Here is a 48,829-nt window from a genome sequence, read left to right on the forward strand (position 1 = left end):
CAGCGACAGGCTGTTGGACTGCACTGCGGAACGGGAGGGGCTGCCGCCTCGGCACGTCCACCGAGCAACTGACGCATCGCCGCCTCCGCCGCACCGGCCTCGCCCGAGCCGAGTGCCTCGACGACCCGCTGGTGGTGACCGATTGAAGCCTCGGTCGCACGTTCGCATCCGATGGAAGGGCCACCGGAGACCTGGAGTGCGGCGGAGACGATGCCCGAGAGATGTTCGAGCATGCGGTTCCCGGCTGCCTGCAGCAGCAGACCGTGGAACTCGGCGTCGGCCCTGGAGAAGGTGAGCGTGTCGCCCTGAGCGAGGGCGTGCGTCATGATCTCGACCATGTCCGCCAGGCGCTGCTGCACCTCGTCCCGTACGTGACCCGCGGCGAGGCGAGCGGCCAACGGCTCGATGGTGCTGCGCAGTTCACGCAACTCCCGGCGCTGGTCCTCGCGCTGCGGACCGAAGGCACGCCACTCGATGATGTCGGGGTCGAGCAGATTCCAGTCACTGACGGGACGCACCCTGGTACCGACGTTGGGCCTCGCACTGACGAGGCCCTTGGCCTCCAGGACGCGGAGGGATTCGCGGACGACGGTGCGGGAGACCTCGAACCGGTGGCCGATCTCCTCCGGCACCAGCGGACGGTCGGCTCCGAGGTCACCGGAAACGATCATCTGGCCGAGCTGCTGGACGAGTTGGCCGTGCAGACCGCGTCCGCGATTGCCGGCCGTGCGCCGGCCGACGCGGTTGATGTCGGCCTCCGAGCCCTGCCAGGCGGGGACGTTGCTGGTCGTGCGTGCCGTTCCTGAGGACTCGGCGTACGTGTAACGGTCGAGTTCGCCCGGGCCGGCGAGGCCGGAGTCGGCTGAGCGGGCCGCGGTCATCATGGTGTGCGCAAGGGTAGTCACGCATCCTTTGTCGGCGGCGCTCCGCACGGCCTTGAGGGCTTTGGTGAAAAGCACACGAAAGGGTGATCGCTGACTTCCGGATAATTGACGCCTTATCGGAAGGAATGCGACACCCGGGGATCATCTCCCTGTCATATGCGGTGCGTTGACGGCCCGCGACCGCTCACGAAGTGACCTGCGTCTTGATCACCGGGTCCTGCTGCGCACCGCGATGACGAGGTACGCGAACAGCAGGGCGGTCAGCGACAACACCAGTGCGGGGCCCACCGGTTGGGAAGCGAGCTGGAAGGCGGCCGAGAACCAGCGCTGTGCGCCGGAAGGCCACGGCACGAGCAGCAAGGACTCCAGCCGGTCCGGCATTCCGTCGAGGGACCGGCCCGAGGAACCGCCGAGCAACATCCGTACCGCCGGGGCGATCAGCACCGGCACCGCGACGACCATCGCCGTGCCGAGGGCCGCCGACCTGACGATTCCGGCGGCCAGGAGACCGGTCCAGGCGCAGCCGACGGAAAGGGCGAGCCCCGCCACGAAGTGGAGTTGCCAGGGATCCGCTCCCCCGAGGGAGCCCGAGACCGGGGAGGCCCAGGAACTCGAAGCGGAGGTCTCGGACGGCAGTGCGAGCACATCGCCGCCGAAGAGGAGGGTCAGTCCCGCCGCGTTGACGGCGGCGACCACGAGAGTGAGCACGACAGCGACGCCAGCCGACACCGCCAGCTTGGCCGCGAGATGGCTGATTCTGCGCGGCACGGGCGAACGGGCGGGCGTGAGCGCCGGGTAGCGGAACTCCTCGTCGAATGCCAGTGCTCCCAGCAGTCCGACGGCGACGGCAACGGGAGGAAGCAGGAAGACACTTCCCGACGGCCACCCCGTGAGCAGGCGAACCGCAGGCGCGACCGAACTGCCGGTGCTGGGCAGACCGATGCCGGTGCGGGCGAGCACGAGCGCGATGCCCAGTGCCGACACGACCGCGGCGGCCATGGTGATCCAGGTGATTCTCAGGCTCATCAGACGGCACAGCTCGTAGCGCAACGGTGCGGCCGGTCCGGGACGCGGGACTGCGTGCAGTCGTGGGGGGAGCTCGGCGACGGCGCGTGCGGGAATGCGCGTCGGACTCCAGGCAAGCGGCGACTTCCGTGAGACAGCGTCCCTGGGCGGGGGTTGAGAAGTCGTGACTCGGGTGGCGGAGGAGTCCACGAGGGGGCGGTCGCTGATCTTGAGAGTCGTGGCTTCCGGGGGCGTGCCGGTGGCGGAAGCAGTTGCAGAGTCGTGGTCGGGGGCGCTCGAGAACGTCGTGTGCGCGGGTGCAGAACCGGTCCCGGCAGCGGAAGCCGGGGCGTCTTCGGTGGCGGGCGTGGCCGTGGATGAAGACGCGGAGGCGGATTCGGGTGTGTGCGCAGTCGACGTGGCGGCGGCTACGGAGGCGTTGACAAGGGCCGGAACAGGCTCGGTGTCGGGGTCAGTTGCGGCGGTCGCCGATTCCTCGGCCGGAATCGCCGGCTCCTCGTGGAGCTCCTGTGCAGCCGACGCTGAGCTCTCTTCGACCTGCAGCGCCTCGGTTGCCGGATCCGTCGCAGACGTCGCGGGAGCACACACGGCCGGCTCTGAAGTCCCTGACTCCGGTGGGAGATCGGGCGCCGTCGCAGCGTCGCCGGTCTCCGAAGCGGCGGGTTCGGCGACCCCGCGTCCGAGCAGGTCCTCCGGCTTCTGCTCTGTCGGCAGAGGCATCGTTTCCTGTGTCGCGGAGTCGGCCGGGGTGGGGTCCGGTGAAGGCTCCGACGAAGGATGCGTGGAGGGACGTCCGTCAGCACGGTCGAGTGGCGCAGGTGTCTCCAGGTCCCCTGCATCCCCTCTCTCGTCAGTGAGTTGGTGAACGAGGATGCCGTGCCGGTGGGCGTACTCACCGACTTCGGCGCAACTGCTTCCGTACACCGAGACTCGGCTGCCGCCTTCGCGGACGACCTTGAGCGGTCCGGCGTCACGTCCCGCGTGACCGGCCTTGCGGGCTTCCTGAGTGAGCACCGCCGTGAGGCGCTGGGCGTGCGGAGTGCGAACTGCCACTCGTGGCCGGAGCCGGGTGCGTACGTAGTCGGTCACGTCCTGATCAGCCATGAGGCGTCCGGAGGCGATGCTCACCACGCGGTCGGCGAGTTCGGCTGCTTCTTCGGCCAGGTGCGAGGTGACCAGCACGGTGCCGCCCTGCTTCGCGTATCCACGAAGCAGCGAGAAGAGCCACTTCGTCTCGCGGGGGGAGAGACCCAGGGCGGGTTCGTCCATGACCAACGTGTGCGGGTCTCCCAGCAGTGCGCAGGCGACGCCGAGACGGCGGTCCATTCCGCGCGAGAGGGTGCCCAATCGCTGGTCGGCGAGGCCGCTGAGGCCGACGACGTCGAGCACGTCGTCCGCTCGGTCGGCGGGAACTCCGGCAACCGCAGCGAGCATACGCAGATGGCCACGTGCGGTACGCCCTGGATGCCCCGGGACCTCGCCCAGCAACACGCCCACCTCACGGGCGAGGTGGGCGACCCGTTGCACAGGGCGGCCACGGAACAGGGCGATACCGCGCCCAGGCTGGAGCTGGAGCATGAGACGCAGGGCGCTTGTCTTGCCCGAACCCTCAGACCCCAGAAGCACGGTGACACGGCCGGGACGAGCCTCGAAGGTGAGGTCGTCGACGGTCGGCTTCAGTTGGTGACGGCGGGGCAAGGTGGTGAGGCCGATGGCCTGGATCATCGCTTCTCCCGCGGAAAGCGTGGGGGACGCATCCACGCAAGATAACGCGACATGTCGGGCTTTCCGGGCAATATGCCCTGCCCGGCCAAGTCCCCTTCCGGGGCAGCTCCCGGCCCCTCAGGCCTCGGGACGCAACATCGGGGGGTTCAGCAGCGTGGCGCCGCCGGCGCGGAACAGCTGCGCCGGGCGGCCTCCCTGACGCGTGGTCGTCCCGCCGCTGGGGACCAGGAAGCCAGGGGTGCCCGTCACTTTGCGGTGGAAGTTGCGCGGGTCGAGAGCCACGCCCCACACCGCCTCATAGACCCTGCGCAGTTCCCCCACGGTGAATTCCGGCGGGCAGAAGGCGGTGGCGAGCGAGGAGTATTCGATCTTTGAACGGGCCCGCTCAACACCTGCGGCCAGGATCTCGTCGTGGTCGAAAGCCAGCGGCGTCTTTGATTCCCCGTCCGAGTCTCCGAAACCGAGCAGGGCGTCCGCCTGCGCCCACCGGGCACTGCGAGCGTCCCCACCTGGGGTGGGGGAAGGCAGGTCGGGTGCGAGCGCCAGGTGGGCCACGCTGACGACCCGCATCCGCGGGTCCCGGTCGGGATCGCCATAGGTGGCGAGTTGTTCGAGGTGGGCTCCCGGTGTCCTGTTGTCCTGCTCGTGGGCCCGCAGTCCTGTTTCCTCCGTGAGTTCCCGCGCGGCAGCGGATGCGAGATCCTCGTCCGCGCGGACGAAGCCCCCCGGCAACGCCCACATTCCCTGGTACGGGGCTTCGCCTCGACGTACGACAAGTGCGCAGAGCGCATGTCTGCGCACTGTGAGCACCACGAGGTCGACGGTGACGGCAAAGGGAGGGAAGGCCGACGGATCGTAGGGCATGACGTGATCTTAGTCGTCTCCCTGACGATAAACACGCTGTTCTCAGGCACCTCGCCGACCACAACTCCCGTTCGTCAGAGCGTTTCCGGAGTGGTCAGCCGACGGGTCGCAAAGCCCTGGCAGCTCCCCCGACGCTTCCAGTGCCGTCACTGCTCACCCGGACGGAGAACGGCCCTCCGGCAATCCGTAGCCCGGTGAACTCGACGGCGCCCAGGGGCGCAGGCGCCAAGGGGCGCACGCAGACCGCACCTCCTGGAACATCGGGGCGTACCCCGGCGAGCGTGATGAGCAACTGGATGACGCCGGCAGCCGCGACCGCGGCGGGCCTGCAGGCCGCTGGATGCGGAAGAGGCACTCGCGTCGCGGCGCCCGGCTCGACGGCGTACATCTCTGGCAGCCGCAGGCCGAACACTCCCGCCGCGTCCAGCACGCCGCGCAGCAGCGACGCCGCCTCCTGCTCATGGCCGGCTGCGGCAAGCCCGGCCACCGCCGTCACGGATTCCTGGGCCCGTACGGCACCGCTGCGATGCCCGAACGGATTGTGTCTCTCCTCGCGGTCGTCGAGGCTCCGCAGCCCCCAACCGGAGTCCAGATGAGGCCCTGAGAGCAGTCGGCAGAGCTGCTCGGTCTGGGGTGTGGTGAGCAAGCCGTCGCCCGGACGTCCGCCTCCGGCCAGGCCCGTGTCGAGCAGTTCCACTGCGGCGCAGCCCAGATACGTCTTCGCAGCTCCGCTCGGGGTGATCAAGGCCAGGGGCCTGCCTACCCTGCCGTCCTCATGCCAGAACTCCTTCTGGAATCGGCCTCGCATTGTCGCCGCCCAGTCCCTCAACTCGCCTCCCCCGTCGCCTCCGCAGGCGTCGAGAAGCTCAGCACCGATCAGCGCCGCCCTGTGAGCGCCGGCCTGCACCTCGCACCGGAACGGGCCGTCCGGCGCGGGGTCGGCAACGTAGATGTCGTCCTCTGCCGTGCGGAGCAGCCACTGGAGGCAGCGTTCGGCCGCAGGCAGCAGTTGCTCGGTTTCGCTTTCGGGCAGTCCCCAACGCCAGGCTTCTGCCAGCACCGTAGGAAAGAGCAGCGTGGCCTCCGTACCGGTGCAGCTGGGAGGTGCGTACGGTCCGGCGTCACGAAGAGATCCGGGCAGACGTCCGAAGTCCCGGCCCGGCTCCGTGTGCTGGCTGCGGGCGAGTGTGCGCAAGGTTCCCGCAGCGAGGCGGGTGCCGAGAGGAAGCAGCATCCGCGCCGCGCGCAGTGAATCAGCTGGAGCGAGAGCGCAGCGCCAGGGGACCCCGGCCGCCATGTGCAGGTCGGAGGGGACGGTCTCGTCGACCATCAGCAGCGCGTTCGCGTCATCGAGGGCCGCACGGAACAGGGCTGCAACTCTCCGGTCCTCGCCTCCCGCGCGGGCTCCGTGCCAGACGCGTGGCGGTCTTCGGACTTCACGGGGATCGGGGGCTCGGCTCCTTCCGGCGCGCTTGCCGCCGGGGGCCGTGTCGGTGGGAGGCTGGGCGAGTTCGGTGCTGAGGACGATGGTGCGGTTGGCGCCAGGTTCGAGTTCCCAGTCCCACTTCATCAGCCCCAGTCCCGCCCAAACGGTGTCGGGCTGAGGCTCCACCGCAACGCTTGCACGGAGGCCCTCCGCGGTCCACGACAGACCTGAACCATGGACGGAGGCGGTGAGTTCAGGTCCGGTCTTCCCGACGGCGATGGCGGAGAGCTCTGCGAGGTCCGTGCCCATCCGCAGCTCGACCGGCAGTCTCACCGGCCGTCCGCCGGCGTTGCGGACGCTGATCCGTTCACCCCCGTCGGCTGAGCGCAGTCGTTCGACGACGATTTCCGGGTCGGGGCCGTGGCCGACGATGGTCCGCGCCGAGGAGATGAAGCGAGCTTGGGCGGCATTGATCATGCGGCCCTGGAGAGGCACCGGCTCCAGACCGCCGATGAGCAACTGGCAGCGTGAGACCACCCGCCGCCCGGCGCAGTAGATGCCCTCCATACCGGAACCGGTCAGCTGACCGTGCTCGCTCGAGACCGCGAGGTGAGGCGCGGCGACACAGATCAGCGCCGTGTGCGCGTACTGATGTTCCGCCGCTCTGGGAATCGGCGCCGACCGTGAGCGGCCCCGCTCACGCGCGGTGGCCGCGGCCAATCCCCCGCCCTGCTCTGAATGGCCTCGGGCCATCGTGTCCTGCCTGCTCGGCTCCGGGGAGCTCGACTTGGACGAAGTCGACTGCGACGTCGTGGACATGTGGGCGTTCCTCCGCTTCCGGTCTGTGGTCCCGGCCGCGGCCGGGTTCGTGGGATGAGCGGCGTCTGCACTCAATGAACGTGCTGACAGGCGTGCAGGTCACGGGGCTGTTCGCGGCGCCGGCACCGTGCCCCCGCGCTTCGGCTCCGCCCCACGGGCGGCACGCTCCTTGCGCATGCACCGACGCAGAGGCTCCGGATCCATGCCGTCGTTGAACGCCCGGTGGAGGAGCTGAGCGAAGACGTAGTCGGGGTCGCTTCGCAGCGCGCGGTCCAGAGCGACCCGGGCGGCGGGCTCGTCTCCGGCGGACCATGCGACCCATCCCGCAAGCGTCAGTGGGGCGGCGGCGTGCTCGGTGTAAGGCCCGACGCAGCGTCGAGCCAGGGCCCGCCACAACCGCAGGGCCGGGCCCGCATCGGAGCCTTCCATCCACTCTGCTGCACGGTCGCGAGTCCTTCGGTCCTGAAGCCCCAGAATCATCGTCGCCGCGTCCTCATGGCTCACGAGGCTGTCGTCGTGAGCGTCCGCGATGGCTTCTTCGAGCTCCTTCGGCTCGGTCCTCCGGAACCGGGCCAGAAGCTTTTCCGCGAGGAGAAGCGTCTCCCGCCCCACCACGTCACGACCGTCCGACGCGAGCATGCGGGGGACGAGGGCCGTGCTCGCGGAGTCCAGCGCTTGCTCCTGGGCCTCAGCAGCCTTCGCTCCGAGAGCTGTCAGCCTGCCCTCCATCTGCCGCAGGGAGCCCCGCACTTGAATTCCCGCGTACGTGGCGGCCGCGGCCATCGCCGACGTGCCGGGAGGCCCGAGAGGCCGGCCTTCGGCCGGACAACAAGCGCCATCGGGGCAGCAGTAGGACCAATAGGCGCCGGCAGAGAGACACAACGCCTCATAGACCGGCATCTCGCGCTTGCCGCAGGCCCTGCGCAGCGCCTGGGCCAAGGGACGCAGACGTTCCATCACTGCGTTGCCGCTCTCCCCGTCGGCCGGGTCCTTGCAGAGGAAGACGATGGCGCCGTCCGGGCGCCCGCCTTTCGACTTCACGTCGTCCTCGAGGCACGCTGCGATCTGAGCGGAGACGGAGCACCACTCGTCGGGGGCCGCGGGGATTCCGATTCTGATCCGCCCGCCGAAGCGGCCGCGGGCTCCGTGCAGAGCGACGACCACGATGGAGTCGTCGGGATAGAAACCGAGCAGGTACGGCAGGGCGTCTGCCAGTTCGGCCGGGCCCCGAAGGGCGATCTCAGTCCGTGCCCTTGCTGAGGAACCGCCAGGAGAGTGTGTGCTTCCGCCCTGCTCGCCGTGACCGGACTCATCGCCGTGACCGCGCTGTTCGCTCTCTCGCTGTGTCATGCCACGACCGTGCCGGACTCGGCGGGACATCCGTCCGCAGTTATCCACAGCTGGCGCCGTTTGTACTTCTTGTACTACAGACGGCTACTTGTCCACAGGCCTGTTCGTCGGACACCGCGCCATCCGGTTGCATGGGGGCATGAACGACACAGAGCTGCGCTTCGAGGCCGACGCCGTCCTCTCCCGTCTGGTCAGTAACACCACTGGCGATGCCCGGCTGCGCGAGGACCAGTGGCGGGCGATCGAGGCGTTGGTCGCCGAGCGGCGGCGCGCTCTGGTGGTCCAGCGCACCGGATGGGGCAAGTCGGCGGTGTACTTCGTGGCGACGGCACTGCTGCGAGCGCGGGGCAGCGGCCCCACCGTCATCGTCTCGCCGCTGCTTGCTCTGATGCGCAACCAGGTGGCGGCGGCAGAGCGGGCCGGCATCCGCGCCCGCACCATCAACTCCGCCAACACCGAGGAGTGGGAGGCCGTCCAGGCCGAGATCACCGAGGGCTCCGTCGACGTGCTTCTCGTGAGTCCGGAGCGGCTCAACAACCCCGACTTCCGCGACCAGGTCCTGCCGGAACTCACCGCCGCCACAGGGCTGCTCGTCGTGGACGAGGCGCACTGCATCTCCGACTGGGGCCACGATTTCCGCCCGGACTATCGGCGGCTTCGCACCATGCTCGCCGAGCTGCCGCGAGGAGTGCCCGTGCTGGCGACCACGGCCACCGCCAACGCCCGCGTCACCGCTGACGTCGCCGAACAACTCGGTACGGGTGCCGCACCGGAAGAGGGCGGCTCGACCGAGAGCGACGGCGCCGCGCTCGTGCTGCGGGGCCCGCTGGACCGGAAGAGTCTCAGCCTCGGTGTTCTTCAACTGCCCGACGCGGGCCATCGCATGGCATGGCTCGCGGACCACCTGGAGAAGCTGCCGGGCTCCGGCATCGTCTACACGCTCACCGTCGCTGCCGCGGAGGAAGTGACCGCGTTCCTCCGCGGGCAGGGACACAAGGTCGCCTCCTACACGGGCAAGACGGAGAACACCGAGCGGGAAGCTGCCGAGACCGATCTTCTGGAGAACCGGGTCAAGGCCCTGGTCGCCACCTCTGCTCTGGGCATGGGCTTCGACAAGTCCGACCTGGGGTTCGTCGTCCATCTCGGATCGCCCTCCTCCCCCATCGCCTACTACCAGCAGGTGGGCCGGGCGGGCCGCGGCGTGGAGCATGCGGAGGTCCTGCTGCTGCCGGGGCCGGAGGACGAGGCGATCTGGCGTTACTTCGCCTCGCTCGCATTCCCAGGGGAAGAACAGGTGCGAAGGACGCTCGAGGTGCTGGGAGCGGCCGACCGGCCGTTGTCCCTCCAGGCACTCGAGCCACAGGTCGAGCTGCGCCGTTCACGGCTGGAGACCATGCTCAAGGTCCTCGACGTGGACGGCGCTGTGCGACGGGTGCGCGGCGGCTGGACGGTCACGGGCCGGCCTTGGTCCTACGACGCGGAGCGGTACGCATGGGTGGCGCGGCAACGGGAGTCCGAGCAGCAGGCCATGAGGGAGTACGCAGCGACGACGAAGTGCCGGATGGAGTTTCTGCGCCTCCAGCTCGACGACGATGACGCAGCTCCATGCGGACGCTGCGACAACTGCTCGGGAGCCCGCTTCGCACCCGAGGTCGCCGGTGCGACGCTGGACGCGGCGCGGGGAGAGCTGGCCCGGCCCGGAGTGGGCGTGGAGCCACGGAAGATGTGGCCGACCGGGCTGCCCTCGATCGGCGTCCAGTTGAAGGGGCGGATCCCACCCGGCCAGCAGGCAGCCACGGGCCGGGCGCTCGGACGGCTCTCGGACATCGGCTGGGGCAACAGGCTCCGGCCGCTGCTCGCCCCGCAGGCCGAGGACGGGCCGGTGCCCGATGACGTCGCGGGGGCCGCCGTCGAGGTGCTGGCCGACTGGGCCAAGGGCCCGGGAGGTTGGGCCCCGGGGGTCACGGATGCGAGCGCCCGTCCCGTCGGCGTGGTCACCGTCGACTCCAGGGCGCGCCCACGGCTGGTGCGCTCACTCGGTGAACGGATCTCGGAAGTCGGCCGCATCCCGCTCCTGGGCACGGTGACGTACGCGGAGGGCACACCTCCTGTCGCACCAGCCCGCAGCAACGGAGCCCAGCGCCTCCGCGCGCTCCACGGGACGCTGACGCTTCCGGCACCGCTCGCTCAGTCCGTCGCGGAAGCAGGCGGCCCGGTGCTGCTGGTGGACGACTTCACCGAGACCGGGTGGACGCTCGCAGTCGCGGCTCGACTGCTGCGTGAGGCCGGGGCGGAGCAGGTGCTGCCGCTTGTTCTCGCAGTCCAGGCTTGACTGACCCGGGAGCGAGGCGCGGTCCGAGGAGGTCGCGGTCTCAGAGGAGGTTGCGCAGCCGCTGCGGATCGCCGCAGACGACCATACGCCGCTTCGCCTTCGCCAGCGCCGCGGGCAGAGCCTCGGCCACCTCGGCGTCCGTACCGCCGTTGACGGCGAGGACCACGACGGTCCTCTGCGGAACATGCGACAGCGCGGTGGTGTGTACGCAGAAGACATCACCACCCTCAGCAAGTTGACGCCAGTAGGCGTCCTCACCGAAGGAGAGTTCGTGCTGAGCCCATGGGTGCTGGTCGCCGGTGGTGGCAAGCAGGATGTCACCTGGCGCGGAGCCGTTGTCGAGAAGGTTGTCCACGGTCTCGTCCGCTACGTCCACGGTTGTCGCGTCGGCGGCGGCGACCAGTTCGATCTGCGCGGTGGGAGCGGAAGACGCTCCGGTGGCGCGCGCCGCCGAGGACGGGCCACCACTGCGAACTGTGCCGGGGCGGCCGGGCGTTGGTCCCTTGCTGTCCGAACGGGGCGGTGCAGGGCGCGATGCGGTTCGTGGGCCGGGAACGGGTGCTGCGGGGCGGGGAGCCTGCGGGGTCCGGGCCGTGGCCGTCGCGTTGCGGGGGCCTGGGACACTCTCGCGAATCTGTGGCTCCTCGGGGGTGAGAGGCATGAGGTGATGTCTATCAAACAATGGTGCGAGGCCCGTAAGCGGGTTCAGCTGCTCACTTCCGGAGACGGCCGCACCGGTTCAGAAGAACCCGATCTGCTCGGCCAGAGGGTTCTGTTCGGCCGGATCGACCCGAACGCGCTTGAGATGGTGCCAGCGAGGCAGCGCGTCCATGAATGCCCAGGACAGCCGGTGATAGGGCGTGGGCCCGAGCGCCCTCAGAGCGGTCTTGTGTACGGGCGAGGGGTACCCCGCGTTGTCCTGGAAGGCGAAGTCGGCGTGATCGGAGCCGAGTTCGGCCATCAGGGCGTCCCGGCGCACCTTCGCCAGGACGGAAGCCGCCGCCACGGAGATGCAGGACTGGTCGCCCTTGATCACGGTCCGCACGCGCCAAGGCGGGCCGAGGTAGTCGTGGTTGCCGTCGAGAATGACCGCGTCAGGCTGCACCGGAAGGGCTTCGAGTGCGCGCCCCGCCGCCAGACGCAGCGACGCCGTCATGCCCAACTCGTCAATCTCCTCCGAGGACGCGTGACCGAGAGCGTGCGCCGAGACCCATCCGTTGAGCACCTGCGCAAGTGCCGTACGCCTCTTGACGGTGAGGAGCTTGGAGTCGGTGAGTCCCTCGGGAGGGCGCCGCAGCCCGGTGACGGCAGCGCACACGGTCACCGGCCCCGCCCAGGCACCACGGCCCACTTCGTCGATTCCGGCGATGATTTTGGCACCCGTGGTGGCGCGGATCGACCGCTCGACACGGTGCGTGGGAGGTTCGAAGGGCATGGCGGGCTCAGCGTAGCGCGAGCTCTCCGCGACGGGCCGGTCAGGGATGCCATCACCGTGTGCGCTGCCGTCACCGGTCGGTGGTTCCGTGGGGCCGCCCCGTTCGACCTCGCCATGACCGTCCGAACCGAGGCTCGAAGTGCTCAACGGGCCGTCGGATTCAAGGGCTTGAGGTCGATCGTTCATGATTCGGCGTTCACTGGGGCGACTTCAGATCTCGGGGCCGTACGGGCGCGGGATGCACCATTGCTCGAAGGGACGGTCGAGGTGGTAGCGCCCGTCCTTCCCCAGTTCAAGCGTACGCGTCTCCGCGTTGCCGGGATTCGACAGCGACTCGAATTCCGCCACCGACCAGTGGAGCCATCGCATGCAGAACAGCCGCATGGTCAGTCCGTGGGTGACGATCAGGACGTTCGGCGGGTGGTCCGGCCGCTCGAAGCTGCGCCACAGGCTCTCCAGGAAGGCACCGGCTCTGTCGTAGACGTCCGCCCCGGACTCGCCCTGCGCGAAGCGGTAGAAGAAGTGACCGTAGGCGTCCCTGTAGGCCTTCTGCTTCCGCACGTCCTCGCGGTCCTGCCAGTTGCCCCAGTCCTGCTCCCGGAGCCGCGGCTCTTCCTGGACGCGCAGGAGGGCGGGGTCGAGGCCGAAGGCCGTAAGAGTCTGGTGGGTGCGCCGGTACGGCGAGACGTAGGCGGAGACGCGCTCCTGCCCGAAGAGCTTGCGAATCCGCTCCCCCGTCTCCTCCGCCTGACGGACACCCCGGGCGGTCAGAGCCAGAGCATGATCGGGCACACGCTCATAGATGGTGTCGTCGTCGTTCCCCTCCGACTCACCGTGCCGGACCAGGACAATGCGACGCGGTCGTGCCATGTGGCCACTCTAGGGTCCCCGGAAACGTCAGACCGTCCAGGACGGCTCAAGGTCGATCACATCTCCGGCAATTCCGGTCACATCCGCGCCGAGCTGCGCACGCAGCGCGAGTCGTTCGACGCGTTCCGTGCGGTATTTGCCGTGCTCCGCCGCGGAGTCCCACATGGAGAGCACCATGAACTCGTCCTCGGCCTGAGCCTGCGTGAAGACCCCGCGCAGCATGCCCGGCGACCCCGCCATCGCGGGATTCCAGACCTTCTCCTGCATCAGCGTGTAGTGCTCGATCCGGTCGCCGCGAACGCGGCAGTGGGCGACCCGGAGCAGGTCCGCGTCCGCGAACACGGGGCGGAAGCCCGTCTTCACGTCGAAGCGGTACTCGAAGAGCCGCACTCGCATGTCCTTGTAGGTGCCGACTTGGGCGGCGTGCAGCCGGTCGTGGGAGCGGGCCATGAAGGAGTCGTAGAAGGCACGGCTCTCCCAGAACCCGAAGAGGTGTGCCACACCGTCACGGGCACGGCTCCAGCCGCCGCCCTGCCCCCGGAATCCCGGCTCGCCGAGCAGCCCCGCCCACTTCCGCTGCCCCCGCTCGAACCCCCGACGGTCCACCACGGTGCAGCGCATCCACTTGACCAGCACCGCGCTATCGTACGGCCAACGGAGTGACGAGCCGTACGCATATGGTGCTGCGGCGAGCCGCGCTGCGTGCCGGATCACTGCCAGGCCGGGCGGGCGGCCTTGTCCTTCAGATACTGCGCGTAAGCGATGCGCCCCACTGCGTGCTCAGGGGTCATGTGGTGCCCCGCCCGGTAGGCGCGAGCCGCCTTGCCGGGCAGCGGCACCGGCACGACTGGGCGCCGCAACCCGTAGGCGTGCAGTGTGAGCTGCGCAAGCTCGCGGGCAGTGCGTACCTCCGGACCGCCCATGTCGGCCACCCGCCCCGCGGCCGGGCCGGACGCCAGCTCGATCAGCCGGCCAGCCACCTCGCTCACGTCGACCGGCTGGAAGGAGAACCCCCGCGGACAGAGCGTGACCGGCAGCAAGCGCTGGACCGTGGTGAGCCGCGCGATCAGATCGTGGAACTGGGTGGCGCGCAGCACCGTCCACGGAAGCCCGCTCTCCTGGACGACCTCTTCCGTCGCGAGCTTCGCCCGGTAGTAGAAGAAGGGCACGCGATCGACTCCGACGATGGAGATGTAGACCAGATGCGGGCTGACACCCGCCTCCCGTACGGCCTCGATCAGGCGTCGCGCTTCTTGGACGTCCTTCTGCGATCCGCTCGTGGCGCAGTGAATGATGCTGCCGACACCGGTCACCGCTGCCACGAGTCCGTCACCGGTGTTGAGATCCCCGGTGACCCACTCCGGGGCGGCCGGGGCTTCCGTCCCGTCAACCGCGATTCCTCCGCCCGTCTCCGGACGCTCGCGGCGGCTGAGCACCCGCACCGTCTTCCCCTCCCGCTGCAGCCGCGCCACGACGACGCGGCCGAGGGTGCCCGTGCCGCCGGTGACCAGTACAGGCAGACCGTCTCCGACACTCATCCCGCTCATCCTCCGCTTCTGCCTCGGCCGGCGCGCACCGCACCGGTGGAACGAGACGAGGCGGGGGCCGGCGCTGTGCCGGTCCCCGCCTCGTCGGCGTCACTCCTCAGCGGTCAGCCGCTGCCTCTCGGCAGTGCCGACCGCGTTGCCGAATCAGCTGCACCCGCTGGTCGAGCCGCAGCCCTCGCAGAGGTAGCAGCTGCCCGCACGGCGCATCTTCGTACCGCAGGAGAAGCACAGAGGCGCGTCCGCGCTCAGACCGAGCTGCATCTCCATCAGCTCCGTGGAGTTGTGCGCTCCGCCGGGCGCCGGAGTCGCCGCCTGGGATTCGCTGATCCCCTCTGCCTTGGCTTCCTCCTTGGCCTTCTGCTTGGCTTCCTTCACCGTCTCGGCCTTCGGCGCGGACTGGGCGAGGCCCTCCACGTCGAGTTCGTCCTCGGACGGTTCGTAGGACCCCGTCTCCAGGTGGCGCTGCCGCTCGCCGGCGGAGTGGATGCCCAGAGCCGAGCGGGTCTCGAAGGGCAGGAAGTCCAGGGCCAGTCGACGGAAGATGTAGTCGACGATGGACTGCGCCATGCGCACGTCCGGGTCGTCCGTCATCCCCGCCGGCTCGAAGCGCATGTTGGTGAACTTCGAGACGTACGTCTCCAGCGGCACCCCGTACTGGAGGCCGACCGAGACGGCGATCGAGAAGGCGTCCATCATGCCCGCGAGGGTCGAACCCTGCTTGGACATCTTCAGGAAGACCTCGCCGAGACCGTCGTCCGGGTAGGAGTTCGCGGTCATGTAGCCCTCGGCGCCGCCCACCGTGAAGGAGGTGGTGATGCCGGGACGGCCCTTGGGCAGCCGATGCCGCACGGGCCGGTACTCGATGACCTTCTCCGGCTCGGCCTCTGCCTTCTCCTCCTTGCGCTTGGCGGAGAGCGGCTGACCCACCTTGGAGTTCTCGACGTAGACGGCGAGCGCCTTGGTGCCGAGCTTCCAGCCCTGGAGATAGATCTCCTCGACGTCCTCGACGCTGGAGGACGCAGGCATGTTCACGGTCTTGGAGATGGCCCCGGAGAGGAACGGCTGTGCCGCCGCCATCATCCGTACGTGTCCCATCGGCGAGATGGACCGCTCGCCCATGGCGCAGTCGAACACGTCGTAGTGCTCGGGCCGCAGCCCAGGCGCGTCGATGATGTTGCCGTGGTCGGCGATGTACTCGACGATCGCCTCCACCTGCTCCGGCTGGTACCCGAGCCGCTTGAGGGCCTTGGGCACCGTGTTGTTCACGATCTGCATCGACCCGCCGCCGACCAGCTTCTTGAACTTGACCAGGGCCAGGTCGGGTTCGACGCCGGTGGTGTCGCAGTCCATCATCAGGCCGATGGTGCCGGTCGGGGCCAGCACCGACGCCTGGGCGTTGCGGAAGCCGTTCTTCTTCCCCAGCCGCAGCACGTCCTGCCAAGCCTCGGTGGCCGCGGCCCAGACCGGGCTGTCCAGGTCGTCCATGCGCTTGGCGGCGGCGTTGGCGTCCGAGTGCTGCCGCATGACGCGGGCGTGTGCGTCGGCATTGCGCGCGTGGCCCTCGTACGGACCGACGACGGCGGCCAGTTCGGCGGAGCGCCGGTAGGAGGTGCCGGTCATCAGGGAGGTGATCCCCCCGGCGAGGGCACGACCGCCGTCGGAGTCGTAGGCGTGCCCGGTCGCCATGAGGAGCGCGCCGAGGTTGGCGTAGCCGATGCCCAACTGGCGGAAGGCCCGGGTGGTTTCGCCGATCTTCTGCGTCGGGAAGTCGGCGAAGCAGATGGAGATGTCCATCGCCGTGATGACCAGTTCGACGACCTTGGCGAAGCGCTCGGCGTCGAAGGACTGGTTGCCCGCGTCGTCGTCACGCAGGAACTTCATCAGGTTCAAAGAAGCGAGGTTGCAGGACGAGTTGTCCAGGTGCATGTACTCGCTGCACGGGTTGGAGGCGGTGATCCGGCCCGACTCCGGCGACGTGTGCCAGTGGTTGATTGCGTCGTCGTACTGGATGCCGGGGTCGGCGCAGACGTGTGCGGCCTCGGCCATCTTGCGGAAGAGCGACTTGGCGTCCACCTCCTCGACGACCTCGCCAGTCATGCGGCCGCGCAACGCGAACTTCGAGCCGGTCTCGACGGCCTTCATGAACTCGTCGGTCACACGCACCGAGTTGTTGGCGTTCTGGTACTGGACGGAGGTGATGTCGTCCCCGCCCAGGTCCATGTCGAAGCCCGCGTCGCGCAGCGCGCGGATCTTCTCCTCCTCCTTCACCTTCGTCTCGATGAAGGCCTCGACGTCCGGGTGGTCGACGTCCAGCACGACCATCTTGGCGGCACGGCGTGTGGCGCCACCGGACTTGATGGTGCCGGCCGAGGCGTCGGCGCCGCGCATGAAGGAGACGGGGCCGGAGGCGTTGCCGCCGGAGGACAGCAGCTCCTTGGAGGAGCGGATACGGGAGAGGTTGAGCCCCGCGCCGGACCCGCCCTTGAAGATCATCCCCTCTTCCTTGTACCAGTCGAGGATCGACTCCATGGAGTCGTCGACGGAGAGGATGAAGCAGGCCGAGACCTGCTGGGGCTGGGTCGTGCCGACGTTGAACCAGACAGGGGAGTTGAAGCTGAAGACCTGGTGCAGCACCGCGTAGGCAAGTTCGTGCTCGAAGATCTCCGCGTCCTCGGGTGAGGCGAAGTAACCGTTCTCCTCACCGCCGCGCCGGTAGGTCTTCACCACGCGGTCGATCAGCTGCTTCAGGCTGTACTCCCGCTGCGGAGTCCCCACAGCGCCGCGGAAGTACTTGCTGGTGACGATGTTGGCCGCGTTCACCGACCAGAACTCGGGGAATTCGACCCCTCGCTGCTCGAAGTTGACCGAGCCGTCACGCCAGTTGGTCATGACGACGTCCCGGCGCTCCCAGGTCACCTCGTCGTACGGATGCACTCCGGGAGTCGTGTGGATGCGCTCGATACGCAGCCCCGTCTTCACCTTGCCGCCCTTCGCGCGAGCGCCGCGTGCTGGGCCGCTGGCCGTCTCTGTCATTCCGCCTCCCTGTACCGGGCATAACGCCCCGATGCGCCCCGTGTCTTCCCGGGGCACCTTGCTTGTCCGATGGCTCTGCGTCGGCCGGCGCACGCTGCTCGCGCCCGGCCGTGTCCGAAGGCTTCGGCGGGCCGCCGCTCAGTCGGCGGCCGGCACCGAAACCGGCGCTCCGGGGCTCTCGCCCGCGCCATCCGCCCCACTTCCCCCACGGGTCTTGCCGCCCTCGCCGTGCACGCCTTCTCCGGCGCTCGTACGGGCTCCGCGCAGCTCCTCCACGGCGTCCTCGAAGTCCTCGATGGACTCGAAGGCGCGGTAGACGGAGGCGAAGCGCAGGTAAGCCACAAGATCAAGGTCCTGGAGCGGGCCGAGTATCGCGAGGCCGACGTCGTGCGCCGACAGCTCGGCACTCCCGGTGGCCCGCACCGCCTCCTCGACCCGCTGGCCGAGCTGGGCGAGGGCGTCCTCGGTGACGGGGCGGCCCTGGCACGCCTTGCGGACGCCCGCGATCACCTTGTCCCGGCTGAAGGGCTCGGTGACGCCACTGCGCTTGATCACCATGAGGGACGCGCTCTCGACCGTCGTGAAGCGGCGGGAGCAGTCAGGGCACTGGCGGCGCCTCCTGATCGCGGTGCCGTCGTCGGCCGTACGGCTGTCGACCACGCGACTGTCGGGGTGCCGGCAGAAGGGACAGTGCATTTCCCCCACCCTCCTCGAGCCTGCGGAAGCCCGCGTCGTGCATGACTGATACGCCCTCGGCGGACCCCTGGAGGAGTCCGTGAAGTTGCCACAAGCATAATCGACGAAGTCGCTACCGGACCCCCGGGGACCACAACTTGTGGTGGCGCACGCCAATCTAACCACTAGATCTGGTGTCGGTGCGTCAGATGCCACGACGCGTGTCGCATCCGTGCGGCAGGCCACGAGCCTACGTGAGGAGAGGTCCGGCAGAGGCCACGGGGGGCACGGTTGAGACACTCGGCGAGCCGGTGCGGAACCTGGGAAACGGGCAGACATCTACACCGTCGACTCTGATCGAGCCAGAGGAACCAGGAATTTTCACTCGAACGTGTGTTTGGCGCAACCTTTCGAAACCAACTACCGTTGTCCTACTAGGGAGAACCGCTCGAGAGGGGCCGACGTGACCACCACCGCAGACAGTGCCACCATCACCTCCCAGAACCGTTCCGCGCAGTCACTCGACCACATTCAGCCGCTGAATGAGGCCATGGACGCGGAGGCTCAGGAGGATCAACAAGTCAAGCGCTCGCTGCCGGGTCGACCTCCGGGCATCCGGGCGGACAGCTCGGGGCTGACCGACCGGCAACGCCGGGTGATCGAGGTGATCAGGGACTCCGTGCAACGACGTGGTTACCCACCGTCGATGCGCGAGATCGGCCAGGCCGTCGGCCTCTCCAGCACCTCCTCCGTCGCGCACCAGCTGATGGCTCTGGAGCGCAAGGGCTTCCTGCGCCGCGACCCTCACCGGCCGCGTGCGTACGAGGTCAGGGGCTCGGACACCTCCAGCGCACAGACCGCCACCGACACCACGGGCAAGCCTTCCGCGTCCTACGTTCCGCTCGTCGGCCGTATCGCCGCCGGCGGGCCGATCCTCGCGGAGGAGTCGGTCGAGGACGTGTTCCCGCTGCCGCGCCAACTGGTCGGTGACGGCGACCTGTTCGTGCTGAGGGTCGTCGGTGACTCGATGATCGAGGCAGCTATCTGCGACGGCGACTGGGTGACCGTACGCCGCCAGCCGGTCGCCGAGAACGGCGACATCGTCGCTGCGATGCTGGACGGCGAGGCCACCGTCAAGCGCTTCAAGCGCGAGGACGGCCACGTGTGGCTGCTGCCGCACAACGCCGCCTACCAGCCGATCCCGGGTGACGACGCGACGATTCTCGGCAAGGTCGTAGCGGTGCTGCGCAGGGTGTGAGGCACGCGCACCCGGCCCCTCACGGGTCAGAGCCGTCGGTTCCACTGCGCCGGAGCCGGCGGCTCTGCAGTTTGTCCGCGGGGCGCCAGACACTCAGGGCCGCGCTGCGGACCTGAGGCGTCTCAACGGTGCCGGCGAGACCCTCTTCCCGCCAGCCGGACCTCGTCAGGCCGGAGAAGCGCTCCAGGCGCCGGACGAGAATGCCCGGCGCCTGGAGCATGTGCTGCTACGCGACGGAACCCACGGCCCCGTCCACGCACTCTTCGTCATCCGAACTGGCCGGGCTGGTAGTCGCCGGCGGGCTGCTTGATGATGACGTTCATCCGGTTGAAGGCGTTGATGAGAGCGATCAGGGAGACCAGGGCGCCGAGTTGGTCCTCGTCGTAGTGCTTGGCGGCATCCTCCCAGGCCTGGTCCGTGACGCCACCGGCCCCGTCCGCGATGCGGGTGCCCTGCTCGGTCAACTCCAGCGCGGCGCGCTCCTCCTCGGAGAAGACCGTGGCCTCCCGCCACGCTGCGACCAGGTTGAGGCGCAGCGACGACTCACCGGCGGCGATGGCGTCCTTGCTGTGCATGTCGGTGCAGAAGCCACACCCGTTGATCTGACTCGCGCGGAGCGTGACCAGATGCTGCGTCGCGATCGGAAGCGTCGAGTCCGAGACGACCTTGTTCGCCGCGATGATGTGCTTCAGGAGCTTGCCTGTGGTCGGGCTGTCGAAGACGTTCAAACGGGCATCCATGCGGGTCTCCCCTGCCGTTGTCGGTGGCTTACACACCTGAGACGGGACGGCTCGGCAGGATGTGACACGAAGGAATGTGCCGTGCGTCTCGCCCTGCCGCGCCACGGAGGGCCACCTGCGACGACACTCATGTGGGCTGCAGAGACGGCGCTCCAGAGGTCGTAGGGAGACCGGTGCCCGCGGCCGAAGCGGGCTAGCGGGCCGCGTCGGCCTTCTTGGCCACCTCGTCGATGGCGGCAAGGGAGCGTCGCACCTGGTTGCGGTCTGTCGTGTACCAGAAGTCCGGCATCGACGCCCGGAGGAAGCCGCCGTAGCGGGCCCGCTCCAGACGCGGGTCCAGGACGGCGACCACGCCCTTGTCGCCCGCCGCCCGGACGAGCCGCCCCGATCCCTGAGCCATCAGCAGTGCCGCGTGTGTGGCCGCCACCGCCATGAAGCCGTTCCCCCCGTGCTCCTCCACGGCCTTCTGCCTGGCGCTCATCAGCGGGTCGTCCGGACGAGGGAAGGGAATGCGGTCCATGACCACCAACTGGCAGTTGGTTCCCGGCACATCGACGCCCTGCCAGAGCGAGAGGGTGCCGAAAAGGCAGGTCGACGCATCCTCGGCGAAGCGGCGGATCAGCTCGCCGAGCGTCTCCTCCCCCTGCAGCAGGATGGGGACGTCGAGCCGCCCGCGCAGGTCTTCGGCTGCGGACTGGGCTGCGCGCATGGAGGAGAACAGGCCGAGCGTGCGGCCGCCTGCGGCACCCACGAGCTCGGCGAGTTCGTCGAGCATGTCCTGGCGGGAGCCCTCACGACCGGGCGGCGCCAAGTGCCCCGCCACGTACAGGATTCCCTGCTTGCGGTAGTCGAAGGGCGAGCCGGCGTCCAGGCCGCGCCACTGCGGGGTCTCCTCCGCTGCGACCTCGCCCTTGCCGCCGGGCGAGTCGTCTTCCAGGACGCGCTCGGGGGCGAGGCCGAGTGAGGCGCCGACCCCGTTGAAGTCGCCGCCGAGCTTGAGCGTGGCGGATGTGAGAACCACCGAGCGGTCGGCGAAGAGCTTCTCACGCAACAGCCCGGAGACCGACAATGGCGCGACCCTCAGCGAGGCTCCGTACCGGTCGTGCCGCTCGTACCAGATCACGTCGAACTCGGAGCCCTCGACGACCCGTTCGGCGACCTCGTGCACGTTCTCCATGGAGGCCAGGGCCTGTTTGCGCACCGCGTCCTCGTCCTGGACGGACCTGTCGCGGGTGTTCCCGATGGCAGTGATGCATGCACGGGCCGCATCGCGGAGAGCCATCAGAACGTGTCCCAGGTCTTCCGGGACCACTTCCAGGCGGCCGGGAAGGGCCAGCTCCATCAGCCGCTCGAAGCTCTCCGCCGCGGTCTGCAGCCTGTCGGCCGTCTTCTCGTCGGCGAGCCGGGCGGCGCGGCGCACCGCCCGGTTGACGCCGCCCGGAGCCAGCTCGCCCGTGGCCACGCCTGTGACCCTCGAGACCAACTCGTGGGCCTCGTCGACGATCAGCACATCGTGGGGCGGAAGCACGGCGGCACCCTCGATCGCGTCGATCGCGAGCAGGGCGTGGTTGGTGACGATGACCTCCGCGAGCTTGGCGCGCTCGCGGGCGGCCTCGGCGAAGCACTCCGCTCCGTATGCGCACTTGGAGGCGCCGAGGCATTCGCGGGCGGAGACCGAGACCTGGGACCAGGCCCGGTCGGAGACGCCGGGCCGCAGGTCGTCCCGGTCGCCGGTCTCGGTGTCGTCCGACCAGTCGCGCAGGCGGAGGAGGTCCTTGCCGAGCCGAGAGGTGGGGGCGGCGGCCTCGAACGGGTCGAAGAGCCCGTCCTCCTCTTCCTGCGGCACTCCTTCGTGCAGGCGGTGCAGACACAGGTAGTTGGACCGGCCCTTGAGCATGGCGAACTCGGCGCGGCGGCGCAGCAGCGGGTGCAGCGCCTCGACGGTGCGGGGCAGGTCCCGCTCGACGAGCTGCCTCTGGAGGGCGAGCGTCGCCGTCGCGACGACGACGTGCTCGCCGTGAGCCAGGGCGGGAACCAGATATCCGAGGGACTTCCCCGTGCCGGTGCCCGCCTGGACAAGCAGATGCGTGCCGCCGTCGACGGCTTCCGCCACGGCCTCGGCCATGGCGACCTGACCAGGACGTTCCGTGCCGCCGACGGCGGTCACAGCGGCATTGAGGAGATCGGTGAGGGCGGGCTTGCTCATAGACACCGCACCCTACGCGGCCCCTCTGACAACACGTCGGTCACACCGGGTGAAGGGGGTTGGCGACGGTCCCGTGCACGGCGGCGTGCGGGCGTTCGGAACGGTCGCGGTAGCCGTCCATGTGCAGACGGTTGCGGTTGAGGCAGAGGCGGTCGATGCGCGGGGCGAGCAGGTCGAAGGTCCGGAAGCGGTCCTTCAGTTCGGGGAAGCGCCCGTGGTAGCGCTCGATCTCCGCCCGTACGAGTGACCAGAACTCCGCTTCCGGCACGTGTAGTTGCTCCTCGCACAGGGGTGCCAGGTAGCGGAAGACGCCGATGAAGAGACCGGAGTGGATGAACTGGGTGAGGAAGTCCGGACGCTCCCGCAGCAGCACCTCACTCACCTCCTGGGGCATGTCTGCCAGCTCGGGCACGGGCTCGGAGGTGACGTTGACGTCGTCGACGAAGTCCTTGATCGCCAGTCGTACGGGCACGTCGTGCTCGTCGAAGACGACGATCGCGTTCTCGCCGTGCGGGGAGAAGACCGTTCCGTAGCGGTAGAGGAAGTGCAGCAGGGGAGGGAGCAGAGCGGCGAAGAGGTGGCGCAGCCACACGCGCGGCTTCAGCCCCGACCGCTTGACCAGCTCCGCCGTGAGCGACTTCTCCCGTGCGTCGGTGTGGATGAGGGACGCCAGGGTGCGCGCTCGTTCCCCGGAGTCCAGCTGTCCGGCCAGGGGCTCCCGCCAGATGCAGCCGAGCAGTTCGCGGTACTGGTACGGCACTTGGGGCATCCGGTCGTACAGGGGGTGCGTGACGGTGACGGACGCGACCTCGCCGAGGAGGATCACGCGGCAGTCGTCACGAAGGTAGGAATCGCCCTCGCGCAGCCCGTGGATCCACTGCGTGACGGCGGGAGCGGCGAGTGTCCGTTCGGTCGGCAGCCCCCGCCACACGAGGGTGTTGAGCACGGACAGCGGGAGTTTGACGGTGTGCCGCTCGGGACGGCTGGTGTTGAGGAAGGTACGGATCGACTGCTGCGGGAGCCGCAGATCACCGTCCGAGCCCAGCGGAACGATGTCGCCTGCGGCGATCGAGGCCGCGAAGAGCGGAACGATCGTCTCGTCCCACTGCCAGGGGTGGACGGGGAGGAAGAGGTAGTCCTCGGAGGGCAGCCCGCGCGAGCGAAGGGTGTGCCGGAAGTCGCGCAGGGTGTCCGGGCTGAGCTCGCGCGCGTAGAGCCGGTGCGGTTCGGTGAGTGTCCGCACGCCGCGGTAGGCGGCGAGGCCGGCTCGTACCGCGATCCACGGCAGACAGCGTGCGCGGCGCGCCTCGGGAGCCCAACGGGTCGCGTCGGAGGCGGAGAAGCCCAGCCGTCCCTTGTTCGCGACGAGCCAGGGGTGGCCCTTCTGGTGGCCCTCGAGCTCCGCGTAGTCGAGTTCGGCAAGCCGCTCGGCGGTCACCTCGCGGGTGGCCAGCTGCACGTCGGCTGTGAGGGTCGCGCTCAGTTCGCGGATGAGGTGGCCGGTGGTGTCTCCGGTGAGGCCGAGCAGCGTCTCGTGGCTGTGGGCGAGGAAGACGAACGGGTCCATGCCGGCGGGTGTGAGGGAGGCCGGATCGATGTTCCAGTGCCCGTACGCGCCGCAGCGTGCCCGGAAGCGGAGGGTGAGGTCGTCGCCGACGTGCAGACGGTACGGGCGCATCGTGCCCCGCGAGATGCGGTCGCCCGCCTCCGGGCCGGAAGCGGAGTCGGGCTCGGGACGGATGATCTCCTCGTACGCGAACTCGCTGATCATCTTCACCAGCAGCCTGAGCGACGCCCGTCGCCAGCTGTCCCGGTCGAGGCCGGGCGGAAGGTGGAGCGGAGCGGCTTCGCAGGAATCGTCCTGGCCGTCGTCAGCGGTCGGCAGGTGCACTGTTGATCTCCTTTGCTCGGGGACGAGGCAGGGGAGGGTCGGCCGTCGAGCCGGTGCGTCGTGGGAGACGCACCGGGCCTGGCCGTGACAGAACTCAGAGCAGATCCCGCAACTCCCGGTCGCGGATCATCAGAGCCGCCCGTTTGCCGGGCAGGTCGACTTCTGCGGACAGGCGGAAGCCGGCGCTGAGGAACGCCGAAACCGAGGCGACGTTCCGGATGTCCGGTTCGGCCAGCACCCGGCCGCAGTCGGGGCGTTGATCGAGGACGAGGTCGGCGACGGCGCGCAGGAGGGCGGTACCGAGACCGCGCCCGCGGTCGGGCACGCCGCCGATCAGCAGGTGCAGTCCGGTGTCGTGCGGCCGGGCCCGGCAGTGGCGCGCGATGGGGTCGAGGTCGGCGCGGTAGATCTCCCAGTAGCTCATCGGCACCCCGTCGAGGACGCCGAGGCAGGGCACGCTGCGGCCGTCGCCGTCCAGTTGTGCGCGCAGGTGAGCGGCGGTGACCTGCTCCGGTCCGGCAAGCCCCCAGAAGGCGGCGACCGCGGGGTCGTTCATCCACGCTGTGATCAGGCGCAGATCGCGCTCCAGCCGGACCGGCACGAGCCGCATCGTGCCCGCAGGCGTACGGCAGGGCGGCCAGTCGTGGACCGAGTCGAGCAGACCGGGCTCCACCGGCCGCCTCGGCTCGGCCGAGTAGCGGGCCCTGCCTGGCCGGCCGGCGTCGGCGTTCTCGTGCTCGGCGAGCAAGGCGGCCAGTTCGTCGGCCAGTTGAAGGTCGAGTGTGTCGTCGCTGCTGGACGCGCCGGGAGCGGGGTGTCTCGGCTCGTGCACGGCGGCGCCTCCTCTTCTCTCGGTGCTCGGTCGCGTGGGACGGGGGTGCCGGACTCCCGGCAGCTCAGGCGGCCAGCGGGTTGGTGATGGTGACGTAGACGGACTGGGTGTCGACGGGGCCGACGAGTTCGTCCAGGCCGTGCAGACGCGTGAGCAGGTTGGCCTTGCAGCGCAGCCTCGGCGACTCCAGCAGCAGGGAGGGCAGCGGCGACGCGGGCGCGCCCGAGACCTCCTTCGTCTGCGTACGCAGGAAGCGGCGCAGACCGGCGAGCAGGAGCCGCTCGTCGGCGAGGTTCTGTTCGCCGAACGCGCCGATCAGACCGAGGATGTTGTTGATGCCGAGGTAGTACGCGAAGCGTTCGTCGGCCACCGCGTCGGGGACGAAGGAGTCGCTGGCGATGCCGAGGCGGGCACCGGGCAGCCGCGCCTCCAGGCCTTCGCGGTGCGAAGTTCGGAAGTAGTAGCCCTGGTTGTCGCGGTAGCGTCCGCCGGCCGGCCAGCCGGCCTCGTCCAGCAGCACCAGCGTGTTCTGCTGGTGCGCCTCCAGGGCGATGCCGGCGTGTGCGTCGAGCCAGAGCACGGGCCGTACGACGGCGTCGAGGTAACGCAGGAACCACTCCGTGGCGACAGCCGCCGCAGGCCGGTCGGTACGCCTGGCCAGACGCTCGACGATGTCGGTCAGCCGTGAGCGCAGCACCCCGCGCCGCCCTCCCGGCCAGGGCCGCGGCGAGGTCAGCCCGGCGATGCACACCGCGTCCTCGGTGACCCCGAACGGGTTGTGCCGGACGACCGTCTCGAGGCCGGGGACCGGTTCCCCGTCGGGGCCGTCCACGCCGAGCCACGCCGGATCACGGACGATGTCGAAACCCGGGTGCGCGGCCCGCCATTGGGCGCCGAGGCCGGAGCGCAGCAGCCGGTGCACTTCGAGGCCGCGCAGCAGCTCCTTGCGCAGGTTCTCCCTGCGGGAGTTGGTGATGGGCAGGCCCAGGGACAGCTTGAGCATCACCGATCCGTCGGGCTGGGCGACGGTGCGCACGGACGATGTGGGATGCCAGAGGTCACCTGACGGGCCGAGGTCGTGGAGGAGCCCGTCGGCGAGGAGCCGGGCCGCTGCGGGCTGGTGCTGCACCTGCCGGGCCTGCCAGGGATGCATCGGCAACGGGACGGTGCCGGAGGGGAGTCGTGCGGCGAGCGCGTCTCCCCCGAGGCGCTTTGCGAGCTGTTCGCCGGTGACGGTCCGGCCCCGTTCCGTCCAGGCGGAGTCGCACGCGAACACCGAACGGTCCACCGCCATCCAGTGCAGCGGGAACGCGGCGCGGAGTTCGGGCGAGTACGCGAAGGACTCGGCTTCGGACAGCCCTTGACGGCTCTTGGGCGCGGGGTGCAGCGGATGGCCCAGGACGAGTGACTGCTCGGCGTCCAGGAACGGGCTTGTCCCCAGGGGGGTTTCGGGGTTGGCGTCCCGTCCGGTGAGGAAGTCGGTCGTGCGCTGCACGGAGTCGAAGACGCGGGCGACCAGCCCGGCGGCCTCCGCGAGGCCCGTGCCGTCGCGGACGGCGCCGGATGCGGCGTCGTCCGCGGGATCGGCTGCCCCGGACGGCGCGGGCGCCGCTCCGGCTTCGGAATTCCGGTACGCCGCTTCCCGGACGATGAGCGCCGCCAGCGTCACGGCGTCGAGCGGGGGTGCGCCCGTGGGGGCGCCTTGGAGCAGCGGCTGTCCGAAACGGTGCAGGCCGGTGAGCGACCAGTAGTGCACGGGGACGTGCAGGACGGCCCCGGTGGCGTCGAGGGCGATGCGGAGCAGGTCCTGGGCGGGCCGTGGGACGTCGTGCTCCCTGACCCAGCAGCGGAGCAGATTCCGTACGGCCGAGGCGTCCGCGGTGCGGGCGGAGTCCCACGGCTGGGCGGGTGCGGACCGCTGGCGCCCCGCATCGTCGCGTGGCATGGGGAGTTCGGTGTCCGCCGCGCGTGCCGCGCCGGTGTCCGCGAGCGACTCGCGCGCCGGGTCGAGCACCTGTCCCGGTACGGCGGCTGAACGAACGGGGGGACCGAACTCCTCGCGCACCGGGTCCCGCTGGATGCTCTGGGCTGATCCGGTACGGGCGTTCACAGAGATCTCCTCCGCCGTCGGCTCGGCGCGCAGAAGAGCGAGCCGTGTCCCCCGTCCGTACCAACGAAGCCGGAGCCCCCGGATCACGGGCGAAGTGAAGATCTGTCAGGTGAACCGGTCGGAACCGTGGACCCTGCCGGGCCCGTCCCCCACCTCACCGGGCATAGTGGGTGCCCGCCTCGTTCGCGCGGGGTTCATGACAATTCAAGAGGCAGCACGACACTTCAGGGGGAGTTCATTCATGTCAGCCAACCTCCGGCCTCCGCGGCGACGTCCCGCGCTGGCCGTGGCAGCGGTCGTCGCCGCGCTGGCCCTCACGGCCACCGCTTGCGGCCCGGAAGACGACAACGCGGGCGGCGATCCCGGCGCTTCGGATTCGGCACAGCCGGACAAGAAGGAGAAGCGGGATCTGGGACTGCCGGAGGAGCTGCCCAAGGACCTCCCCAGCTCGCTCGAGGACCTCGACAAGTGGCGTAACGGCGCATGGAAGAACTGGGACCGGGACGAATGGCTCCGCAGGGCCAAGGAGTTCGTCAACCCGATCATCGACGACCTCTGGGACCCGGACCGGATGAAGGACGCCGACGGGAACGACCGCAAGGTCGACGAGGACGAGATCGACGACGGCGAGAGCGGCGGCGACAACGGCACCGGTGAGGACGAAGGCGTCACCGACCCCACGCCTTCGCGAGTGGCGGCCAAGCCGGTCAAGCTGCCCTACACCAAGGCCACTCCGCCCGTCGGCAAGGTCTTCATGGACACCCCGCAAGGCTCCATGGTCTGCTCCGGCACCGTCGTGACGGACCCGGCGCACCCGGGCAAGTCCAACCTCGTCGCCACCGCCGGGCACTGCGTGCACGCGGGGAAGACCGGGGGCTGGTTCCGCAACGTGGTCTTCGTGCCGCGGTACAACCCGAAGGGCCTCTCCAACGCCGAGCTGGGGAAGGCCTCCAAGAAGGACGTCGCCCCCGACGGGGTCTGGTGGGCGAAGTACGCCGGGACGACCGACCACTGGATCAAGGAGGGTTCGAAGACCGGCGGCCGCGGCGCCCCTCAAGACTTCGCCGTGCTCAAGGTCCAGCCCGAGGACAAGAAGTCCGGGCCGTCCCTGCAGGAGATCGTGGGCAAGGCCGCGAAGGTCAACTTCAACACGCCCCGGGTGAAGGCGATTCCGAGCCTCACCCCGCACGGCTACCCGGCAGCTCCTCCGTACGACGGATCGAAGATGCTGACGTGCAAGGACAAGCCGGGCCGTCTGACGATCGACCCGAGCGAGCCGACCATGTACCGCGTCGGCTGCAGCATGACGGGCGGCTCCTCGGGCGGCGGCTGGCTCAGCCCGAGCGGCAGGCAGCTGCTCTCCGTCACCTCGATCGGTCCGGTGGGGGGCGGTTGGCTCGCCGGTGCGCGCATCGGCAAGGAGTCCAAGGACGTCTTCGACTCGATCGCGAAGAAGTAGCAACGGCCGTACGCCCCGGGTGAGTCGGGCGGCCGCGTCGCGCTGAGCCGCGATCAGGGCCGTCCGCTCACCCTGGCCGGTACGCCGGCCGGTGCCGTCCGAAGGCACCGGCTGCTCAGCGACACCCAGTTCAAACAGCGTTCCAGCAGCACAGCACTGAGTTCACACGAGCCCGCCCAGGGGGATTTTCTTCGATGTCATCGACAAGCAGGCCGGGACACCGGCGTCCGATCGTGGCCGCCGCCGCGATCGCCGCGACTCTCGTCCTGACCGCCACCGCCTGCCAGTCCGGCGACGACGGTAAGACCGACGCACAGGCCAAGCCCTCCGCGAAGCCGTCCTCGACCGAGGACCTCGGCATTCCGAAGGAGCTGCCCAAGGACCTTCCCAGCTCGCTGAAGGACCTGGAGAAGTGGCGCAACGGCGAGTGGAAGAACTGGGACCGCGACCAGTGGGTCCGTGAGGGCTCCGACTTCGTCAACCCGTACATCAAGGACCACTGGAAGCCCGGCCGGATGGACAAGGCCGAGGACAACGGAAAGCGCGTCCCCGCCGACGTCGAGTCCGCCTCCGGTGCGAGCGCCACCGGGCCCGAGCCGCGTGCGGTGAAGGCGCGGAACGTGAAGACGCCGTACACCCGCAACGCCGCGCCCGCCGGCAAGGTCTTCATGGACACCCCGAAGGGCCCGATGGTCTGCTCCGGCACGGTCGTCAAGGACCCGCGCAACCCGGGCAAGTCCAACCTCGTCGCCACCGCCGGGCACTGCGTGCACTCCGGCAGGAGCGGCGGCTGGCTGCGCAACATCATGTTCGTGCCCGCGTACAACAACCGCGGCCTCTCCCCCGCGCAGGTGCAGAGCGCCCAGCCGCAGGACGTCGCACCGTACGGGCAGTGGTGGGGCGAGTGGGCCCAGACGAGCGACTACTGGATCCAGAAAGGCGCGCAGTCGGGCGGCGGAGGCGCCCAGCAGGACTTCGCGGTGCTGCACGTGCGGCCCGAACGGCCCGCCGGCAAGTCCCTCGAGGAGACCGTCGGAGCGGCCGTGAAGATCAACTTCCGGGCTCCGCGTACCGAGCGCTTCTCCGGGCTCAGCTCCTACGGCTACCCGGCTGCGCCCCCGTACGACGGGGCGAAGATGTACAGCTGCACCGACAAGCCGGGCCGCCTGACGATCGACCCGTCAGAGCCCGCCCTGTACCGCATCGGGTGCACCATGACCGGCGGTTCCTCCGGCGGCGGCTGGTTCATGAAGGGCAAGGGCGGCAAGGCCGAGCTGGTCTCGGTGAACTCGATCGGCCCGCAGCCCGCCACCTGGCTCGCGGGGCCGCGCCTCGGGCCGACCGCGAAGAACGTCTTCGACGGGATCAGCAAGAAGTACGCGGGCAAGAACTGACACCACCCGCAAGTTCAGCGCTCACGCAGCAGGGCCCGCCCCTCCGCAGAGGAAGGGGCGGGCCCTGCGCCGTGAAACCGGTCAGATCCGCTCGACGGCGGCCGGAGCCGGCTCGTACCTGCGCAGCTCGGCTGCCAGCTCCGCGTGCACCCTGGCCTTGAGCAGCGTGCCGTCCTCGGTGTGCATCTCGGACAGCACCTCGCCCTCGGTGTGCACGCGCGAGACCAGCTGGCCCGCAGTGTAGGGCACGAGCACCTCTAGCTCGACGGAGGGGCGCGGCAGCTCCTCGTCGATGAGGGCACGCAGCTCCTCGATGCCCTGCCCCGTACGGGCGGACACCGCGAGCGCACGGCTCTCCGCACGCAACAGCCGCTGCAGCACGAGCGGTTCGGCCGCGTCCGCCTTGTTGACGACGACGATCTCCGGCACCTCGGAGGCACCCACGTCACGGATCACTCCGCGCACCGCGGCCAGCTGCTCCTCGGGAGCCGGATGTGCGCCGTCCACGACGTGCACGATGAGATCGGCGTCGCCGACCTCCTCCATCGTGGATCGGAAGGCGTCCACCAGGTGGTGCGGAAGGTGCCGCACGAATCCGACGGTGTCGACCAGCGTGTGCAGCCTGCCGCTCGGCGTCTCGGCCTTGCGCACGGTCGGGTCCAGAGTGGCGAACAGGGAGTTGTCCACGAGGACGCCGGCGCCGGTGAGGCGGTTGAGCAGCGAGGACTTGCCCGCGTTGGTGTATCCGGCGATGGCCACCGAGGGCACCTTGTTGCGGCGGCGTTCCTGCCGCTTGATCTCGCGGCCGGTCTTCATCTCCGCGATCTCGCGGCGCATCTTCGCCATCTTCTCGCGGATGCGGCGACGGTCCGTCTCGATCTTGGTCTCACCGGGACCACGCGTCGCCATGCCGCCGCCCGCGGAACCGGAGCCACCGCCACCCATCTGCCGGGAGAGCGACTGGCCCCAGCCGCGCAGCCTCGGCAGCATGTACTGCATCTGTGCCAGCGACACCTGCGCCTTGCCCTCACGGGACTTGGCGTGCTGGGCGAAGATGTCGAGGATCAGAGCCGTACGGTCGACGACCTTCACCTTGACGACGTCCTCGAGGTGGATCAGCTGGCCGGGGCTGAGCTCACCGTCGCAGACGACGGTGTCGGCGCCGGTGCCGAGGACGATCTCGCGGAGCTCCTCGGCCTTGCCGGAGCCGATGTACGTGGCCGGGTCCGGCTTGTCCCGCCGCTGGACGAGGCCGTCGAGGACGTGCGCTCCGGCCGTCTCGGCCAGGGCGGCAAGCTCCGCGAGGGAGTTCTCCGCATCCTGGGCGGTGCCGGAGGTCCAGACGCCGACCAGCACGACGCGCTCCAGGCGCAGCTGCCGGTACTCGACCTCTGTGACGTCCTCGAGCTCCGTGGAGAGGCCGCCGACGCGACGCAGCGCCGCGCGCTCGGTACGGTCCAGCTGATCACCGTCACGCTCGCCGTCGACCTCGTCACTCCAAGCAACGTCCTCTTCCATCAGGGCGTCAGCTCGGCGGTCGGATTCGGCGACTCGCGGGCCATTGTGCGGAAGGGAAGAAGAACGGGAGGAGGAGGTCATTGGGTCCTTACGTCGAAGTGAAGAGTGCGCGGGAGAGCCGGACATGCAAAGAACGAAAGCATTCACAGCTCTGACTCGACAACGCTCACCCGGCCGCTTTGATTCCCGGCCCGGGCCCCGCGGAGCGCTTTGTGCGCCTGCCGAAATGGTGGCACGACGCCTTCGTCCCGTCACCCGGATTTGGGGCACCCGGCGCGCACGGGCGCCGGGTGCGTGTCTCACTTGCTTCGCCAGCCCGGCCGACCTGGCATCGGCGGGGTCTTGGTGCCGTAGAGCCAGTCCTTCATGAACCGCGTCAGATCCTTCCCGGAGATCCTGTTGACCAGCGCGATGTAGTCGTCCGTGGAGGCGTTGTCGTCGCGGAAGCGCGAGACCCATTCGCGTTGCAGACGGTCGAAGGCGGCGGCACCGATCTTCTCGCGGAGGGCGTAGAGGACCACTGCCGAACCGTCGTAGACGCTCTTGCGGAAGATGTCGATCTTGTTGCCGGGGCGGGCCGGGTGCAGTCGCGCCGGCGGTCCGAACTCGGTGCGCCAGGTGTCCGAGGTCCGGTAGGCCTCGCGCACCCGCGAGACCAGCGAGGGTCCGCCCCGCTCCGCTCCGTAGAGCCACTCGTACCAGGTGGCGTTGCCCTCGTTCAGCCACAGGTCGTCCCACTGCTCCGGGGTGACGCTGTCGCCGAACCACTGGTGCGCGAGCTCGTGCACCATGATCGATTCCTTGTACCAGTCGGGGACCGCCGGCACGGTGAACAGCCGCTTCTCGAAGAGGGAGAGCGTCTGCGTCTCCAGTTCGAAGCCGGTCTCGGCGTCGGCCATCAGGAGCCCGTAGGTCTCGAACGGATAGCGTCCGACCCGCTTTTCCATCCACTTCACCTGTCCCGGCGTCTTCGCCAGCCAGGGCTCCAGCGCGGCCCGGTCGCTGCGGGGCAGCACGTCGCGCAACGGCAGACCGTGCGGGCCCTTCGTGTGCCGCACGTGCGAGCGGCCGATCGAGACCTGCGCGAGCTCGGTGGCCATCGGGTGGGCCATCCGGTAGGTCCACACCGTCCTGGCGCCCTTGCGCGACTTTCCTGCCGGCCTTCCGCCTGCGGTCACCGAGAGCGCGTTCGGTGCGGTGACGTGGAAGGTGAAGGCCGCCTTGTCGGAGGGGTGGTCGTTGGCGGGGAAGACGCGATGCGCGGCGTCCGCCTGGTTTGCCATGGCCAGCCCGTCCTTGGTCCGGAGCCACCCTCCCTTACCGGGGTCGCCCGTGGGGCTGGTGTGCCGGACGTCGACGCGCAGCCGGTCGCCGCGCTTCGCGGGCCGGGCCGGGGTGACGACCAGGTCTTCCTTGACGCTCCGGTAACGGGCGGTCCGGCCGTTGACGCTGAGGGACTTCACCTTCCCCGAGGCGAAGTCGAGGTTGAAGCTCTTGAGCCCTGCCGGCGAGGTGACGACGGCGTCGATGACCGTACGTGCCTGGAGCGCCCGGGTGTTGACGCCCGAGTAGTCGAAGGAGATGTCGTAGGCGCGCACCTCGTATCCGGGGTTGCCGAGCTCGGGGAAGAGCCGGTCGCCCACGCCGAGTGCTTCCGGGGACGGCAGTCCGGCACCGACGAGTACGAGGACGGTGGCGGCGGCGGAGGCGCACGTGAGGGCACGGCGGCGGACCTGCCGCGCCGCTGCGGGGGGTGAGAGGGCCATGAAGCGTGCATATCAGCACATCTGCGGCGCCATGGGGGTGCCGCAGCAGCGGCACACTCGAAAGAAGTCAGCCTGCATCGGCTGCGGTGCAGCCGATCCGCCGACCCCCCGGACAGGGCGGCGAAAGGCTCAGCTCAGCGTGCGGGCAGGGGGCGCGTGGCGCGGGTGACGTCGTAGACGCCGGGGACGCGGCGCATGGCGCGCATCAGGTCCGGCAGCCCTGCCGCGTCCGGGAGTTGCAGCGTGTACGTGTGGAGGACGCGCTGCTCACGGGGCGGCTCGACATCGGCTGAGACGACCGCCGCGCCCTGCGCCGCGATGATCTCGGTCAGATCGGCGAGCAGGTGCGGGCGGCCCAGCGCCTCGGCGCGCAGCGTCACCCGGCATCCCGCGGCGCCCTGTTCCCAGCGCACAGGCACGGGGCGCCGCCCCGTGGACGTCATGCGGGTCACCGACTGGCAGCCGTCGCGGTGGACGGTGACGGTGCCGCCGCGGACCGCGAATCCGGTCACGGAGTCGGGCGGGACGGGCGTACAGCATCGTGCGAGCCGCACGACGGCGTGCGGGTCGTCGGCCACGACGGAGGCGGCCGAGTGCGGGACGCTCGCCTCGTGGGCGGCACGCGGGACGGTGCTCACGCTCGCCTCCGCACGCCCGTCAGCGACATTGGCGGCCGCCGACGCCGCCGGGGCGAAGGCCCGGTGCGGGCCCTCGCCGATCAAGGCGGTGCCCGCGCCGACTGTGGTCAACTCCGCCTCGGAAACGGGGGGATTGGCCGCAAGCCAGTGCCGGATGGCGATGCGGGCGGCCGGGGTACGGGCGTGCTGCAGCCACTCCGGCGAGGGGCCGGAGGGCGCGCTCGCGGCGGGCTCCAGGAACAGCTGGAGGGCGTCGCCGTCGCGCAGCACCGTGCTGAGGGCGGTCAGCCGCCCGTTGACGCGAGCGCCGATGCAGCGGTGGGCCGCCTCCCCGTAGCGCGCGTAGGCCGCGTCCACGCATGTCGCTCCGGCGGGCAGCGGGAGTGCGCCGCCGCTGGGCGCGGACGCGACTCCTGGCGAGGCGCAGTAGACGGTGATCTCGCGGTCCTGAGCGAGCTCGTCGCGCAGCTCCGCCCAGAAGGTCTCCGTGTCGGTGGCGTGGCTCTGCCACTCCAGGAGGCGCGAGAGCCAGCCGGGCCCGCCCGGCTCGGCGGCGCCCTCGTTCTCCGCGGCCTGGGCTCCGTGCGGATCGCCGAGCGCGATGACTCCGGCCTCCGCGATGCGGTGCATCTGCCTTGTACGTACGAGGACTTCGGCCACCCTGCCCTCTTCGTCCGCGAAAGCGGTGTGCAGGGACTGGTAGAGGTTGAACTTCGGTGCGGCGATGAAGTCCTTGAACTCGGCCACGATCGGCGTGAAGCAGGTGTGCAGCTCCCCCAGGACGGCGTAGCAGTCCGCGTCCTCCTCGACCATGATCAGCAGTCGCCCGAAGTCGCAGGGCCCCAACTCGCCGCGTTTCAGGCGCAGTCGGTGGACGGAGACGGTGTGCCGCGGCCGGATGAGGACCTGCGCGACGATTCCCGCCTCGCGCAGCACGTGCCGTACGGACGTCGCCACGCCGGTGAGGGGGTCGGGCTGCTCGACGTGCTCGGCGATCAACTCGCGGGCGAGCGCGTGCTCTTCGGGGTGGAGGATGGCGAAGACCAGATCCTCCAGCTCGGACTTGAGCGCCTGTACGCCCAGGCGCTCCGCGAGCGGAATCAGGACGTCCCGTGTCACCTTGGCGATGCGGACCTGCTTCTCGGGGCGCATGACGCCGAGGGTGCGCATGTTGTGCAGCCGGTCGGCGAGCTTGATCGACATCACGCGGACGTCGTTGCCGGTGGCCACGAGCATCTTGCGGAAGGTCTCGGGCTCCGCCGCGGCGCCGTAGTCGACCTTCTCCAGCTTGGTGACGCCGTCGACCAGGTAGCTGACCTCTTCGCCGAACTCCTTGCGCACCTGCTCAAGCGTGACGTCCGTGTCCTCGACGGTGTCGTGGAGCAGGGATGCCGTCAACGTGGTGGTCTCCGCGCCCAGTTGGGCGAGCAGCAGGGTGACGGCCAGGGGGTGCGTGATGTAGGGGTCGCCGCTTTTGCGCATCTGGCCGCGGTGCGAGGACTCGGCCAGGACGTAGGCCCGGCGCAGCGCAGCAAGATCAGCCTGCGGGTGGTGCGCCCGGTGGACCTTCGCGACGTGCTCCATGGCGTCGGGGAGGCCGTCGCGCCGGGGCGCCTGCCCCAGCAGGGCCGCGTGACTGAGCCTTCGCAGACTCCTCATGGGCACCTCCCGCTGACGCGATCCCCCGGCTGGGGCCCGGGTCTGCGATGGTACCGATCTCAGGACACGCTGATGACCGGGTCCCGCCCAGCGTGAAACGGATCACCTGATCGAGGGACGTTTGAGCGCACGGGAGTTCGCGAGGTTGCGCATGCGCCGACTGTTCTGACGGGACGTCCGGCCGGTGTTCGAGCCCTCGGGTCGAAGGCTCCGCCGTACTTACGCGTGCAGGGTTACGCGTGCAGCCAGACGGGGTCGACGACGCCTTCGGCGACGATCACGGCCGGTCCGGTCATCTCGACATCGCCGTCGGTCCGTTCGGTGATCACCAGCCGGCCGCCGGGCACATCGACGGTGTACGTCGCGGGAGCACCGTCGACCGCCGGGTCGAGGCCGTCGCGCCGCGCCGCCGCGACCATCACCGCACAGGCTCCCGTACCGCAGGAGCGGGTCTCACCGGAACCTCGCTCGTGCACCCGCATGGCGACGTGGCCAGGGCCGCGGTCGACGACGAACTCGACGTTCGTGCCATGCGGATAGGCCGCCGCCGGCTCCACCTCAGGAGCGTCCAAGAGGCGGCCGGCGTGGGCGAGTTCACCGACGAAGACGACTGCGTGGGGGTTGCCCATGCCGACGTGGAGCGCCGGCCAGTTGCGTTCGCCGACGCGCACGGTGACGTCGCCGCCGGGGATCTCGGCGGGCCCCATCGCGACGGTGATCTCTCCGCTGTCCTCGGCCAGATGCGTACGCCGCACTCCCGCCCTGGTGGCGACGGCCACCTCTCCGGCCTTGGCCAGCCCCGCGCGCTCGAGATAGCGCACGAAGACGCGCACGCCGTTGCCGCACATCTCCGCGACCGAGCCGTCCGCGTTGCGGTAGTCCATGAACCACTCGGCGTCCCCGGCCATGTGCCGCGCCTCCGGGTGAGCCGCCGAGCGCACCACGCGCAGCAGCCCGTCCCCGCCGATGCCCGCCCGCCGGTCGCACAGCCGCGCGACGGTCTCCCGGGACAGCTCGAGCAGGCCGTCCGGGTCGGGGAGGATCACGAAGTCGTTCTCGGTGCCGTGCCCCTTGAGGAACGGCACGGGCTGTGCGCTGGTCATGCCCTCGATCGTACGGGAGCGGGGGCGAGCCCCACCCGTCGAGCCCTCTGCGTCAGCGCAGCCTGGCGACGCGCCAGATCGCGAGGAGGGCGACGGTGCCGACGATCACCGCGTAGAGCAGGACCACCCGCCAGTCCGGGCGCTCGCCCGAGCCCCGGGCGGGCAGCCCCGGCCAGGTCAGACCCACTCGCCGGGCGGCCATCACGCCCCAGCCCGCCGCGCAGCTGCAGATCAGCAGGCCCAGCATCGAGACGACCGCGCCCGTGCCGCCGCCGGGCTCGAAGGCCAGGGGGAAGGCGAACATGAGCGAGCCGAGCGTGCCCAGCCCCACGATGGGGGCGAGCTGCCACAGCCGCAGCTTTCGCGGGGGGCGCAGTTCGTGTGGCTCGACGGAGCTCTCGTCGTCGGAGACGGAGGACGGATTCCCGTCCTCGGAGACCTCGGCCGGGTCCTCGTCGTCGGAGAAGTCGGCTGCGCTCACATCGTCCGCAGGGGGCTCGTCGAAATCTGTGGCGCCGTCGCCGTCGCCGCCGGTGTCCGGGCTGCCGTCGGCCACGGCTCCGCCGTTGCCGTTGGGGACGCGCCCCGCGGGATCGTCAAGATCCGCGAAGTCCTCGATGCGCCCGACGGACCCGCCGAGACGCTCGACTTCGTCGACTGCGGTCTCGTCATTGTCACGAGGGCCGGCCTCCATCGCCACCCGCCCTCCCAACTACGCCTGCAGGCTCCGAACGATGGTCGATGATGGCATGCCGGACTACCCGCGACCGACGCGCAGGGCGTCCCGATGCCATCACGTGATCAGGCTGTGACCGGCCGTTCCGCCCTCCAGAACGAACCTGGCGATCACCAGCACGGCAGCGTTTCGGTGCGGTCGCCAATGGGTGTCATCGGTCGTTTCCGGTCACCCTCTCACGGCCCGGAGACGGCCCTGAACAGCGGGAGTCCCCCGGGCCCCGGGCGTGCCGGGTGCGGGGTGGTGGCTCGATGACGCCTGTTCTCTTCGACAGACAACCCAGCACTCGCTCGTGGCCCTGTGGCTCCAGCCTGCCGTCCGTGATCAGGGCGAGTTCAGACGTCGGAGCGGGAGCGTCGGCTCCGGCGGGCTTCCCGGAGGGGTGCGCCGGCACGGTGCAGGCTCCCGAGCGCCTGCCGGTAGGACGTGAGGAGCCCCGTCTCCAGATACTCCACGCCCGCCTCTGCGCAGTACTGTCGGACGATGGGTTGCGCCTTGCGCAGCTGCGGACTCGGCATGCTCGGGAAGAGGTGGTGCTCGATCTGGTGGTTGAGCCCGCCCAGTGCGATGTCCGTGAACCACCCGCCGCGTACGTTGCGTGAGGTGAGCACCTGACGGCGCAGGAAGTCCGGGCGGCTCGTGCCCGTGATCGTCGGCATGCCTTTGTGGTTGGGGGCGAAGATGGAGCCCAGGTACAGACCGAAGAGGCACTGGTGGACCGCCAGGAAGAGCAGAGCCATGCTCGGGGGAAGCACCAGGAACAGCGCCGTCAGGTAGAGACCGAAGTGCGCGAACAGCATGGTCCCTTCGACTCCCCGCCGTTTCACTGACCGGTTCCGAAGGGCCCTGACTCCGGAGACGTGCAGGTTGAAGCCCTCCAGGGCGAGCAGCGGGAAGAACAGGGCGGCCTGTGAGCGCCCGATGAGTCGTGGCAGGCCCCTGGCGGTACGTGCCTGGTCCTGGGTCCACACCAGCAGGTCGGGGACGACGTCCGGGTCCAGCTCCTCGTGGTTGGGGTTGGCGTGGTGACGGGTGTGCTTGTCCTGCCACCAGCCGTAGCCCATTCCGATGCCCAGATTCCCGGCGATCCGTCCCACGCGGTCGCTCGCCCGGCGCCGGCGGAAGACCTGGCGGTGTGCCACGTCGTGTGCCACGAGGGCGGTTTGACCGAACACGAGCGCCAAGTACCCCGCCACCGCCAGGCTCCACCAGCTCTCGCCGACCACCAGGAAGGCTGCCCAGCCCAAGGTGTAGAGCGTGGCCACGAGCGTGATCCGCAGGGTGTAGTAGCCGGTCCGCCGGCGCATGAGACCCGCCGCCACGATCTGTTTCGACAACCGGGCGAAGTCACTGCCACCGGTGCGCGAGGCGGTGGCCGCCGCGGCGGGTGCCGCGACGGCGTGCGAAGTACGGGCGGACGGGTGCTCGGCACTGTCCAGGAGCCGGAAATCCTCAGGGGGGATGGACGGGTGAGCACTCATCAGATGCCTCCTCGGAGGAGGAAGGGGTCAGGGTCCGGGACGCCCTCCTGTGGGTTCAACAGTTGATCACGGGCAGCGTGCCGTCACTGGGAGCGGCTACGGCGCCGCCGCGCCGGGTGGCGGCCGCGACCGCCGTCACGGTTGTCGCGGCGAGCCCGTCCGCGCAGGACCGGAACGCGTACGGGGCGGATGCGACGGCCCTCCGTGGTCGGGCGCTCCTCGCCCGGCTGGTGATGTCCGTAGCGCATCGTCGCGAGCCGGCCCGCCTGTCTGTGGTGGAGCCGGCGGATGAAGATTGCTCCCAGGGCGCTCATCGCGAGGATGATGCCCACGGTGATGAGCGTGTCCATGGCTCTCACACCTCGCAGGCGTGGGCAGGGACGGGAGCGCTCCGCGAAGTGGCTGGGGCCACCGGAGCGGGTCCGCCGTCGGACTCCCACCGCTCTTCCCGGGTCCGCTGCTCCGCGCTCCGGATCCGGGCGGTGTCGTCGGCTGCGACGAGCGCGCTCGCGGTGAGGCGGAGCCCGCTGTCGGTTGCGGCGGCCATCAGTCGGGCAGCCGTGGCGGCGTTCGCCTGCGGAGGTATCACCAGCAGGTCCCAGCGGCCGATGCGGTAGGACAGGAGCACAAGCTTGTGCGGGTCCTGCTCCTCCTTGAACCAGCCGATCTTGACCACATGGCCGGTGACCGGTACCTCGCGGGGGATGACCGGCCAGTGAGTGGGGTTCACTGAAACTCGCGTGATGCGTCCCCAACGGCGGTCCAACACGTCTGTGAGTGCGGGGAGTTCACGCAGAAGATTGCGGGAGCGGGGCCACCAGGCACCGTCCAGGAGACCCCTCGGGGCGTCCTCTGCCTTCAGCGCGAGACGGACCGACGGCGTGGAATACGACTCGTGAATGAGCTGAGTGCGATCTGCGGTCACGTGCATGACGCGTACCTGACTCGGGCCGGGGAGCGGCCCGGTGTCTTCAATCGCCAAGAACGGCACCGGCATGAGAACCGGTGCGCGGAATGCCCTCGGTGTCGCCAGTCTACCCACCGCGAGGCTCAACCGGCCTGCCGCCGTCAACGCCAGGAGCAGAGCGAGCTGTTGACGGATCCAAGGGTGTCGATTCCCACCCTGACCGTCATCCGCCCACGCACTTGCAGCACTTGGTCAGGCTGTGACCGCTTCTTCCAGCAAGGCCAGGGCCTTCCCGGTCAGTTCCGCCCGGTCGGCTTCCGCGCCACTGAGCCAGTGCACGCGGGGGTCGCGACGGAACCACGAGTCCTGCCGGCGGGCGAAGCGCTTCGTGGCGCGCACGGTCTCCTCGCGCGCTTCCTGATCGGTGCACTCCCCCGCGAGCATCGCAAGCACCTGCTGGTAACCCAGCGCACGCGATGCCGTACGGCCCGTGCGCAGCCCGGCCGCCTCCAGGGCGCGCACCTCCCCCACCAGTCCCGCCTCCCACATGCGGTCGACGCGAGCGGCGATCCGCTCGTCCAGCTCGGGGCGGGCGACGTCGACTCCGATCTGGACCGTCTCGTAGACCGCCTCGTGCCCCGGCAGGTTCGCCGTGAAGGGGCGGCCCGTGATCTCGATGACCTCCAGCGCGCGGACGATGCGCCGGCCGTTGCTGGGCAGGATGGCGCGGGCGGCCCCCGGATCGGCCTCCGCCAGGCGCATGTGCAGAACCCCCGAGCCGTGCTCTGCGAGCTCCTCCTCCAGGCGTGCGCGTACGGAAGGGTCGGTGCCCGGGAAATCCATGGCGTCGATGGCGCCCCGCACGTAGAGCCCCGAGCCGCCCACGAGGACGGGCACCCTGCCCTCGGCGAGGAGCCTGTCGATCTCGGCGCGGGCGAGCCGCTGGTACTCGGCGACGCTGGCGGCGACGGTGACGTCCCAGATGTCCAGCATCTGGTGCGGGACGCCCTCACGCTCCTCGGGCGTGAGTTTCGCCGTACCGATGTCCATGCCGCGGTAGAGCTGCATCGAGTCCGCGTTGATCACCTCACCGCCCAGGTGCCGGGCGAGAGCGACGCCGAGATCGGACTTCCCGGCAGCGGTGGGACCGACGACGGCGACGACCGGAGGGGCACTGCGGGGGGGCGGGGAGGGGGATGCGGCGTTCACGTGATCAGTGTCGCAAACCTCCCGCAGGCCCTCGAACCCCGAATGAGCGACGTGACGCTCACCCTCCGGGGTCGTTGCCTGTTGCGAGGGTTCCAGAGCCGATTTCCGGGACGGTGCGGGGAGGCGCTGCTTCCCCAGGGCGCCGGATCGCGGCCGCGTTAGTAAGGTCAGGAGTGTAGATATGGGCGTCTTTGCAAGACTTCTGCGCCGTTCTTCCGGCACACCGCGGGAGCCGGCCGCCGGCGCCGCCACGGCCCCTGAGGCCGCGGCGGGCGAGAAGGCGAAGGAAGAGGAGGGCAAGGCGGCGACAGCCGGTACCGGGGACGGTTCCGAGGCTGAGGACGTCGGCATTCCGAAGCAGCAGTCCGCCGAGGAAGCAGCCGACAGCGAGGCCGCGGACGACGCCCGCAAGTGAATGCCGCATCAGGCACACCGGACAGAAGGAAGGTGGCCACCATGGGCTTCATGGACAAGGTCAAAGGGATGCTGAGCCAGCACAGCGACAAGATGACCAAGGGTCTCGACAAGGCCGGTGAGATGGCCGATACGAAGACCAAGGGCAAGTACAGCAACCAGATCAAGACCGGTACCCAGAAGGCCAAGGATCAGGCCGACAAGCTCAGCGGCAAGGAAGGCGGCGAAGGCCGCGGAGGCAAGGGCCACGGGAAGGGCCCCGGCGGGTCCTGACGCTCCGCCCGGAGTACCTCCGCGACCGGCCTGAAGGCCGTGCGTCGCACAAGAGGGCGTGTGCCCACCGGATCACCGGTGGGTACACGCCCTCAGGCGTCTCGCACCCGGGGAAGGTTCAACAGCCTTGCGTCACAGGCGGGTTCGTCGGGTCAGGACCAGCTCGCGACGAGATAGCCCACGCCGTACGGGGCCTCGTCGTAGAGGAGGCGCCCCTGGAGGCCGCCCGTCGTCGCGGACGCCGCTCCCGCAAGCACCTGCCAGCAGGAGCGGCCGGACGCGCCGAGTTCGTACGCCAACTCCTCGTCCAGCGCCAGGAGTCCGCCCGCGTCGGCGGCGGCGAGGGCACGGGCGGCCTGCCGGTCGAAGGCCACCGCGCGGTCGTCGAAGTAGCCCGGGGCCTTGAGGGTGCGGCAGTTGGTGCCGTCCCCCATCACCAGCAGGGCCACCCGTTCGGCACCGGCGGCGAGTTGACCACCGGTCTCCTCGCAGCGCTCCCTGCTCAGCGGCTCGCCGACGCCGAGACCCTCGACGGGGGCGGCGGTCCAGTCGGCACGGGTCAGCAGCCATGCTCCGACGGTCAGGGACGAGGGCAGCGGATGCGCGTCAGGCGGTGCGTCGCCCTTGCCGAGGCTGACCTCCAGATCGACCCCGTAACCCAGCAGGGAGCCCCGCGCGCCCTGCGGATGCGTACCGCGGGCGGCTTGATCGGCGGGACCGATGACGACGAGGCGGTCGGGGCGGGCGTCGGCGAGGGCACCGAGTGCGTCGTCACAGGCGGCGCGGGCGGCGTCCATCTCATGGGCCGCCCCTCCCGCGACCTCGGGTACGAGCAACGGCGGGCTGGGGCATACGGCGGCGGCGACAAGCATGGCGCGCAGCTTAACGCCGCAAGTCGCTCTGCGTAACCGCGCGATGCACACTCTCTTCGGCTCGTGCCCGGGTCCCGGCGGAGCGAGTGGCCGAGATCGGCCGGAGAGCGGTTCAGCGCTTCTGCGAGGCGCTGTCGTGCACGAGTTCGGCCACGGAGAAGCGCAGGTGGAACGTCTCGGTCGCGCCCTTGACGAACACGATGTAGCCGTCGATCGTCTCGTAGATCGTCCGCCGCTTCGCGATGCGGGGATGCTCGGGACGGTGGGTCTTCGCCCGCTCCAGGAGCCGGGCCATGGCCTCCTCGCGGGTGCCCTCGAAGTCACCCAGCGGGAAGGCCTCCCAGCGGCGGTCCCGAAGCCCTCCGGTCTCCTCGACTATCAGCCCCCACGTCGGCACACGCGCCCCCTCATCGTCCGTCGGGTACATCGCGTGCCGGCGCCGTGCTGGCCTGCGCACCCCTGTTCACGCGTCAGCAGACGCTACAGCCACCCGCGTCGGCGGGCACCGGTTCGGGTGCGCCGACGGTCGGCAGCCCCAGCATCACGCCCTGCTGCGGCGCGCTCGGCGCGGCCTGCCGCGCCTCCCACGCGTCGCCCGCGCGGGTGCGGCGCACGCTGGTCGGGGGGCCCTCCGCGAGCAGGTGGTGCGGGGCGGCGTACGTCACCTCGACGGTGACGGTGTCCCCGGGCCGTACCGGCTCCTCGGGACGGGCGAAGTGCACCAGCCGGTTGTCGGGGGCGCGGCCGGACAGGCGCCTGGTGGCGTCGTCCTTGCGGCCCTCCCCCTCGGCGACCAGCAGCTCCAGGGTGCGGCCGACCTGCTTCTTGTTCTCCTCCCAGGAGATCTCCTCCTGGAGGGCGACGAGGCGTTCGTAGCGTTCCTGGACGACCTTCTTCGGGATCTGCCCGTCCATCTCGGCGGCGGGCGTCCCGGGGCGCTTGCTGTACTGGAAGGTGAACGCCTGGGTGAAGCGCGCCTCGCGCACCACGTGCAGCGTCTCCTGGAAGTCCTCCTCGGTCTCGCCGGGGAAGCCCACGATGATGTCGGTCGAGATGGCGGCCTCCGGCATCGCGGCGCGCACGTTCTCGATGATTCCGAGGAACCGCTCCTGCCGGTAGGAGCGCCGCATCGCCTTCAGCACCCGTGACGAACCGGACTGGAGCGGCATGTGCAGCTGCGGCATCACGTTCGGCGTCTCGGCCATGGCAGCGATCACGTCGTCGGTGAAGTCCCGCGGGTGCGGTGAGGTGAAGCGGACCCGCTCCAGTCCCTCGATGCGTCCGCAGGCGCGCAGCAGCTTGCTGAACGCCTCCCGGTCGCCGATGTCCGAGCCGTAGGCGTTGACGTTCTGACCGAGCAGCGTGATCTCGGTGACGCCCTCGGCGACGAGCGCCTCGACCTCGGCGAGGATGTCGCCGGGCCGGCGGTCCTTCTCCTTGCCGCGCAGCTGCGGAACGATGCAGAACGTGCAGGTGTTGTTGCATCCGACCGAGACGGACACCCACGCGGCATAGGCGCTCTCGCGCCGCGTCGGAAGCGTCGAGGGGAACGCCTCGAGCGACTCCACGACCTCGACCTGCGCCTCCTCCTGGATGCGCGCACGCTCCAGAAGGACGGGCAGCTTGCCCACGTTGTGGGTGCCGAAGACCACGTCGACCCAGGGGGCCTTCTTCACGATCGTCTCGCGGTCCTTCTGCGCGAGGCAGCCGCCCACAGCGATCTGCATGCCGGGGTGGGCGGCCTTCTTCGGCGCCAGCTGCCCGAGGTTGCCGTACAGCCGGTTGTCCGCGTTCTCCCGCACCGCACAGGTGTTGAAGACGACGAGATCCGCGGTGGCCCCGCCGTCCTTGTCCCCGGGCGCGCGCACGTAGCCCGCGTCCTCCAGCAGGCCCGCCATCCGCTCGCTGTCGTGGACGTTCATCTGGCAGCCGAACGTCCGCAGCTCATAAGTCTTCGCAGTCATCTCAGTCGACCAGGGTACGCGCTCACCGGTGGCGTTCGCGCCCCGCTCGCACCGGGCTCCGGCCCTCTGCCGGCGCCCCGGGTCAGCGGTCCTCGGAGCGGTTCCGGTCCGCCCTGGCGAGAGCCAGGGGGAAGGTGACTCCGGTCAGTTCCTCGGAGAGCGTCCACAGGCGCCTGGCGGCGTCCGCGTCGCGGGCGGCGGCGCTCTTGGCGGCAGGTGCGGGGTGACCGCGGCTTTCCATGGGACCGCCCGGCCCGGTGTAACTCGCGCCCGGCAGCTGCTGAGTCGCCGCGAAGAGCGTCGGCAGGGCGCCCATGTCGTCCCGCTGTGCGACCAGGCGGTTCGCGACGGCCATCACGGCCTTCTCGGCCTTGTTGGTCGTGTGCCCCTGCAAGTTGGTGGCCGCGTAGCCGGGATGGGCGGCGTGGGCGCCGATCTGCGTGCCCGCGTCCTCCAGACGACGGGAGAGTTCGAGGACGAAGAGGAGGTTGGCGAGCTTCGACTGCCCGTACGCACGCCAGCGGCCGTACCCCTTGCGGGAGTTGAGGTCGTCGAAGGAGATCCGCCCGAAGCGGTGCGCGGAGGAGGCGACGCTCACCACGCGGCCGGTGATGTGCGGCAGCAGGAGATTCGTCAGGGCGAAGTGGCCGAGGTGGTTCGTTCCGATCTGCATCTCGAAGCCGTCGGCTGTGCGGCGCTCGGGTATCGCCATCACGCCCGCGTTGTTGATCAGGATGTCGATGGGCCCCTGCCACTGCTCGGCGAAGGCGCGTACGGAGGCCAGGTCCGCCAGGTCGAGCCGGCGTACCTCGGTGCTGCCGCGCACCGTCGAGGCCGCTGTCTCGCCGCGGGTCACGTCACGTACGGCGAGTACGACGTGGGCGCCGGCGCCGGCGAGCTCGCGTGCGGTGACCAGGCCGAGTCCACTGTTGGCGCCGGTGACGACGACCGTCCGGCCCGACAGGTCGGGCAGTTCTTGCGCTGTCCATGCGGGAGTGTTCATGACCCGGAATGTAGTCACTGCCTACAATGCTGTCAATGACTACATTGCCGAACGGGAACGCCCAGCCGCCTGACCTGGGACGGTCGAGTAATCTGCAGCCCATGCCTGCTCGCCCCTACCACCACGGGAACCTGCGCTCCGCCCTGCTCGCGCGGGCCGAGCAGACCGTCCGCGAGCGCGGTACGCAGGCACTGTCCCTGCGTGAGCTGGCGCGCGAGATCGGCGTCAGCCACGGCGCCCCGCGGCGCCACTTCAACGACCGCCAGGCGCTTCTGGACGCCCTCGCCGAGGACGGCTTCGTACGGCTCGGCCGTGCCCTGGACGAGGCCGTACGGGACGCGGGGCCGGGATGCACCCCCCAGCTCCAGGCCCTCGCCCACACCTACGTGGCCTTCGCGACGCAGCACGCCGCGCTGCTCGAGCTGATGTATGCCGGCAAGCACCGCGAGGGCGCCGAGCACGTGTACGCCGCGGCGGAGCAGGCCTTCGCCGTCTCGCTGACGGTCATCTCCGAAGCGCAGCAGTCCGGCGAGCTCGTCCCGGGCGACCCGGAGCCGCTCGCTCAGGTCTCCCTCGCGACGCTTCACGGGCTCGCCGCCATGGCGAACGGCGGGATGCTGGACGGCGAGGACCTACAGGTCGTGGTGACCGACGCCATGGAAATGCTGCTGTCCGGGCTGAGACGACGCTGAGCCGCAGCCCTCGCCCCTCGCGTCCAGGGCTCCGGACTGGCACGATCACCGCCATGTTCAGCTTCCGCCGATTCGCCCACAGCCTCGGCGCCCGCCCCCGGCGGTCCGTCGTGCGCGCCGCCGCAGCAGTGGCAGTCGTGCTCGGGCTGCTGGCGTGGTGGCTCGTGCCGGGCGGCAGCTCCTCCCCCAGCGGCACGGTCTCCTTCGCCACCGGTGTGCCCACGGGGGTGTACGCCCGCTACGGCAGTCTCCTCAAGGAGCGGCTGCATCGCGAGATGCCCGATGTCGACCTGCGCCTGCTCCCGAGCCAGGGCTCCGTGCAGAACCTGGACATGGTCTCCTCCGGCAAGGCCTCCTTCACCATCGCGGCGGCGGACGCGGTCGCCACCTTCCGCGACGACAAGGAGCCGGGCGCGAAGCAGCTGCGCGCGTGCGCGCGGCTCTACGACGACTACATTCAGCTCGTCGTTCCGGCCGGGTCGAGCGTGCGCAGCGCGAAGGACCTGAAGGGCCTCCGGGTGGGCGTCGGGCAGGAACGCTCGGGCGTGAACCTCATCGCAGGCCGCCTGCTGCGCGCCGCCGGACTCGACCCCGACAAGGACGTGCGTCCCGTACGCGCCGGCATCGACCGCATGCCGGACCTGCTGGAGAAGGGAAAGCTTGACGCCTTCTTCTGGTCCGGCGGACTGCCGACGACGGCGATCGAGCGGCTGGCCGGGAAGACCAACATCCAGCTCGTCCAGCTCGGCGACCTCGTGGAGAAACTCCACGCCCTGGACCCCGAGACGCGCTACTACCGCGCCGCCGTGATGCCGCCCGACGCCTATCCGGCCGTGCAGCAGGGCGAACCCGTCAAGACCGTCGCGGTGGCCAACCTGCTGGTGACGACCGACCGTACGGACACGGCCCTGACGGAAGGCATGACGCGGGCGGTGCTCAACAGCCGCGACCAGATCGGCGACAAGGTGCACGCGGCGCAGAAGGTCGACCTGCGTACGGCGATCTACACGGCGCCGCTGCCGCTGCACACCGGCGCCAGCCACTACTACCGGTCGGTCAAACCCTGAGCGTGGCCTGCCGGTTGAGCAGCAGCCGGACGGCTGTCGACAACCTGAGAAGGACCCGTTACACGCAAGTGTCCAACTCTTCCCGACCGTTGCCGGTCCCACTGTGTGCAGACCTGACCTCTCGCACATCCACTCGGCCCGAGCACTGCTCGGAGCCGGAGGCCGGGCGCAACGAACCGGAAAGGGACACACACATGCGGAGACACATCCTGCCGTTGGGAGTCGTGGCGGCGGTGGCGACAGTGGTCGCGCTGACGAGCACGTCCTCGTACGCCGCACCGGCGAAGCCCGGCGCCGCGAAGACCACCGCGCAGGGCGCTGCCGCGAAGGCGGCCGCGGGGAAGACCGCCGACGTGGACGGCGACGGCTTCGAGGACCTGACCGTCGGTGCGCCCGAAGCCACCGTCAAGGGCCACGCGAAGGCCGGCTACGGCTCGCTGACCTTCGGCTCCAAGTCCGGTATGAGCGTGGGCCGTCACCAGGGGTTCACCCAGTCCCGTCCGGGAGTGCCCGGAACACCGGAGGCGGGTGACAAGTTCGGCTCGTCCATCGCGGCCGGCGACATGGACGGCGACGGCTACGCCGATGTCGTCGTGGGCGCCAGCGGCGAGGCCATAGGCGACGTCAAGGGCGCCGGATCGGTGACGATCATCTTCGGCTCCGCGACGGGACTCTCCAGCAAGGCCATCGCCTTCCACGCCCCGTCCGTGAACGCACGGGAGGGCTTCGGACGGCGGCTGAGCCTCGGCGACTTCAACAAGGACGGGCTCCAGGACCTGGCCACCGTCGAGGGAACGAAGATCGACGTCGTCCACGGGGCCAAGAACCTGCGCTCCACCCCGACGCCGAAGATCAAGGCGTACACCCCGCCCGGCGGCGGCGCGGGCACCGGCCGCTTCTCCGCGGGCGACGTCGACGGCGACGGCTACGCGGACCTCGTCACCGTCGCCTACTTCGACGACCCGGCAGACGAGGGCACCCTCGGCGTGCTGCGCGGTTCCAAGGACGGGCTCGACGGCGCCCTCGGCAAAGGCATCGGACTCCCCTTCGCCGGCTACAACGCGGTCGTGGGCGACGTGAACGGCGACGGCAAGGACGACGTCGTCATCGACACCGGCTTCTCCGACGGCCCCGACGACCACCAGCTCCGCACCTTCCCCGGCACCACGGACGGCCTGGACGCCGCCGGAGCCGTGGCCTGGCAGGGCGAGCCGCAGAACGGCACCGCCGAAGAGCTCGCCGACATCGACGGCGACGGCTTCGACGACGTCCTGATCGCCGACAGCTCCGCCCCGGACAGCGACGGCATCAACAACGCCGGCGCACTCTCCGTCGTGCGCGGCAGCAAGAGCTGGCTCACCGAAACCGGTGCGCAGAACATCTCGCTCGACACCGAGGGCGTCATGGGAGTCGCCGAGGGGAACGACCAGTTCGGCTCCGCTCTCGCACCGGCCGACTTCAACGGCGACGGAACCGCGGACCTGGCCGTGGGCGCCCAGGGGAAGTGGCTCGGCACGGGTGCCGTCAGCACCGTCTACGGCAGTGCGGACGGACTCACGGGCGACGGCTCGATCCTCTTCGGGCCGGACTCCTTCGACTATCCGTCGGTCAAGTCCCGCTTCGGCGCCGCGCTTTCGACGCGCCCTGCTTC

General features: G+C 70.0%; 39 protein-coding genes. 9 read left to right on the forward strand and 30 right to left on the reverse strand.

Features of this window, described 5'->3' with window-relative positions:
- The 5 genes from H5J26_RS05460 to H5J26_RS05480 form a co-directional block, all read right to left on the reverse strand.
- A partial coding sequence (locus H5J26_RS05460) for a FadR/GntR family transcriptional regulator (protein ID WP_309237787.1) occupies positions 1-959 on the reverse strand: 959 nt, incomplete at its 3' end.
- Between the two features lie 132 nt (positions 960-1,091).
- Positions 1,092-3,635, reverse strand: coding sequence for an ATP-binding cassette domain-containing protein (locus H5J26_RS05465; RefSeq protein ID WP_181764547.1), 2,544 nt, complete (start codon positions 3,633-3,635; stop codon positions 1,092-1,094).
- 117 nt (positions 3,636-3,752) lie between these two features.
- Positions 3,753-4,499 carry an NUDIX hydrolase gene (locus H5J26_RS05470; protein WP_181764548.1) on the reverse strand — a complete coding sequence of 249 codons (747 nt, stop codon included), beginning with the start codon at positions 4,497-4,499 and terminating at the stop codon, positions 3,753-3,755.
- Positions 4,500-4,593: 94 nt separating this feature from the next.
- Positions 4,594-6,744 (reverse strand): glycogen debranching N-terminal domain-containing protein, encoded by a 2,151-nt coding sequence (locus H5J26_RS05475; protein WP_235980422.1) that lies wholly within the window; start codon positions 6,742-6,744, stop codon positions 4,594-4,596.
- A 99-nt stretch (positions 6,745-6,843) separates the two neighbouring features.
- Positions 6,844-8,094 (reverse strand): DUF4192 domain-containing protein, encoded by a 1,251-nt coding sequence (locus H5J26_RS05480; RefSeq protein WP_181764549.1) that lies wholly within the window; start codon positions 8,092-8,094, stop codon positions 6,844-6,846.
- A 139-nt stretch (positions 8,095-8,233) separates the two neighbouring features.
- On the opposite strand from H5J26_RS05480, the gene H5J26_RS05485 reads away from it, so the two are divergent.
- Positions 8,234-10,426 carry a RecQ family ATP-dependent DNA helicase gene (locus H5J26_RS05485; RefSeq protein WP_181764550.1) on the forward strand — a complete coding sequence of 731 codons (2,193 nt, stop codon included), beginning with the start codon at positions 8,234-8,236 and terminating at the stop codon, positions 10,424-10,426.
- Between the two features lie 40 nt (positions 10,427-10,466).
- On the opposite strand, the gene H5J26_RS32195 is transcribed toward H5J26_RS05485, so the two are convergent.
- From H5J26_RS32195 to nrdR, 7 genes are all read right to left on the reverse strand, one after another.
- Positions 10,467-10,802: a hypothetical protein gene (locus tag H5J26_RS32195; protein ID WP_309237788.1), complete on the reverse strand. Its 336-nt coding sequence runs from the start codon at positions 10,800-10,802 to the stop codon at positions 10,467-10,469.
- Between the two features lie 363 nt (positions 10,803-11,165).
- Complete coding sequence (locus H5J26_RS05495; protein WP_181764552.1) at positions 11,166-11,861, reverse strand: ribonuclease HII; 696 nt, start codon at positions 11,859-11,861, stop codon at positions 11,166-11,168.
- 210 nt (positions 11,862-12,071) lie between these two features.
- Positions 12,072-12,731, reverse strand: a complete 660-nt coding sequence (locus H5J26_RS05500) for a histidine phosphatase family protein (protein ID WP_181764553.1) — start codon at positions 12,729-12,731, stop codon at positions 12,072-12,074.
- Positions 12,732-12,758: 27 nt separating this feature from the next.
- Positions 12,759-13,367 (reverse strand): YdbC family protein, encoded by a 609-nt coding sequence (locus tag H5J26_RS05505; protein WP_181764554.1) that lies wholly within the window; start codon positions 13,365-13,367, stop codon positions 12,759-12,761.
- 74 nt (positions 13,368-13,441) lie between these two features.
- Complete coding sequence (locus H5J26_RS05510; protein ID WP_181764555.1) at positions 13,442-14,269, reverse strand: SDR family oxidoreductase; 828 nt, start codon at positions 14,267-14,269, stop codon at positions 13,442-13,444.
- Between the two features lie 153 nt (positions 14,270-14,422).
- A complete protein-coding gene (locus H5J26_RS05515; protein ID WP_181764556.1) occupies positions 14,423-17,311 on the reverse strand; it encodes a vitamin B12-dependent ribonucleotide reductase in 2,889 nt (962 codons plus the stop codon).
- Between the two features lie 138 nt (positions 17,312-17,449).
- Positions 17,450-18,007, reverse strand: coding sequence for a transcriptional regulator NrdR (gene nrdR / locus H5J26_RS05520; RefSeq protein WP_181764557.1), 558 nt, complete (start codon positions 18,005-18,007; stop codon positions 17,450-17,452).
- Positions 18,008-18,449: 442 nt separating this feature from the next.
- Here nrdR and lexA point away from each other — a divergent pair, with 442 nt between their 5' ends.
- Positions 18,450-19,244, forward strand: coding sequence for a transcriptional repressor LexA (lexA, locus tag H5J26_RS05525; RefSeq protein ID WP_181764558.1), 795 nt, complete (start codon positions 18,450-18,452; stop codon positions 19,242-19,244).
- Between the two features lie 266 nt (positions 19,245-19,510).
- Here the strand turns inward: lexA and H5J26_RS05530 are convergent, their stop codons facing one another.
- The 5 genes from H5J26_RS05530 to H5J26_RS05550 form a co-directional block, all read right to left on the reverse strand.
- Entirely contained in the window at positions 19,511-19,984 is a 474-nt protein-coding gene (locus H5J26_RS05530) for a carboxymuconolactone decarboxylase family protein (RefSeq protein ID WP_181764559.1), read from the reverse strand.
- Positions 19,985-20,177: 193 nt separating this feature from the next.
- Complete coding sequence (locus H5J26_RS05535; RefSeq protein WP_181764560.1) at positions 20,178-22,190, reverse strand: ATP-dependent DNA helicase; 2,013 nt, start codon at positions 22,188-22,190, stop codon at positions 20,178-20,180.
- Positions 22,191-22,230: 40 nt separating this feature from the next.
- Positions 22,231-24,081, reverse strand: a complete 1,851-nt coding sequence (locus H5J26_RS05540; RefSeq protein WP_309237789.1) for an IucA/IucC family protein — start codon at positions 24,079-24,081, stop codon at positions 22,231-22,233.
- 94 nt (positions 24,082-24,175) lie between these two features.
- On the reverse strand, positions 24,176-24,913 hold the full coding sequence (locus H5J26_RS05545) for a GNAT family N-acetyltransferase (protein ID WP_181764561.1): 738 nt from the start codon (positions 24,911-24,913) through the stop codon (positions 24,176-24,178).
- Between the two features lie 64 nt (positions 24,914-24,977).
- On the reverse strand, positions 24,978-27,023 hold the full coding sequence (locus H5J26_RS05550) for an IucA/IucC family protein (RefSeq protein WP_309237790.1): 2,046 nt from the start codon (positions 27,021-27,023) through the stop codon (positions 24,978-24,980).
- Between the two features lie 241 nt (positions 27,024-27,264).
- Between H5J26_RS05550 and H5J26_RS05555 the strand changes: the two genes are divergently transcribed.
- Together H5J26_RS05555 and H5J26_RS05560 are read left to right on the forward strand one after the other, a co-directional pair.
- Positions 27,265-28,482 (forward strand): trypsin-like serine peptidase, encoded by a 1,218-nt coding sequence (locus H5J26_RS05555; protein ID WP_181764562.1) that lies wholly within the window; start codon positions 27,265-27,267, stop codon positions 28,480-28,482.
- 194 nt (positions 28,483-28,676) lie between these two features.
- Positions 28,677-29,876: a trypsin-like serine peptidase gene (locus tag H5J26_RS05560; protein WP_181764563.1), complete on the forward strand. Its 1,200-nt coding sequence runs from the start codon at positions 28,677-28,679 to the stop codon at positions 29,874-29,876.
- A gap of 81 nt (positions 29,877-29,957) precedes the next feature.
- On the opposite strand, the gene hflX is transcribed toward H5J26_RS05560, so the two are convergent.
- From hflX to miaA, 9 genes are all read right to left on the reverse strand, one after another.
- Complete coding sequence (gene hflX, locus H5J26_RS05565; RefSeq protein ID WP_181764564.1) at positions 29,958-31,475, reverse strand: GTPase HflX; 1,518 nt, start codon at positions 31,473-31,475, stop codon at positions 29,958-29,960.
- 218 nt (positions 31,476-31,693) lie between these two features.
- Complete coding sequence (locus H5J26_RS05570) at positions 31,694-33,160, reverse strand: M1 family metallopeptidase (RefSeq protein ID WP_181764565.1); 1,467 nt, start codon at positions 33,158-33,160, stop codon at positions 31,694-31,696.
- Between the two features lie 134 nt (positions 33,161-33,294).
- Complete coding sequence (locus H5J26_RS05575; protein ID WP_181764566.1) at positions 33,295-35,457, reverse strand: RelA/SpoT family protein; 2,163 nt, start codon at positions 35,455-35,457, stop codon at positions 33,295-33,297.
- Between the two features lie 233 nt (positions 35,458-35,690).
- Positions 35,691-36,560, reverse strand: coding sequence for a diaminopimelate epimerase (dapF, locus tag H5J26_RS05580; RefSeq protein ID WP_181764567.1), 870 nt, complete (start codon positions 36,558-36,560; stop codon positions 35,691-35,693).
- A 52-nt stretch (positions 36,561-36,612) separates the two neighbouring features.
- Positions 36,613-37,116: a hypothetical protein gene (locus tag H5J26_RS31285; RefSeq protein ID WP_181764584.1), complete on the reverse strand. Its 504-nt coding sequence runs from the start codon at positions 37,114-37,116 to the stop codon at positions 36,613-36,615.
- Between the two features lie 515 nt (positions 37,117-37,631).
- Positions 37,632-38,777 (reverse strand): fatty acid desaturase family protein, encoded by a 1,146-nt coding sequence (locus H5J26_RS05590; RefSeq protein WP_181764568.1) that lies wholly within the window; start codon positions 38,775-38,777, stop codon positions 37,632-37,634.
- Between the two features lie 83 nt (positions 38,778-38,860).
- On the reverse strand, positions 38,861-39,127 hold the full coding sequence (locus H5J26_RS05595) for a hypothetical protein (RefSeq protein WP_181764569.1): 267 nt from the start codon (positions 39,125-39,127) through the stop codon (positions 38,861-38,863).
- A 5-nt stretch (positions 39,128-39,132) separates the two neighbouring features.
- Positions 39,133-39,774, reverse strand: a complete 642-nt coding sequence (locus H5J26_RS05600; RefSeq protein WP_309237791.1) for a DUF5994 family protein — start codon at positions 39,772-39,774, stop codon at positions 39,133-39,135.
- Positions 39,775-39,936: 162 nt separating this feature from the next.
- Entirely contained in the window at positions 39,937-40,893 is a 957-nt protein-coding gene (gene miaA / locus H5J26_RS05605; RefSeq protein ID WP_181764571.1) for a tRNA (adenosine(37)-N6)-dimethylallyltransferase MiaA, read from the reverse strand.
- Between the two features lie 181 nt (positions 40,894-41,074).
- On the opposite strand from miaA, the gene H5J26_RS05610 reads away from it, so the two are divergent.
- A complete protein-coding gene (locus tag H5J26_RS05610) occupies positions 41,075-41,308 on the forward strand; it encodes a hypothetical protein (protein WP_181764572.1) in 234 nt (77 codons plus the stop codon).
- A gap of 50 nt (positions 41,309-41,358) precedes the next feature.
- The gene (locus H5J26_RS05615; protein ID WP_309237792.1) at positions 41,359-41,580 is read left to right on the forward strand and encodes an antitoxin; all 222 of its coding nucleotides are present in this window, start codon (positions 41,359-41,361) and stop codon (positions 41,578-41,580) included.
- A gap of 152 nt (positions 41,581-41,732) precedes the next feature.
- Here the strand turns inward: H5J26_RS05615 and H5J26_RS05620 are convergent, their stop codons facing one another.
- The 4 genes from H5J26_RS05620 to H5J26_RS05635 form a co-directional block, all read right to left on the reverse strand.
- On the reverse strand, positions 41,733-42,452 hold the full coding sequence (locus H5J26_RS05620; RefSeq protein ID WP_181764574.1) for a class III extradiol dioxygenase subunit B-like domain-containing protein: 720 nt from the start codon (positions 42,450-42,452) through the stop codon (positions 41,733-41,735).
- 112 nt (positions 42,453-42,564) lie between these two features.
- Positions 42,565-42,849: a hypothetical protein gene (locus H5J26_RS05625; protein ID WP_181764575.1), complete on the reverse strand. Its 285-nt coding sequence runs from the start codon at positions 42,847-42,849 to the stop codon at positions 42,565-42,567.
- 73 nt (positions 42,850-42,922) lie between these two features.
- Positions 42,923-44,416, reverse strand: a complete 1,494-nt coding sequence (gene miaB / locus H5J26_RS05630; protein WP_181764576.1) for a tRNA (N6-isopentenyl adenosine(37)-C2)-methylthiotransferase MiaB — start codon at positions 44,414-44,416, stop codon at positions 42,923-42,925.
- Between the two features lie 82 nt (positions 44,417-44,498).
- Positions 44,499-45,419 carry an oxidoreductase gene (locus H5J26_RS05635; protein WP_181764577.1) on the reverse strand — a complete coding sequence of 307 codons (921 nt, stop codon included), beginning with the start codon at positions 45,417-45,419 and terminating at the stop codon, positions 44,499-44,501.
- A 101-nt stretch (positions 45,420-45,520) separates the two neighbouring features.
- Here H5J26_RS05635 and H5J26_RS05640 point away from each other — a divergent pair, with 101 nt between their 5' ends.
- The 3 genes from H5J26_RS05640 to H5J26_RS05650 all read left to right on the forward strand — a co-directional run.
- Positions 45,521-46,111 carry a TetR/AcrR family transcriptional regulator gene (locus tag H5J26_RS05640; RefSeq protein WP_181764578.1) on the forward strand — a complete coding sequence of 197 codons (591 nt, stop codon included), beginning with the start codon at positions 45,521-45,523 and terminating at the stop codon, positions 46,109-46,111.
- Between the two features lie 53 nt (positions 46,112-46,164).
- Positions 46,165-47,178, forward strand: coding sequence for a TAXI family TRAP transporter solute-binding subunit (locus H5J26_RS05645; protein ID WP_181764579.1), 1,014 nt, complete (start codon positions 46,165-46,167; stop codon positions 47,176-47,178).
- A 194-nt stretch (positions 47,179-47,372) separates the two neighbouring features.
- A partial coding sequence (locus H5J26_RS05650) for an FG-GAP-like repeat-containing protein (RefSeq protein ID WP_181764580.1) occupies positions 47,373-48,829 on the forward strand: 1,457 nt, incomplete at its 3' end.

The sequence above is a fragment of the Streptomyces albidus (ex Kaewkla and Franco 2022) genome (assembly GCF_013870515.1).
Classification (GTDB): Bacteria; Actinomycetota; Actinomycetes; order Streptomycetales; family Streptomycetaceae; genus Streptomyces; species Streptomyces albidus.

What these genes read in the sequence shown, in the direction of transcription:
- miaB (WP_181764576.1), bottom strand. Translation starts at nt 44,416, where the DNA reads ATGACTGCGAAGACTTATGAGCTGCGGACGTTCGGCTGCCAGATGAAC.
- H5J26_RS05615 (WP_309237792.1), top strand. Translation starts at nt 41,359, where the DNA reads ATGGACAAGGTCAAAGGGATGCTGAGCCAGCACAGCGACAAGATGACC.
- H5J26_RS05640 (WP_181764578.1), top strand. Translation starts at nt 45,521, where the DNA reads ATGCCTGCTCGCCCCTACCACCACGGGAACCTGCGCTCCGCCCTGCTC.
- H5J26_RS05485 (WP_181764550.1), top strand. Translation starts at nt 8,234, where the DNA reads ATGAACGACACAGAGCTGCGCTTCGAGGCCGACGCCGTCCTCTCCCGT.
- H5J26_RS05560 (WP_181764563.1), top strand. Translation starts at nt 28,677, where the DNA reads ATGTCATCGACAAGCAGGCCGGGACACCGGCGTCCGATCGTGGCCGCC.
- H5J26_RS05570 (WP_181764565.1), bottom strand. Translation starts at nt 33,160, where the DNA reads ATGGCCCTCTCACCCCCCGCAGCGGCGCGGCAGGTCCGCCGCCGTGCC.
- H5J26_RS05480 (WP_181764549.1), bottom strand. Translation starts at nt 8,094, where the DNA reads ATGACACAGCGAGAGAGCGAACAGCGCGGTCACGGCGATGAGTCCGGT.
- H5J26_RS05610 (WP_181764572.1), top strand. Translation starts at nt 41,075, where the DNA reads ATGGGCGTCTTTGCAAGACTTCTGCGCCGTTCTTCCGGCACACCGCGG.
- hflX (WP_181764564.1), bottom strand. Translation starts at nt 31,475, where the DNA reads ATGACCTCCTCCTCCCGTTCTTCTTCCCTTCCGCACAATGGCCCGCGA.
- dapF (WP_181764567.1), bottom strand. Translation starts at nt 36,560, where the DNA reads ATGACCAGCGCACAGCCCGTGCCGTTCCTCAAGGGGCACGGCACCGAG.
- H5J26_RS05495 (WP_181764552.1), bottom strand. Translation starts at nt 11,861, where the DNA reads ATGCCCTTCGAACCTCCCACGCACCGTGTCGAGCGGTCGATCCGCGCC.
- H5J26_RS05595 (WP_181764569.1), bottom strand. Translation starts at nt 39,127, where the DNA reads ATGGACACGCTCATCACCGTGGGCATCATCCTCGCGATGAGCGCCCTG.
- H5J26_RS05465 (WP_181764547.1), bottom strand. Translation starts at nt 3,635, where the DNA reads ATGATCCAGGCCATCGGCCTCACCACCTTGCCCCGCCGTCACCAACTG.
- H5J26_RS05635 (WP_181764577.1), bottom strand. Translation starts at nt 45,419, where the DNA reads ATGAACACTCCCGCATGGACAGCGCAAGAACTGCCCGACCTGTCGGGC.
- H5J26_RS05575 (WP_181764566.1), bottom strand. Translation starts at nt 35,457, where the DNA reads ATGAGGAGTCTGCGAAGGCTCAGTCACGCGGCCCTGCTGGGGCAGGCG.
- H5J26_RS05555 (WP_181764562.1), top strand. Translation starts at nt 27,265, where the DNA reads ATGTCAGCCAACCTCCGGCCTCCGCGGCGACGTCCCGCGCTGGCCGTG.
- H5J26_RS05475 (WP_235980422.1), bottom strand. Translation starts at nt 6,744, where the DNA reads ATGTCCACGACGTCGCAGTCGACTTCGTCCAAGTCGAGCTCCCCGGAG.
- H5J26_RS05535 (WP_181764560.1), bottom strand. Translation starts at nt 22,190, where the DNA reads ATGAGCAAGCCCGCCCTCACCGATCTCCTCAATGCCGCTGTGACCGCC.
- H5J26_RS05510 (WP_181764555.1), bottom strand. Translation starts at nt 14,269, where the DNA reads ATGAGTGTCGGAGACGGTCTGCCTGTACTGGTCACCGGCGGCACGGGC.
- H5J26_RS05620 (WP_181764574.1), bottom strand. Translation starts at nt 42,452, where the DNA reads ATGCTTGTCGCCGCCGCCGTATGCCCCAGCCCGCCGTTGCTCGTACCC.
- H5J26_RS05600 (WP_309237791.1), bottom strand. Translation starts at nt 39,774, where the DNA reads ATGCCGGTGCCGTTCTTGGCGATTGAAGACACCGGGCCGCTCCCCGGC.
- H5J26_RS05530 (WP_181764559.1), bottom strand. Translation starts at nt 19,984, where the DNA reads ATGGATGCCCGTTTGAACGTCTTCGACAGCCCGACCACAGGCAAGCTC.
- H5J26_RS05590 (WP_181764568.1), bottom strand. Translation starts at nt 38,777, where the DNA reads ATGAGTGCTCACCCGTCCATCCCCCCTGAGGATTTCCGGCTCCTGGAC.
- H5J26_RS05645 (WP_181764579.1), top strand. Translation starts at nt 46,165, where the DNA reads ATGTTCAGCTTCCGCCGATTCGCCCACAGCCTCGGCGCCCGCCCCCGG.
- H5J26_RS05470 (WP_181764548.1), bottom strand. Translation starts at nt 4,499, where the DNA reads ATGCCCTACGATCCGTCGGCCTTCCCTCCCTTTGCCGTCACCGTCGAC.
- nrdR (WP_181764557.1), bottom strand. Translation starts at nt 18,007, where the DNA reads ATGCACTGTCCCTTCTGCCGGCACCCCGACAGTCGCGTGGTCGACAGC.
- H5J26_RS05500 (WP_181764553.1), bottom strand. Translation starts at nt 12,731, where the DNA reads ATGGCACGACCGCGTCGCATTGTCCTGGTCCGGCACGGTGAGTCGGAG.
- H5J26_RS05515 (WP_181764556.1), bottom strand. Translation starts at nt 17,311, where the DNA reads ATGACAGAGACGGCCAGCGGCCCAGCACGCGGCGCTCGCGCGAAGGGC.